The sequence below is a fragment of the Sphingomonas sp. PP-CE-3G-477 genome (genome assembly GCF_003050745.1).
GTDB lineage: Bacteria > Pseudomonadota > Alphaproteobacteria > Sphingomonadales > Sphingomonadaceae > Sphingomonas.
This window is the reverse complement of record NZ_QAOF01000014.1, coordinates 1-48985: the sequence shown is the minus strand read 5'-3', so window position 1 is coordinate 48985 and position 48985 is coordinate 1. Positions and strand designations below refer to the sequence as shown.

At 65.9% G+C, this 48985-nt stretch carries 51 protein-coding genes and 1 pseudogene; 24 read left to right on the top strand and 28 right to left on the bottom strand.

All coding sequences use genetic code 11. The features are described from left to right. The first annotated feature begins 417 nt into the window (after positions 1–417). Entirely contained in the window at positions 418–1929 is a 1512-nt protein-coding gene (locus C8J45_RS17845; RefSeq protein WP_107964488.1) for a lipopolysaccharide biosynthesis protein, read from the top strand. A gap of 400 nt (positions 1930–2329) precedes the next feature. Here C8J45_RS17845 and pal read toward each other — a convergent pair whose 3' ends face one another. The 9 genes from pal to C8J45_RS17800 all read right to left on the bottom strand — a co-directional run bounded on the left by pal (position 2330) and on the right by C8J45_RS17800 (position 10830). Then, positions 2330–2857: a peptidoglycan-associated lipoprotein Pal gene (gene pal / locus C8J45_RS17840; RefSeq protein WP_107964487.1), complete on the bottom strand. Its 528-nt coding sequence runs from the start codon at positions 2855–2857 to the stop codon at positions 2330–2332. A 52-nt stretch (positions 2858–2909) separates the two neighbouring features. Continuing rightward, positions 2910–4313 carry a Tol-Pal system beta propeller repeat protein TolB gene (gene tolB, locus C8J45_RS17835; RefSeq protein ID WP_107964486.1) on the bottom strand — a complete coding sequence of 468 codons (1404 nt, stop codon included), beginning with the start codon at positions 4311–4313 and terminating at the stop codon, positions 2910–2912. Positions 4314–4519: 206 nt separating this feature from the next. After that, positions 4520–5557 (bottom strand): cell envelope biogenesis protein TolA, encoded by a 1038-nt coding sequence (locus C8J45_RS17830; protein WP_107964485.1) that lies wholly within the window; start codon positions 5555–5557, stop codon positions 4520–4522. A gap of 10 nt (positions 5558–5567) precedes the next feature. After that, complete coding sequence (gene tolR, locus C8J45_RS17825) at positions 5568–6005, bottom strand: protein TolR (protein ID WP_056053220.1); 438 nt, start codon at positions 6003–6005, stop codon at positions 5568–5570. 126 nt (positions 6006–6131) lie between these two features. Next, positions 6132–6824, bottom strand: coding sequence for a protein TolQ (gene tolQ, locus C8J45_RS17820; RefSeq protein ID WP_056053223.1), 693 nt, complete (start codon positions 6822–6824; stop codon positions 6132–6134). Further along, positions 6821–7279: a YbgC/FadM family acyl-CoA thioesterase gene (locus tag C8J45_RS17815; protein WP_107964484.1), complete on the bottom strand. Its 459-nt coding sequence runs from the start codon at positions 7277–7279 to the stop codon at positions 6821–6823. Before C8J45_RS17815 ends, tolQ begins: the two co-directional genes overlap by 4 nt. 116 nt (positions 7280–7395) lie before the next feature. Then, positions 7396–8154, bottom strand: a complete 759-nt coding sequence (locus C8J45_RS17810) for a hypothetical protein (protein ID WP_107964483.1) — start codon at positions 8152–8154, stop codon at positions 7396–7398. A 347-nt stretch (positions 8155–8501) separates the two neighbouring features. Further along, positions 8502–9521: a nitronate monooxygenase family protein gene (locus C8J45_RS17805; RefSeq protein ID WP_107964482.1), complete on the bottom strand. Its 1020-nt coding sequence runs from the start codon at positions 9519–9521 to the stop codon at positions 8502–8504. Positions 9522–9576: 55 nt separating this feature from the next. Further along, entirely contained in the window at positions 9577–10830 is a 1254-nt protein-coding gene (locus C8J45_RS17800; protein WP_056054666.1) for an aspartate kinase, read from the bottom strand. A gap of 51 nt (positions 10831–10881) precedes the next feature. On the opposite strand from C8J45_RS17800, the gene ubiG reads away from it, so the two are divergent. Together ubiG and C8J45_RS17790 are read left to right on the top strand one after the other, a co-directional pair. After that, positions 10882–11622, top strand: coding sequence for a bifunctional 2-polyprenyl-6-hydroxyphenol methylase/3-demethylubiquinol 3-O-methyltransferase UbiG (ubiG, locus tag C8J45_RS17795; RefSeq protein ID WP_107964481.1), 741 nt, complete (start codon positions 10882–10884; stop codon positions 11620–11622). Between the two features lie 219 nt (positions 11623–11841). Further along, positions 11842–13281, top strand: a complete 1440-nt coding sequence (locus tag C8J45_RS17790; RefSeq protein WP_258191521.1) for a DUF2029 domain-containing protein — start codon at positions 11842–11844, stop codon at positions 13279–13281. On the opposite strand, the gene C8J45_RS17785 is transcribed toward C8J45_RS17790, so the two are convergent. From C8J45_RS17785 to C8J45_RS17775, 3 genes are read right to left on the bottom strand one after another with little or no spacing between them, the layout of a single operon-like run. Beyond that, positions 13223–14407: a glycosyltransferase gene (locus C8J45_RS17785; protein ID WP_107964480.1), complete on the bottom strand. Its 1185-nt coding sequence runs from the start codon at positions 14405–14407 to the stop codon at positions 13223–13225. The two genes, C8J45_RS17790 and C8J45_RS17785, sit on opposite strands and share 59 nt — an antisense overlap. Next, positions 14404–14919 (bottom strand): DUF2141 domain-containing protein, encoded by a 516-nt coding sequence (locus C8J45_RS17780; RefSeq protein ID WP_107964479.1) that lies wholly within the window; start codon positions 14917–14919, stop codon positions 14404–14406. The genes C8J45_RS17785 and C8J45_RS17780 overlap by 4 nt, the downstream gene beginning before the upstream one ends. Further along, positions 14916–15848 (bottom strand): hypothetical protein, encoded by a 933-nt coding sequence (locus C8J45_RS17775; RefSeq protein ID WP_181321277.1) that lies wholly within the window; start codon positions 15846–15848, stop codon positions 14916–14918. Before C8J45_RS17775 ends, C8J45_RS17780 begins: the two co-directional genes overlap by 4 nt. Positions 15849–15994: 146 nt before the next feature. Between C8J45_RS17775 and C8J45_RS17770 the strand changes: the two genes are divergently transcribed. Further along, on the top strand, positions 15995–17059 hold the full coding sequence (locus C8J45_RS17770) for a glycosyltransferase (RefSeq protein ID WP_107964477.1): 1065 nt from the start codon (positions 15995–15997) through the stop codon (positions 17057–17059). A 172-nt stretch (positions 17060–17231) separates the two neighbouring features. Here C8J45_RS17770 and C8J45_RS17765 read toward each other — a convergent pair whose 3' ends face one another. The 5 genes from C8J45_RS17765 to pyrE all read right to left on the bottom strand — a co-directional run bounded on the left by C8J45_RS17765 (position 17232) and on the right by pyrE (position 21136). Further along, the gene (locus C8J45_RS17765; protein ID WP_107964476.1) at positions 17232–18305 is read right to left on the bottom strand and encodes an AI-2E family transporter; all 1074 of its coding nucleotides are present in this window, start codon (positions 18303–18305) and stop codon (positions 17232–17234) included. 1 nt (position 18306) lies between these two features. Next, positions 18307–19287: a signal peptidase I gene (lepB, locus tag C8J45_RS17760; RefSeq protein WP_107964475.1), complete on the bottom strand. Its 981-nt coding sequence runs from the start codon at positions 19285–19287 to the stop codon at positions 18307–18309. After that, on the bottom strand, positions 19284–19718 hold the full coding sequence (gene acpS / locus C8J45_RS17755) for a holo-ACP synthase (protein ID WP_056066237.1): 435 nt from the start codon (positions 19716–19718) through the stop codon (positions 19284–19286). The genes lepB and acpS overlap by 4 nt, the downstream gene beginning before the upstream one ends. A 108-nt stretch (positions 19719–19826) precedes the next feature. Then, a complete protein-coding gene (locus C8J45_RS17750; RefSeq protein WP_107964474.1) occupies positions 19827–20555 on the bottom strand; it encodes a pyridoxine 5'-phosphate synthase in 729 nt (242 codons plus the stop codon). After that, positions 20552–21136: an orotate phosphoribosyltransferase gene (gene pyrE / locus C8J45_RS17745; protein ID WP_056066243.1), complete on the bottom strand. Its 585-nt coding sequence runs from the start codon at positions 21134–21136 to the stop codon at positions 20552–20554. The genes C8J45_RS17750 and pyrE overlap by 4 nt, the downstream gene beginning before the upstream one ends. A gap of 371 nt (positions 21137–21507) precedes the next feature. On the opposite strand from pyrE, the gene coxB reads away from it, so the two are divergent. The 11 genes from coxB (at position 21508) to C8J45_RS17695 (ending at position 32262) form a co-directional block, all read left to right on the top strand. After that, a complete protein-coding gene (coxB, locus tag C8J45_RS17740; protein WP_258191519.1) occupies positions 21508–22647 on the top strand; it encodes a cytochrome c oxidase subunit II in 1140 nt (379 codons plus the stop codon). Between the two features lies 1 nt (position 22648). Next, positions 22649–24310 carry a cytochrome c oxidase subunit I gene (gene ctaD / locus C8J45_RS17735; protein ID WP_107964473.1) on the top strand — a complete coding sequence of 554 codons (1662 nt, stop codon included), beginning with the start codon at positions 22649–22651 and terminating at the stop codon, positions 24308–24310. Between the two features lie 213 nt (positions 24311–24523). Further along, entirely contained in the window at positions 24524–26014 is a 1491-nt protein-coding gene (locus C8J45_RS17730; RefSeq protein WP_107964472.1) for a hypothetical protein, read from the top strand. Positions 26015–26073: 59 nt separating this feature from the next. Beyond that, complete coding sequence (locus tag C8J45_RS17725; RefSeq protein ID WP_107964471.1) at positions 26074–26973, top strand: heme o synthase; 900 nt, start codon at positions 26074–26076, stop codon at positions 26971–26973. Beyond that, positions 26970–27107, top strand: a complete 138-nt coding sequence (locus C8J45_RS19345) for a hypothetical protein (RefSeq protein WP_165886435.1) — start codon at positions 26970–26972, stop codon at positions 27105–27107. Before C8J45_RS17725 ends, C8J45_RS19345 begins: the two co-directional genes overlap by 4 nt. Continuing rightward, positions 27107–27658 carry a cytochrome c oxidase assembly protein gene (locus C8J45_RS17720; protein ID WP_107964470.1) on the top strand — a complete coding sequence of 184 codons (552 nt, stop codon included), beginning with the start codon at positions 27107–27109 and terminating at the stop codon, positions 27656–27658. The genes C8J45_RS19345 and C8J45_RS17720 overlap by 1 nt, the downstream gene beginning before the upstream one ends. A 30-nt stretch (positions 27659–27688) precedes the next feature. Further along, positions 27689–28615, top strand: a complete 927-nt coding sequence (locus tag C8J45_RS17715) for a cytochrome c oxidase subunit 3 (protein ID WP_107964469.1) — start codon at positions 27689–27691, stop codon at positions 28613–28615. Between the two features lie 267 nt (positions 28616–28882). Then, on the top strand, positions 28883–29266 hold the full coding sequence (locus C8J45_RS17710; RefSeq protein WP_107964468.1) for a DUF983 domain-containing protein: 384 nt from the start codon (positions 28883–28885) through the stop codon (positions 29264–29266). Next, complete coding sequence (locus C8J45_RS17705) at positions 29263–29865, top strand: SURF1 family cytochrome oxidase biogenesis protein (protein ID WP_258191518.1); 603 nt, start codon at positions 29263–29265, stop codon at positions 29863–29865. Before C8J45_RS17710 ends, C8J45_RS17705 begins: the two co-directional genes overlap by 4 nt. Before the next feature lie 130 nt (positions 29866–29995). Beyond that, positions 29996–31396, top strand: a complete 1401-nt coding sequence (thrC, locus tag C8J45_RS17700) for a threonine synthase (RefSeq protein WP_107964467.1) — start codon at positions 29996–29998, stop codon at positions 31394–31396. Further along, positions 31393–32262 carry a class I SAM-dependent methyltransferase gene (locus C8J45_RS17695; RefSeq protein WP_107964466.1) on the top strand — a complete coding sequence of 290 codons (870 nt, stop codon included), beginning with the start codon at positions 31393–31395 and terminating at the stop codon, positions 32260–32262. The genes thrC and C8J45_RS17695 overlap by 4 nt, the downstream gene beginning before the upstream one ends. 324 nt (positions 32263–32586) lie before the next feature. Here C8J45_RS17695 and C8J45_RS17690 read toward each other — a convergent pair whose 3' ends face one another. From C8J45_RS17690 to rpsD, 3 genes are all read right to left on the bottom strand, one after another. Beyond that, a complete protein-coding gene (locus tag C8J45_RS17690; protein WP_107964465.1) occupies positions 32587–33561 on the bottom strand; it encodes an agmatine deiminase family protein in 975 nt (324 codons plus the stop codon). 1 nt (position 33562) lies between these two features. Further along, positions 33563–35194 carry a M28 family peptidase gene (locus C8J45_RS17685; RefSeq protein ID WP_107964491.1) on the bottom strand — a complete coding sequence of 544 codons (1632 nt, stop codon included), beginning with the start codon at positions 35192–35194 and terminating at the stop codon, positions 33563–33565. Between the two features lie 186 nt (positions 35195–35380). Then, a complete protein-coding gene (gene rpsD, locus C8J45_RS17680; RefSeq protein ID WP_056487297.1) occupies positions 35381–35995 on the bottom strand; it encodes a 30S ribosomal protein S4 in 615 nt (204 codons plus the stop codon). Positions 35996–36186: 191 nt separating this feature from the next. Here rpsD and C8J45_RS17675 point away from each other — a divergent pair, with 191 nt between their 5' ends. After that, positions 36187–36486 (top strand): chorismate mutase, encoded by a 300-nt coding sequence (locus C8J45_RS17675; protein WP_107964490.1) that lies wholly within the window; start codon positions 36187–36189, stop codon positions 36484–36486. Here the strand turns inward: C8J45_RS17675 and C8J45_RS17670 are convergent. From C8J45_RS17670 to rpiB, 5 genes are all read right to left on the bottom strand, one after another. After that, a complete protein-coding gene (locus C8J45_RS17670) occupies positions 36483–37700 on the bottom strand; it encodes a TrmH family RNA methyltransferase (protein WP_107964464.1) in 1218 nt (405 codons plus the stop codon). The two genes, C8J45_RS17675 and C8J45_RS17670, sit on opposite strands and share 4 nt — an antisense overlap. Positions 37701–37871: 171 nt before the next feature. After that, positions 37872–38336 carry a transcriptional regulator NrdR gene (gene nrdR, locus C8J45_RS17665; RefSeq protein WP_056053297.1) on the bottom strand — a complete coding sequence of 155 codons (465 nt, stop codon included), beginning with the start codon at positions 38334–38336 and terminating at the stop codon, positions 37872–37874. Next, positions 38337–38516, bottom strand: coding sequence for a hypothetical protein (locus tag C8J45_RS17660; RefSeq protein WP_107964462.1), 180 nt, complete (start codon positions 38514–38516; stop codon positions 38337–38339). It abuts the gene before it with no gap. Between the two features lie 3 nt (positions 38517–38519). After that, entirely contained in the window at positions 38520–39830 is a 1311-nt protein-coding gene (gene glyA, locus C8J45_RS17655) for a serine hydroxymethyltransferase (RefSeq protein ID WP_107964460.1), read from the bottom strand. Next, a complete protein-coding gene (gene rpiB, locus C8J45_RS17650) occupies positions 39827–40267 on the bottom strand; it encodes a ribose 5-phosphate isomerase B (protein ID WP_107964458.1) in 441 nt (146 codons plus the stop codon). Before rpiB ends, glyA begins: the two co-directional genes overlap by 4 nt. Positions 40268–40502: 235 nt before the next feature. Here rpiB and C8J45_RS17645 point away from each other — a divergent pair, with 235 nt between their 5' ends. The 5 genes from C8J45_RS17645 to C8J45_RS17625 all read left to right on the top strand — a co-directional run bounded on the left by C8J45_RS17645 (position 40503) and on the right by C8J45_RS17625 (position 43293). Further along, on the top strand, positions 40503–40925 hold the full coding sequence (locus C8J45_RS17645) for a hypothetical protein (protein ID WP_107964456.1): 423 nt from the start codon (positions 40503–40505) through the stop codon (positions 40923–40925). 10 nt (positions 40926–40935) lie between these two features. After that, positions 40936–41520, top strand: coding sequence for a sigma-70 family RNA polymerase sigma factor (locus C8J45_RS17640; protein WP_107964454.1), 585 nt, complete (start codon positions 40936–40938; stop codon positions 41518–41520). Further along, a complete protein-coding gene (locus C8J45_RS17635) occupies positions 41513–42220 on the top strand; it encodes an anti-sigma factor domain-containing protein (RefSeq protein ID WP_107964452.1) in 708 nt (235 codons plus the stop codon). The genes C8J45_RS17640 and C8J45_RS17635 overlap by 8 nt, the downstream gene beginning before the upstream one ends. Beyond that, positions 42220–42684: a DUF3429 domain-containing protein gene (locus C8J45_RS17630; RefSeq protein ID WP_107964450.1), complete on the top strand. Its 465-nt coding sequence runs from the start codon at positions 42220–42222 to the stop codon at positions 42682–42684. Before C8J45_RS17635 ends, C8J45_RS17630 begins: the two co-directional genes overlap by 1 nt. Before the next feature lie 126 nt (positions 42685–42810). Then, positions 42811–43293: a Uma2 family endonuclease gene (locus C8J45_RS17625; RefSeq protein ID WP_219907402.1), complete on the top strand. Its 483-nt coding sequence runs from the start codon at positions 42811–42813 to the stop codon at positions 43291–43293. A gap of 32 nt (positions 43294–43325) precedes the next feature. On the opposite strand, the gene hemA is transcribed toward C8J45_RS17625, so the two are convergent. Together hemA and murI are read right to left on the bottom strand one after the other, a co-directional pair. Then, complete coding sequence (hemA, locus tag C8J45_RS17620; RefSeq protein ID WP_374956453.1) at positions 43326–44552, bottom strand: 5-aminolevulinate synthase; 1227 nt, start codon at positions 44550–44552, stop codon at positions 43326–43328. Between the two features lie 172 nt (positions 44553–44724). Beyond that, positions 44725–45513: a glutamate racemase gene (gene murI / locus C8J45_RS17615; RefSeq protein ID WP_107964446.1), complete on the bottom strand. Its 789-nt coding sequence runs from the start codon at positions 45511–45513 to the stop codon at positions 44725–44727. Positions 45514–45736: 223 nt separating this feature from the next. Here murI and plsY point away from each other — a divergent pair, with 223 nt between their 5' ends. From plsY to C8J45_RS17600, 3 genes and pseudogenes are all read left to right on the top strand, one after another. Further along, positions 45737–46351: a glycerol-3-phosphate 1-O-acyltransferase PlsY gene (gene plsY, locus C8J45_RS17610; protein WP_258191517.1), complete on the top strand. Its 615-nt coding sequence runs from the start codon at positions 45737–45739 to the stop codon at positions 46349–46351. Then, positions 46344–47141 (top strand): annotated as a pseudogene (dprA, locus tag C8J45_RS17605) (DNA-processing protein DprA); the annotation flags it as partial. The gene plsY and the pseudogene dprA, both read left to right, overlap by 8 nt. Before the next feature lie 235 nt (positions 47142–47376). Beyond that, a complete protein-coding gene (locus C8J45_RS17600; RefSeq protein ID WP_055879890.1) occupies positions 47377–47697 on the top strand; it encodes a hypothetical protein in 321 nt (106 codons plus the stop codon). A gap of 265 nt (positions 47698–47962) precedes the next feature. On the opposite strand, the gene C8J45_RS17595 is transcribed toward C8J45_RS17600, so the two are convergent. Then, positions 47963–48166 (bottom strand): helix-turn-helix transcriptional regulator, encoded by a 204-nt coding sequence (locus tag C8J45_RS17595; RefSeq protein ID WP_107964442.1) that lies wholly within the window; start codon positions 48164–48166, stop codon positions 47963–47965. Positions 48167–48985: the final 819 nt, after the last annotated feature.

The window sequence follows — 48985 nt, the reverse complement described above, 5'->3', positions numbered from 1 at the left end:
GAGGAGCCCGAGAACCGCAAGCCGCCGCCCACATGTCCCTTCATCTTAACCTACAATGTCAAAGAGCCGACAAAAATACCGACACTCGCATAACCCCTCCTTGCGGAAGGTTTGGAGCATCTGGTTTTTTGCGACCGTAGCAACCAGACCGTGTGGCCGTTCGCTGCGGTGACACCCCTCTAGGGGCGCTTCCGATTCGCGTCAAACACAATCTTTCACATTTGTGGCAATTTTTGCCGGCTGACGCGTTTGTGACGCCCATGCCCTTGGAATCGGTGCCGATGGCAATCCGCTGCCAACGGATACGGGAACGCTGGTTGCCCTATCGCTCAAGGCCGACCTCGTAAGCCGGAGATATGGAGCATACGCGTAGCGCTTAAGCGCTTGTGAAGACCGACGCCCTATACCGACGATACGATGGACACCGTCGACCTCCCCCCAGTTCGCGGCGCCGGATCCGCGGAAAGCCTGCTGCCCGGACAAATTCGGACGGCGCTCCTGTGGCGCTCGGGTAGCCAGATCGTCGCGCAACTCATCCAGTGGGCCGCCACCTTTGCGGTAATCCGCATTCTCGTACCCGCCGATTACGGGCTGTTCGCGATGGGTCAGGTGGTGATCGCGTTGCTGGCAATGCTCGACGGCTATGGGCTCGCCAATGGGCTGATCCGACAGAAGACCGTCGAACACCGCGACGTGCGCCAGCTGTTCGGCATGCTGATCGTGCTCAACCTTGCCCTGGCCATCGGTCAATTGGCGCTCGCTCCCTGGGCTGCCGCATATTACCGGCAGCCGATCGTCGGCGACATGCTGCGCGTTCAGGCCGTGCTGCATCTGACGACGCCGTTCATCGTGCTGCCCTATGCGTTGCTCGCACGGACGATGGATTTCCGCCATCAGGCCAAGGCGAACGTCGTTGCGTCGGTCGCGTCTGCGATCACCGCACTGGGCGGCGCGCTCTATGGGCTCGGGATATGGACGCTGGTGCTGGCGCCAATCGTCCTGTTCGGAATCCGCGGGGCGATGATGACGTGGGGCGCACGGTCGCTCGTATGGCCGAGTTTCGACTTTCGGGGTGCGGGACCGATCGCGCAGTACGGCGGCATGATGGCGGCGGGGCAGCTATGCCTGTTTCTCCAGAGCCAAGCCGACGTGGCCATCGCCGGGCGTAGTTTCTCCGCCCACATGCTCGGCATCTATACGACCAGTCTGTTCCTGGCGCAGATCTTCGTCGCGAAGTTCGTGCCGCCGCTGAACGAAGTCGCGTTCTCCGCCTATGCACGGATGCATCATGAGCCGGGTGCGATCGGCCGCGCGTTCGTGAAAGGCCTGCGGATGGTGATGATCGTCGCGATGCCGTGCTATATGGGGTTGGCCGCGACCGCCGAACCGCTCGTGCTGACCATCCTCGGTGAAAAATGGCACGAGATGGCGCCCGTGGTTCGACTGCTGGCACTCGCGATGCCGTTCATGACGCTGCAGATATTGCTGGTGCCAGCGTCCGATACGTGCGGACGACCGGGGATCGGTGTACAGAACGGCGCGGTCGGGGCGTTGATTCTGACGATCGCGTTCCTGGCCGGCGCGCAGTGGGGACCGATCGGCCTGGGCGCCGCGTGGATCGCGGCGTATCCCGTTTATCTTGGCATCAGCGCGTGGCGGACTTTACCCGTCATCGGCGTGTCCCTGCGCGACTTTGCGCGCGCCGTGGCCCCCCCTGCGCTGGCAGCGATCGCGATGGCACTGATCATCGGACTGATCGACCGCGGCATACGACCATTGGGTGTTCCGTTGCGACTGACGATACTCGTCATGGCAGGTGCATCGATTTATGCCGCCTGGCTGTATGTGTTCTCACGGCCGGCGATACACGACCTGATGGCGGTGGTGCGCAGACAATCGGTGAGAGACCAGGAAACCACGAGCGACTAGAGCGCCATGGTTATTCAGTAGCGTGGTTTGGCGAGCATTGCTGACTGGGCGAGATCACCTGCCGGGCGAGGTCACCGGCCCCTCCCGCAACTGCCAAGCCACGGCTGCCCAAAGCCTATCGAGGGTTGTGCGCATTGCGCTGGCTACGGCGAGCTTCGATCGTCGATGATCGAGATCGCCCCGTCCTTCGGACGATTTCCTTGGCGTCGAGGATATCCGAGCGGTCCATTCCATGTCCCTGCTCGTACGGCTGACCGGGTACGCCGAGGCATCGCGTCCTCATAACGAACGCACCCTCAGCCCCGAAACCCCTGCAAACCGGCCGAGGTGATGTGGGCGATGTCTTACGCACCCAGCATCACCTCGATTCCAATATTATCGCGCTTTGCGGGGAAACGCCCTAGTTCAGGACCACGGTCACAGCACGACGGTTCGCCGCCCAGCTCTGGTCGTCCGAGCCCATCGCGACCGGGCGCTCCTTGCCGTAGCTGATCGTCGTCATCCGCGACGACGACACGCCCTTCGCTGCCAGATAGTTCTTGGTCGCGTTCGCCCGACGATCGCCGAGCGCGAGGTTGTACTCGCGCGTGCCACGCTCGTCGGCATGGCCTTCGATCGTGATGCGCTGGTTCGGGAACTTCGCCAGCCACTGCGCCTGGCTGTCGAGGATCGCGCGGGCGGTCGGATCGATGTCGTACATGTCGAGCCCGAAATTCACCGTGTTCGAGCTGACCGAGCGCTGGAAGTCGGCATCCGACCCCGGCACGATCGCCCCGCCGACATTGCCGCCGTTCTGGCCCGCATTCGGATCGACCGGCGCGTTGTTGTCGACCGGTGCGGGCGGCAACACTTCGGGACGCTTCTTGGCACAGCCGGCGACGGCGATCAGCGCGGTGCACGCAAGCAAGATGTTGGAAAGCTTCGACATAGATAGTCTCCCGTAGAAAATCACGTTTCCCCGTTATGCCCCCATAGCAGGTTCAGGGCCGCAGGGGGCCCCATGCCGGATCCGAGCCGTCGAGCGGCGTCGGGATTTTCCGCTCGTTGACGCCGGTAAGGTCGACCGACCAGAGGTCCGCCTTGCCGCCGCTACCGCGTCCCGAACGATAGAAGTTGATCACGCGACCGTTCGGCGACCAGCTCGGACCCTCGTCCTGCCAGTCGTTGGTCAGCAATTTCTCGCCGCCGCCGCTCGGGCTCATGATACCGATGCGGAAGCCGCCGCCGAGCTTGGTGAACGCGATCAGGTCGCCGCGCGGGCTCCACACCGGCGTCGCATAGCGCCCACCGCCGAAGCTGATCCGCTGCTGGTTCGAGCCATCGGCGTTCATCACGTAGATCTGCTGCCCGCCCGAGCGATCGCTCTCGAACACGATCTTCGAGCCGTCCGGCGAATAGCTGCCGCCGGTGTCGATCCCCGGCGAATTGGTCAACCGCTGCGGCGTGCCACCCTGCGACGACACGCGGTAGACGTCGGTGTTGCCGCCCTGCGCCATCGAGAACAGGATGTTGCGACCGTCCGGCGAGAAGCGCGGCGCAAACGTCAGGTTCGCGTTCGCCACGACGAGCCGCTGCTTGCCCGAGCCGATGTCGTAGACATAGATCGCCGGGCGATTGTTGAGATAGCTCATATAGACGATCGACTGCTGGTTCGGCGCGAACCGCGGGGTCAGGACGATCGACTGGCCGTTGGTCAGGAAGCGGTGATTGGCGCCGTCCTGATCCATGATCGCGAGCCGCTTGATGCGGTGGCCCTTGGGTCCGGTCTCGGACACGTACACGACGCGGCTGTCGAAATACGCGCCTTCGCCGGTGAGGCGGGTGTAGACCATGTCGGCGCATTTATGCCCTGCGCGACGCCAGTCCGACGGCGGCACGACGAACCCGGTGCGGGTCAGTTCGGCCTTCGACGATACGTCGTAGAGGTAGCAGCCGACGGTCAGGTTGCCGTCGCCGTTCGCTCGTATGAAGCCCTGAACCAGCGCCTGCGCGCCGGTGCTGCCCCAGTAATCGAACCCGGGGGCGGTGACTTCGGGGAAGGTAATTGGGCGGAGCTGGCCTGGGGATAGCGGCGTAAACAGGCCGGAATTACGCAGATCGTTGGTAACGATGTCGGCGAGCTGGCGACCGAGCACGTCGGTCGATCCTGCGGGCGTCGACACCACCGCAGCGGTCGGCATCACGGGAATCGCGATCGGCATCGGTGCGGAAATGCCGCCGGTGACGTCGACCACGAGTCCGCCGGACTGATCGCCTGCCGCTGCCTGCGCTGCAGTATCGGCGGGGGCTTGCTGGGGTGCCGGCGCTGGTGCGTCTTGCGCATACGCTGCACTGCCGGAGACGAACGCGAGCAGCCCAACCGAAGCAAGAACCGATCGAGTCATACGCCCACCCAACTCCACCCCGGCGAAGGCCGGGGCCCAATTGGGGGACGCCGCTGAGGGAGCGTTGCGCATCATTACATCGACCTTCGCAATTGGGCCCCGGCCTGCGCCGGGGTGGTTACCTTGCGTTGATCGGTCAGCTGTAACCGGAAGGGTCTGGCGCGAAGGGAAGAACCCCAGGATCGATCGAGTCATAACGGACATCCTCAGCCGGGAAGTTTGTAGCGCAGGCTGAAATTGCTCCAGCCGTTCTGCACGTCATACAGGTCGTCGGGCAAACCGCGTAGCGGCGAACATCCGACGAAGGTCGCGATCGCCAAATCGTCAACGCGGTCGACATAGCGCCGGTTGTCGTCGTCGACGCCGGCATGACCGCTGATCGTCGGCCGCGACTTCAGCGTGCCGTCGCGGTTGAGCTTCAGGTTGATCGTCACGCGGATCCGCTCGGCGCCCGGCCCCGGCGTGACCTGGCGGTTGGCGCAGGGCTGCACCTGGCGCAGGATTGCCGAGCCGATGTTCGCCGCCGCCTGCGCGCCGAGCTTGGCCGCCTTGGGCGCTTCCGACTTGCTCGGCGACGGATCGGCCGACAGCCCCTTCAGGAAATTGTCGCCGAGCCGCGACCCGCGTGGCCGTGAGGTCTTCGCCTCGGCGGTCGAGCCGCTGCCCTTGGTCGAGGACGGTTTCGCGGGCTTGGCCGACGACGCGGACGAGGACGTCTTCGCGGGCGCGGCGCTCGGTTTCGCCGCAGCCTTGGTCGGCGCGGACTTCGCGGGCGCGGCCTTGGCGGGTGGCGCCTTCTCGGCCTTGGGCTGTGGCTTCACGACGGGCTTAGGGACCGGCGCGGGGTTTGCGACAGGTTTCGGCGGCGCGGGCCTGGGTTTGGGTTGAGGCTTCGGCTCGGGTGCCGGTTGCGGTTTGGGCGCAGGTTTCGATGGGGCGGGCTTGGGCTGCGGCGCAGGCGGCACGGGATCGGGCTTCGGCTCGAGCTCGGCTTCTTCCGGAGCAGGCGGCGCGGCATCCTCGGGCGCACCCTCGTCCGGCGCGACCGATTCGGCCGGCGTCTCCACCGACTGCGGCGCGGTCGCCTCGAGCGCGACATCGGGCACGAGGCTCACGTCGATCGGCTGCTGCTCGATCTTCTTCGGCAGTTCGGGCGCACCGAGAAAGCCGAGCGACAGCGCGCCGAACAGCAGGACGTGCCCGACGACCGCGACGCCAAGGCCGATCTTCTCCGAACGGTCCATCAGCCAGCCATCAGTTCTGGTTACCCTCGACGGTCACCAGCGCGACGCGGTTCAGCCCAGCGCGGTTGAGTTCGCCCATCACGCGCATCACGCGGCCGTAATCGAGCTTCCGGTCCGCGCGCAGCAACACCTGCGGTTCGTCGCCGACCGCTCGGCTGGCGGCGATCGCGGCCAACCGGACCGGCAACGCGTCGTCGGTCACCTGATCCTTGTCGATGAACAGCGCGCCGGTGCCGTCCATCGAGATCTCGACCGGCTTCTGCTCCTGGTCGAGCGCCTTCGCACGCGCGTCGGGGAGGTTCACCGGCACGCCCGCGGTCATCAACGGCGCGGTCACCATGAAGATGATCAGCAGCACGAGCATCACGTCGACCAGCGGCGTAACATTGATATCCGCCATCGGCGCGCGACGGCCGCGACCGCGGCTGGAGGGAAGGTTCATCGCCACTCTACTCCCCTCCCGCTCGCGGGAGGGGTCGGGGGAGGGCAGTGCCGCGAATGCTGCTGTCGGAGGAGAAGGTAGAAGCCCCTCCCCTGACCCCTCCCGCAAGCGGAAGGGGAATAAGAAGGACCATCATCGCGAGCCGTCCAGTTGGCGCGACAGGGTCGTGTGGAAACCGTCGGCGAAGCGGTTGAGGCTCGCTTCGATCCGGTTGATGCCGTGCGAGAAGCGGTTGTACGCGATCACCGCAGGAATAGCCGCGAACAGCCCGATCGCGGTGGCGAACAACGCCTCCGCGATCCCCGGCGCGACCACCGCGAGCGACGTGTTCTGCGCCGCCGCGATGCTGGTGAAGCTTCGCATGATGCCCCAGACCGTACCGAACAGCCCGACGAACGGCGCGACCGAGCCGACCGTCGCCAGCACGTTGAGCCGATCCGACAGCTTGTCGATCTCGCCCGCGACCGCAGCACCCATCGTCGTCGCCAGCCGCTCGCGCGTACCGCTCTTGTCGATCGTGCCGCCCGCGGTCGAGCGCCGCCACTCGGTCACGCCGGCCGCGAACACACGCGCCGACGGCAGGTCGTTCTCGCCCTCCGCCTTGTAGAAGACGTCGATATCTTCGGCCTTCCAGAAATCGCGCTCGAACCGGGTCATGCCCTTGCGCGTCTTGCCGATCCGCCGCCAAAACGCGACGATCAGCGCCCAGGTCCAGATGCTGGCGAGCAACAGCCCGATCATCACGCCCTTCACCACCCAGTCGGCCTGGAGGAACAAGTGGATCGGCGACAGCGTCGCGCTATCCATAGTCAACACCGGATTCATGCTTCCCCCTGCCAGACAAGGCGTTCGTAGATATCGATCCAGGCGCGCGGCTGGCGGCGTGGGCGGCCATTGGGAGCGACCAATGCCGCCACCACGTCCGCCTCGGCCAAGACAAGCCCGTCGCGCATGACCCTTTGATGAATGGTGACCCCGGCCGAGCGGACACGGCGTATCCGCGAGACGACCAGCAAGGCGTCGTCGAGCTTCGCCGGTGCGGCATAGCGGATAGCGACGCTGGCGATCGCGTAGGAGCCCTCGCCCGCCTCGAACGTCGCGCGCTGGTCGATCCCGCCGACCCGCAGCATGTCGGACCGCGCGCGTTCCATGTAGCGCAGGTAATTGGCGTGATAGACCGCGCCCGACAGATCGGTGTCCTCGAAATAGACGCGCACCGGAAACCGGTGCTCGCGCCCGTCGAAGCGGCCTTCCGCCGGACGATCTGAAACCTCAGCCATTCCCGCGGCTGTTAACCCAGTCTTTGCAGGGAAGCCAAGCTTTGCTGTGAGAACGCGTTGGGCGGACGTGACGGACCTACCGATCCTCGCCCGCCAAGGGGAGGATTACAGTTCGTTTACTGGAAGACGCTGGCGTCGAGTTTCAGGCGAGGCTGCGCGGGCGGTACCGGCTGCGAGATCGGCTGGAGACGCGCCTGCGTGATCGTCTGCACCGGCATGTTCGACGCATATTGGCGCGAGACGGCGAGCTGCGGCTGGACCGGACGCACCGTGCGACCGCGCCATGCATCGACCGCGCGGTAGAAATCGGTGAACGGCCGCTCGAGCACCGGCAGGTTCTGTGCGGCGAACGCGGGCAAGGCCTCGGCGGTCAGACCGGCGCTCTGGGCGAGCACCGTGCCTGCCGCGGCGCAGAAGTCGTCGCGCGCGGGCGACTGCGAGAAGAAGTTGTAGAGCCGAGTCATCGAATCGTCGTAGCGATCCTGCCAGTCGCCGCCGCCCGACTTGTATTCGCTGGCATAGGTGGCCTCGGCCTTGGCGAGCACCGGCTTCTGCGCCGACAGCAACGCGTTGTAGCCCGCGACGATCACCACTTCCTGCGGCCCGCGACACGCCAGCGCGGCGACGTTAAGCGCGGCGCGGAGATGCCAGACCTTGGCGGACGTCGTCAGGTTGCGATTCGGTGTCGGATAGGTACCATCGGCGAGCGCGACCGGGATGACGATGGTCGGCGACGCGCCCTTCGGCATCGTCGGCGCGGGCACCGGCACCATGATCACGGGCGGCGCGACCTGCGCGACGGTCCGTGGTTTCTGTGCGCAACCGGCCAGCAGGCCCAGCGCGGTAACGGACAGCAAAGCAAACCGACGACTCATCGCAACCACCTCATGACGTCCCCCGACGGGACACTCTATGGCGGGGATTAGGTTAACGAGACGTAAGCCGTACGAGGTTTGCGGCGAGTGGAGAGGGGAAGGGGTTGGGGGTTAGCGCTGGCGCGAGGGATGTGATGCCGCGTGAACCTCACCCCCCACTCCACCACCCCGGCGAAGGCCGGGGCCCAGTTGGAAAGGTTGCAGTAACGGAGCGCAACCTCAGTCAGCGACGTCCCCCAATTGGGCCCCGGCCTCCGCCGGGGTGGTGCTTGGTGAAGCCGAGGGATTCAGCCTGAAGAGGCGCTGCCCTATCGATCCTCCGCCTTGCGGGGAGGATCAAAGCTACTTCAAACCGCGCGCGCTTCCAGCGCCGCGGCCGCCTGCGCCATCAGTCCGCCGATGATGTCCGCGACCGGCTCCTCGCGCTTGACCATGCCGACCGACTGGCCCGCCATCACCGAGCCATGCTCGACATCGCCGTCGATCACCGCGCGGCGCAGCGCACCCGCCCAGTAATGCTCGATCTGCAACTGCGCCTCGGCCATCTCGACGACACCGCCATCGAGATGCCCGGCAACCTCACGCTGCTTCGCCGTGAACAACTCGCTCGACGCGTTCTTTAGCGCGCGGACCGGGATCACCGGAAGCCGCGCATCGATCTGCACGCTGGCGATCGCATCACGCGCCGAGGCACGGATGAACGCCTTCTTGAAATTGGCATGCGCGATCGACTCGGTCGCGCACACGAACAGCGTGCCGAGCTGGACGCCCGCCGCGCCCATGTCGAGATACCCCGCGATCGCTTCGCCGCGACCGATCCCGCCAGCGACGAACACCGGCACTTGTTCCGCGATCTCGGGCAGCATCTCCTGCGCCAGCACGCTGGTCGAGACCGGACCGATATGGCCGCCAGCCTCCATCCCCTCGATCACCAGCGCGTCGACGCCCGAGCGGATCAGTTTCTTCGCGAGCGCCAGCGCCGGCGAGAACGCGATCAGCTTTGCGCCCGTTTCCTTGATCGCCTCGATGCTGCCCTTGGGCGGCAGGCCACCGGCGAGCACGACGTGGCCGACCTTGTGCTTGGCGCAGACCGCGATCAACTCGAACAGATCGGGGTGCATCGTGATCAAGTTCACGCCAAACGGCTTGTCGGTCATCGCCTTGGTCGCGGCGATCTCGGTATCGAGCAGCGCGGGCGTCATCGCGCCGCACGCGATCACGCCGAACCCGCCCGCGTTGGAGATCGCCGAGACGAGGTGACGCTCGCTCACCCAGGACATCGCGCCGCCGAGAATCGCGACCTCCGACCCGAGGAACGCGGCGCCACGCGCCATCCGGCGTTGCAGCCGCTCAGTACCGATCGTCATGCATCCATCCCCGTCGTCCCGGCGCCTGCCGGGATCATGTCGTTATCTATCAAGCTCAAGCCGCATCCTCGGCGTCGAGCCCGTACGCCGTGTGCAGAACACGCACCGCCAGCTCGGTATAATCCTCTTCGATCAGCACGCTGACCTTGATCTCCGACGTCGCGATCGCCTGGATGTTGATGCCGCGTTCGCCGAGCGTCGTGAACATCGTCGAGGCGACGCCCGCATGGCTGCGCATCCCGACGCCAACGACGGACACCTTGGCGACGCGCGTGTCGTGGACAATCGTCGCATAGCCGATCGCATCCTTCGCCTTGTCGAGCACGTCGAGCGAGCGCGCGAGATCGGCCGCCGGTACCGTGAACGTCACGTCCGTAGAACCGGTCGAATGCGCGACGTTCTGCACGATCATGTCGACGTTGATCCCCGCATCCGCGAGCGGCGCGAAGATCGCGGCGACCGAGCCCGGCCGATCGCTGACCTGCGTCAGGGTGATTTTCGCCTCGTTCTTGTCGTGCGCGATGCCGGTGATGAGCTGGCGTTCCATATCGTCGATTTCCTCTTCGCCCACGATCAACGTGCCGCGGTGACCATCATTGGTGTCGCCATCCTCGAACGAGGACAATACGCGCACACGCACATTCTCTTTCATCGCCAGGCCGACAGACCGCGTCTGCAACACCTTGGCACCGACGCTGGCGAGTTCCAGCATCTCTTCGTACGTGACCTTGCTCAGCTTCCGCGCGCGGGGCACGATCCTGGGGTCGGTCGTGTAGACGCCGTCGACGTCGGTATAGATATCGCAGCGATCGGCCTTCATCGCCGCCGCCATCGCTACCGCCGACGTATCCGAGCCGCCGCGGCCTAACGTCGTGACGCGCTGGCCGTCCGCGACGCCTTGGAAACCGGGGATCACGGCGACGACGCCGTCCGCGAGGCTGGCGTCGAGCGCGGCCGTGTCGATCTCGCCGATGCGCGCCGATCCGTGCGCGTCCGACGTGTTGATCGGCAACTGCCAACCAAGCCAGCTGCGTGCCTTGCAGCCCGCCGCCTGCAGAGCGATCGCGAGCAGGCCACTCGTGATCTGCTCGCCGGCCGAGACTACGACGTCGTATTCCTTGGCATCGTACAACGACGACGCCTCGCGGCAGAAGCCGACAAGCCGGTCGGTCTCGCCCGCCATCGCGGAGACGACGACGGCGACCTGGTTGCCGGCGTCGACTTCGCGCTTTACGCGCGCGGCGACGTTGCGGATCCGCTCGATCCCAGCCATCGACGTCCCGCCGAATTTCATCACGATACGGGCCATTGGCAGCGCAAATCCCTTTGGGTCGAAGCGGCGCCCTGATAGGTAGCGCGCATGATACTGGCAAGTGACACCGTAAACGGCGCAACAATCGATCCGCGCGAGGCCGCGCATTTCGGCACCATGGCAAAGGACTGGTGGGATCCGAAGGGCTCGTCGGCCCCGCTCCACAAGCTGAACCCGCCGCGGTTGCGCTACATCCGCGAGCAGGTGGACGCGCATTGGGGTGGCGATGGTGCGACCTTCACCCCGCTGGCGGGGAAGACCGCGCTCGACGTGGGGTGTGGTGCGGGGTTGCTGTGCGAACCGCTCGCCCGTCTCGGTGCAGAGGTGACGGGGATCGATGCGGCACCCGAGAATATCGCGGTGGCGGAGATCCATGCAGCGCAGAGTGGGCTGGCGATCGACTACCGTGCGGGGGGAGTCGAGGGGCTGGTTGGACAGTTCGACCTCGTCACCAGCCTCGAGGTGATCGAGCACGTCAGCGACCCTGCCGGCTTCGTGCGCGGTCTCGCGCGGACACTGGCGGAGGGTGGGTTGCTGATTTTCTCGACGCCCAACCGGACGCCGTTGTCGCGGCTGGCGATGATCACCGTTGCAGAGGGTACTGGGGTCATTCCCAAGGGCACGCACGACTGGAACAAGTTCCTGACGCCCGAGGAACTGACCGCGTTGCTGAAGGATGCGGGGCTTCGCGTGACGGATACGCGGGGGCTGAGCTTCTCGCCGGCCACTGGTTTCACTCTGAGCGACTCGACGAGCCTCGATTACTTCCTGACTGCGGTAAAAGCCTGAGCGTGCCCCCTCTCACACCACCCCGGCGGAGGCCGGGGCCCAATTGGGAAAGCCGTGGTAACGAAGCGCAGTCCTTAGCCATTACCGTCCCCCAACTGGGCCCCGGCCTCCGCCGGGGTGGAAGCGGTGGGTATGGTGGCATTCGTGGCTGAGCACACCGCTCCCCAACAATGTTCACCCGCGAAGGCGGGTGCCCAGTCTGGACACCCGCCTTCGCGGGTGAACAATCTTCTGATGCTCGCAGCGCTGGCGATGTTCCTCATCGCCCTCGCAATCCTTCGCCCGGTCGATCACGACGAGAGCCAGTACGTAGCCGCCGCCCTCCTCACCGCGCACGGCCTGCTCCCCTACCGGGATTTCGCCTACCTCCAGACCCCGCTCCAACCCTATCTCTTCGCCCCGATCGCTCTGATTGCGGGCACCTGGACTTGGCCAGCCCTCCGCATAACTAACGCCCTCCTCGGCGCAGCCGCCATCGCCGTCGTCCACCGTGCCGCGCGCATTGGCGGCGCCAGCACCCGCGCCGCCACCATCGCAACCGCCCTGTTCGCCACCTGCGACATCCTCCTTTTCAGCATCGGCACAGCCCGCAACGACGCGCTCCCCGCAGCCTGCCTCGCGCTGGCCCTCCCCGCGATCGTCCGCACCGCCCGCGACCAGGCAAGTCGCCGCGACGCGATCCTGATCGGCGCGCTGCTCGCCGCCGCCGCGACCGCGAAAATCTCCTACGCGCTCCCCGCGCTGACCTACGGTATCTGGACGCTGTTCCGCGCCGACCGCCGCCCGTGGTGGACCCTGCTGGGCACGCTCCCGTTCGTCGCTCTGACCACAGCCCTATTCCTCCCGGCACCCGAAGGCTTCCTGTTCGGCGTCATCAGCTTCCCGGGCCAAGCACCCACCGAATGGTACCAGTCCCGCCCCTGGAAGCTGTCGAACACCGTCAAGATTATCGACACCCTCAAGTTCCTCGCGCTCGGCCCTGCCCTGCTCGCGATCGTCGCTACCACCGGCAGGCGCCATCGCTGGCACCTGATCCTCGACCTCCTGATCCTCGCCGGTTTGATCGCCGCGCTCGCGCCGGTGCCGACATGGCGGCAATATCTGCTGCCCATGCTCCCTGCACTGTTCGTGCGGCTCGCGCTGGTCTGGCACGCGCACCCGCCTGGCAAGGCGATGCGGATCGCGGCAGTCGCCTTCGCCTGCGCCGGACTCGCCCCCACGATCGAAGCCGTCGCGAGCGGGCGCATCCCAATGCGCGACGCGATGCGCGACGCCTCAGCCGTTCGCCAGACGCTGGACCGCGAACACGTAACGGGCCCGGTCGCGACGCTCTCCCCACAATTCCTCCCCGACAGCGCGATCGATCCACGCTTCGCCACAGGCCCGTTCTATTTCCGCAGCACCGCGCTCCTGAACGCGGATCAGGAATACCAACTCCGCCTGGTCTCGCACGCACGGATGCGCCTACTCGGCCAACCGCCCGCGATCATGACCGGCGGCGAAGGCGCGTGGAGCAGTGGCGACGAACGGATCGACGCAGCGCTCGCCACCTACGCGATTCGCGAAGGCTATCGCGCGGTCCCCGTCCCCGACACCCGCTTCAACCTGTACGTCGCACGCCGTGCTTCGCCGCGACCAGCCTCGCATAATAATCCATAAGCTCCACCGCATGCTCACGGTCGCTGCGCACATGTCGAGCCGCCACCGCGGCCGCGCGGCGCAACATCGCCGGATCGCGCGAGAACAACCGGCCGATCGCCGCCGCCGCACTCTCGGCATCGCGCGCCGCGTAGAGCTCGCTCGCGTGGCGGTCGGCGACCTCCGCGCACCCGCCCGTATCCGGCACGATCAGCGGCAGGCCCGACGCCATCGCTTCCGACGCGACCAGCCCGAACGGCTCCGCCTCCGACCCGTGGATCAGCGCGTCGCAACTCGCCATGATCCGCGCCAACCGCTCGCGATCATACACCGGCGCGAACATCCGGATATGCGGCGAGCCCCCGATCCGCCGCTGGATCGCCGTGGTCTGCGCGCCCGCACCGATCAGGACAAGCCCGACAGGCAGGGTCGCCCCCGCCCGCGCCACCGCATCGACCACCAGCGGCCAGCGCTTCTCGCCGTGATGCCGCCCGAGCCCGAGCAACAACATGCCGTCCTCGAGCAAGCCGCACTGCCGCAGCAACGCCGCGCGCAGCCGGGTATCGCGCAGATCCGGCGAGAAATGCCCGCGCTCGATCCCCAGCGGCATCGCCGCGTCGATCCGCAGCCCGCGCGCGCGCAACCGCTTCTCCAGCGCCGGGCCGTTGGTGACGACGACATCGTATTTCTCGAGGAAGCGTCGCATGTACCGGCTGTACCAGGCGAACCCGCGCTCGATCTGGTCGTGGCTCGCGACGCCGGCGAACCAGCGCTGTGCATAGGCGGCGATATTGTCGTTGTGCATGAAGAACGCCTTCACGGCGCGCCCCTGCCAGTCGCCGACGAACCATGCCGGCCGCCACGGCGAACAGCATTCGACCACGTCCGGATCGAGATCGTCGAGCACGCGGTGGATCGCGCCCTCGTCCCAGAACAACCCGTAGTTGCGATCGAACGGCATCCCCGGCGACTTGAGGTAGATGATCCGCCCGCCGCCCGGCCGCTCCTCGACGCGGTCTTCCTTGCCCGGCGCAACGACGATGAGTTCATGGCCCATGTCCGCCATGATCCCCATCTTCCGGTCGACATAGGTCCGCACGCCGCCGCCGGTCGGCGAGTAGAACTCGTTGACGTCCACCACTCTCACGACGTGACGGGCCCAAAGCCACCGAGCCCGCGCAGATACTGCACGGTGATCCGCACCGTCGTCACGCCCGCGCCGACCTCGACCAGCGCCTGCTCGACCTTCGGCCGCGACCGCCCGAGCTTCACGTTGCTCGCGAACCCGGCACCATCGGTCCAGAAACTGAACTTGTTCTTCCCGTCGCGATTATGCGTCAACAACAGCGCATAGCGGCCCGGCCGCGGCACTCGGATGCACAGCATCGGCGCCCCGCTCGGCGGCGTCGGCACCACCACGCGCCGAAACGTCTTTCCCGCCGCGATCAGCACGTGGTCGTCCTTGAGAAAGCCCGCTTCATCATCAGGATAAAGTTCGAGCTTCAACTCGCCCGTACGATCCTTCAGCCCGCTGACCTCGACCGCGATCGCCGGCCCCTCGCCCGGTCGACACGCCGCCGCATCGCTACCGAGCACCTGTGCCCCGGCCGGTCCCGCAAGCGCAGCGATCGCGGCCAGCGCGATACAGGCGCGTATCATGCGCGCAACCGGGTGAGTCCGGCGTGGATGCCGAACAGGATGACCAGCGCGACATGCACCAGCAACGTCAGCGCGGCGGTAAACGCGATCAACTCGGACAGCGCCTGGTCCTGCCCGATCAACAGGATCGCGGCGTTGGCGAACAGAAGATCCTTGTTCGGCACCAGTGGCAGGCGCGACACCAGCAGGCGCCCGGCGGCCAGGAACAGCCACATCCCGACCGGAACCCCGGGCAACGCATAATGCCAGGCGAACGCGATCAACACCGATCCGCACAGCAACCGGATGCAGTGGATCCCGAACACCCACCACAGTTTCGCGCGAGGCAGCGAGAACACGCGGCGCGAGAAGATCAGGAACGGCAGCGAGATCGCCAGCGTGACGCCGGCCGACGCCAGCACGGTGCGGAACTGGTCGTGCGTCAGCAGATGCCGGCCGAGCGGCAACGCGATCGCCACCAGCAGCAACGTGACCGCATTGCCCGCGATCGCCGACAGGATCGACACGTCCTTCACCGCGCCGAACGGCGACGCCACCATCCGCGCCTTCGCCCGCGCCCAGGCGTAGAAATACGCATCGCCGGAGTATCCGAACACGACTTCGTTCGCGATCCGCTTCTTGATCAGCGCGACGAGGCCGCCGAGCGGAATACCCCAGAGCCGCCGGAAGATGACGTAATCCCCGGTCGGCGGCGACATATAGAGCAGGCCGAAGCACAGATAGAAACGCGGGTCCTGCGGCACCGAGCGCGACAGCCCGGCAAGGCCATGCCCAAGCAGTTCGCGCCCCAGCCCGACGATCATCGCCAGCGTCAGCACCGCGCCGATGATCGCGGGCCAGCGGCTGCCGAGCGCCTTCAGCGGCTCGAGCCCGGCGCGCGCGATATCCGCATAGCCTTCGGATTCGGTCGACTTCGCACGCGTGTTCAATTGCCTGTCCTCAACCAATCGCTCTCAAGCCGCTCCACCGTCTGTCGGTCGGCCCAATAGCCGCCCGTCGATGCGCGTGCACGCAAAGTCGGTTTCATTCGGTCGCGATCTCCGCTTTATCCATCGCGCACTATGATGACCCCCATATGTCACCCGTGAGCGAGCCGCCGACCGCCCGGCACATCCTGACCTATGCCGAGGATCTGCGCGGCGGCGGGGTCGAGCGCGCGCAACTGCGCCTCGCATGCGGCTGGCTCGCGGCGGGGCGGCGCGTGACGCTGGCGATCGAGGATATTGCCGGGCCGTTGGCGGCAGAACTCCCGGAAGGTCTGGAGATCGTCACGCCCTCGCGGTTGCTGGGGTTGCCGGGGGTCGTGCGTCGCTTGGCGCCGGACGTGATCTTTTGCCCCGGTAATTTCTATACCGGCATCGCGGCATGGACCCGGTTGCGACTCGGCAAGACGTGCCCGCCGATCGTCGCGAAGATGTCCAACGCCCCCGCGCGCGCCGATCACGGCCGCCTGATGCACGCCGCGCACCAGGTCTGGCTGGCACGCCATGGGAGCTTCCTCGATCACCTCGTCGCGATGACCCCGGCGACCGCGGACGAGGCGGCGTTGGCGACCCGGATGATCGGGCGGATGAGCGTGATCCCGAACCCGCCAGCGGTGCCGATCCCCGGTGCGCTGCCCGACCTGCCGGCGCGCTACATTCTCGGCGTCGGTCGGCTCGAACCGCAGAAGCGCTGGGACCGCCTGATCGCTGCACTCCCGCTGCTGGCGGACCAGACGATACCGCTCGTCATCCTCGGCGAAGGTAGCGAGCGGGGGGCGATCGAAGCGCAAATCCACGCGCTCGGCTTAAGGGAGCGCGTTCTCCTGTTCGGCCACAGCAGCGATCCGCTGCCGGTCATGGCCCGCGCGGCGGTGGTCGTGCTGACCTCGGACTATGAAGGTGTGCCCGGTGTGTTGCGCGAGGCGCTGTCGGTTGGGACGCTGGTGATCTCCACCGATTCGAGCGCGGCGGTGGCGGAGATCATCGACCGCCCGGATCGCGGTACGATCGTCGCGAGGGACGATGCGGCGGCACTGATCTCAGCGTTGGATGCATGGCTAGCGCCAACTGCGCAACGCCCGGAGCCGGTCCCGCAGCCCGGTGCGGACTCGGCGGACCGCTATCTCGCGCTCTTCGACCAATTGGTCAGGCGCTAGCGCCCTAGCCTTTCTCGCCCCCGCCCCATTGTCGGTCTCCGCCCCCACCTTCTGTCATCCCCGTGGACGCGGGGATCCATACTGGCAAACCTCGGAAGATATGGGTCCCCGCGTCCGCGGGGATGACGGGGGTGGGCGATGAACCCGGATTAAGAGGGGGCACTAAACTCGATCAGGCCGTAGCCTCAACCTCAGCCTCGGCCTTCTCCTCTTCCCGCTCCGACCGTCGCTCGAGCGCGGTCTTCAACATCGCGGTCATCGGATCGGCCAGCGCCAGCCCCAGGATCCCGAACAGCGCGCTCGCCAGGATCTGCGCACCCAGCGTCAACGCCGGCGGCAGATCCACCGTGCGTTTGGCGACCATCGGCACGATCACATACCCGTCGATCGTCTGCACCACGAGGTACGTGCCGATCGCCCAATACCCCGTATCGACACCCGCGCTGAACCCGACCGCGACCATCAGCACGCCGGTCACGATCGCGCCGACGTTCGGGATGAACGCGAGAATCCCCGCGATGATGCCGAGCAGCATCGCCATCGGCACGCCGCCGACCGCCAAGGCGATGCCGCTCGCGACACCCTCGACCGCCATCCCGAGCAACCGCCCGGCGAGCAACCGCCGCAACGTCGCGCCCATCTTGACCAGCGTCTTGGCGAACTCGGGGCGCAGGTCGAGTGGCACCATCCACTGGAGCCCGCGCGAGTACGTGCCTGGGTCCATCGCGATGAAAAGCCCGAGGATCAGGATCATGAACATGCTGGTGATCGCGCCGATCGCGCTGCCCACCCACGACGTCACCCGCCCGACCGAGCCGAGCGCCTGCTTGACGATCCCGTTGACGTCCGACGCGCCCGGCATCAGCCCCTGCGACGTCAGATAGCCGGTGAAGCGATTGGCCTGCGATTCCAGAGTCGAGCGCAGCTGCGTCACCTGTTCGGTGACCTGCACGCCGGTCAGCACGAACGTGCCCACCAGGAACGCGAACGTCAGCAGCACGACGATCAGCAACCGCCAGCCACGCCCGATCGGCAGCACCCGCCCGAGCAGCCGCACGCCGCCATCGAGCAAGGCTGCGAACACGACGCCGGCAAAGATGATCAGCAACGGCTGCACCAGCACGATCAGCAGCGCGATCACGCAGGCGAGCCCGAGCCAGATCGCCGCGCGCTTCAGTTCCTTGCGCAGGAACGGATCGCGCATCTCGACCGGGCTCAGTTCGTCGACGGTCTTCGTCTCGGCCATCTCAGTTCGCCTTGGCGGGGTGCAGCGAGGTGCCCGCGCGATCCGAGCGCAGCGAGCTCCACCAACTCAGCGGATTGAACGTCGCATCGCCATCAAGGCTGAAGGTAATGAACTCCGCACGGCCGCCAAGATTCTCGTACGGCACCGGGCCGCCGAGCCCGAGCTGGCTCAGCGCGAACCGGCTGTCGGCCGAGCGATCGCGGTTGTCGCCCATCAGGAAGACGTGGTTCGCGGGGATCGTGATCTCCGCGAAATTGTCGCCTTGGCTGTCCGATTCGAGATCGATCGTCTCATAGCGGCGGCCGTTGGGGAGCGTCTCGGTATAGGTCGGCAGGCGGCACATCTCGCGGCCGTCGGGCAGCGTCTCTCGCGCGCCGGGATAGTCGATCTCGCTGCACGGACTGTTGGTATCGACCGGGATCAGCGTGTCGTGCAAGGGGCCCCGCTTCACCGCGACGCCGTTGAGGAACACGATCCCGCCGCGCACGGCCAGCTTGTCGCCAGGCAGGCCGATGACGCGCTTGATATAGTCGTTATGCGTCCCCGGCGGCGTCACGATCACCACGTCGCCGCGCGTCGGCAGCGAGCCGAACAGGCGGCCGTGCATGAACGGCAGCGACACGCTCCAACTGTCTTCTTGCTGGCGCAGCACCACGCCCTTGAAGATCGCGACCGGGTTGGGGATCGTCGGCGACACGAACGACCAGCCATACGCGAACTTGGTCACCACCAGCCGGTCGCCGATGCGAAGGCCCGGCAGCATCGATTCGCTTGGGATATAGAAGGGCTTGGCGATGAAGCTGTGGAAGCCGAGCACGACCAGGATCAGCCAGAATATACCCTTCACCTCGCCCCACCAGTCGGTGCCGCGGCGGCGGGTCGTTTCCGGTGTGGTGCCGGGCGGTGGCGCGGTATCGGCCGCAGTCGTCTGCGCGAGGGGCTTTTCGGGGAACTCGTTGCCGTCCAACGCCGCGTCCTTCATCGATTCGTATCCTGGCGCATGTCCGGGGATATCAGAGGTATAGCTTCGATGATCACAAAGGCCTGCGCCCACGGATGATCATCGGTCATCGTCAAATGCACGCGTGCGGCGTGGCCTTCGGGGGTCAACGCGTCAAGCCTAGCTTTGGCGCCTCCGGTCAGCGCCAATGTCGGCGCGCCGCTCGGGGCGTTGACCACGCCGATGTCGCGCATGAACACGCCCGCGCGAAACCCGGTCCCCACCGCCTTGGAAAACGCCTCCTTGGCGGCAAACCGCTTCGCCAGCGTCCCCGCCTTGGTAAAAGGCCGCCGCGCCGCCTTAGCCCGCTCGACATCGGTAAACACCCGCTGCTCGAACCGCTCCCCGAACCGCTCGACCGACGCCGCGATCCGCTCGATGTTACACAGGTCGGACCCGAGCCCGATGATCACGGCCGCACCCCAACCCCGTCATCCCAGCGAAAGCTGGGATCTCGTGCCGCAAGCGGACGCTTCGTCACCATGATATCCCAGCTTTCGCTGGGATGACGGCTGCGGCTTCTATCGCGCCGCATCCATAGCCTCGCGCATCAGCCGAACCGCCTCGCCAAGCCCAACGAACAGCGCCTCGCCCACCAGGAAATGCCCGATGTTCAGCTCACGCACCTGGCGGATAGCCGCGATCGGCGCGACGTTGTCGTAGGTGAGGCCGTGCCCGGCATGCACCTCGATGCCGTTCTTCGCCGCCAGCGCCGCTGCATCGGTCAGCCGGCGCAGCTCCGCCGTCCGCGCCTCGCCCGACAGTTCCGCGTACAGCCCGGTGTGAAGTTCGATCACCGGCACCTTGAGCCGCACCGCCGCTTCGATCTGGCGCGCAGCCGGTTCGATGAACAGCGACACGCGGATCCCCGCTCCCGCGAGCGCGTCGACCAGCCGCGCCATCCGGTCGTAATGCCCGGCGACGTCGAGCCCGCCCTCGGTCGTCAGTTCCTCGCGCTTCTCTGGCACGATGCACGCGGCATGCGGCTTGTGGCGCAGCGCGATGCCGAGCATCTCGTCGGTCGCCGCCATCTCGAGGTTGAGCGGGATTGTCAGTTCGGCCGACAACCGCGCGATGTCGTCGTCGGTGATGTGCCGCCGATCCTCGCGCAGATGCGCCGTGATCCCGTCCCCCCCCGCCGCCGCCGCGACCAGCGCCGCGCGCACTGGGTCAGGATACCCCGCCCCCCGCGCATTCCGCACCGTTGCGACGTGATCGATGTTCACCCCGAGGCGCAGGTCCCGGCTCATGCCGCAGCCCTGCTGCCTGGCTTGATCGCGGGGATCGCCGCCAGTTCGCGCGGCAAGGCGTCCGCCGGATAGGTCGGCACGTCGAGCCGGATCAGCGGGAAGAACGGCACGCCAAGATCCGCCGTCCCGTTCGAGCGATCGACCAAGGCCGCCGCCGCGACCGTCACGCCGCCAGCCCGCCCGATCGCCGCAATCGCCTCGCGCGACGACAGCCCGGTGGTGACGACGTCCTCCATCATCAGCACGCGCTGGCCGGGCGCGAGGCGGAACCCGCGGCGCAGTTCGAACACGCCGTCGGGGCGTTCGAGGAATACCGCCTCGACACCCAGCGCGCGGCCCATCTCGTGGCCGGCGATGACGCCGCCCATCGCCGGCGACACCACGATATCGATCTGCGCGCGCAACTCCGCCGGGATCGACGCCACCAGCGCCTCCGACAACCGAGCGCCACGTGCGGGGTCCATCAACACCCGCGCGCATTGCAGGTAGCGCGAACTGCGCAGGCCGGAGGACAGGATGAAATGCCCTTCGAGCAACGCTTCGGCAGCGCGGAATTCGGCGAGCACGTCGTCTTCGGTCATCGCGGGTCATCGCTCCAAATGGTCTGCCCGCGCTGATACGAGCGCGCGAAACTGCGTGCAACGAGAACCGGCGGCTCACCGTTATCCCACGTTTCATTGCACCCCGCCTCTCCTCCGTCATCCTGACGAAAGTCAGGACCCAGGATCACGAACGCCGTCCCCTGTGGCTCTGGGTCCTGACTTTCGTCAGGATGACGGGCGGTTAGTACGGCCGCCTGAAGGGCCCATACCAGACAATGCTTGAGGCGAGCCCCCCCGCTGGGTATAGCTCTACCCAAATCATAAGCAGACATCCGCGCGTCCGGAATCGGGTTCGCTATAAACCGGGGTCAAGAAAAACGATGCGCAAGATGGGGATGAGAGGATTTGCGATGGCAGCGGGGCTCGCACTGGCGAGTCTCGGTGGTGTCGCCGGGCATGCGGCCCAGCCGGCTGCCACGCCAACACCGCAGGCCGCCGCGGCGCCAGCCGGTGTCTCGAACACCGCGCCAACCACGGCCGCTGCGAAACCCACCGCCAACCCGAACAGCCCCGAGCTGGCGATGGACGGCGCCCCCGCGATGACGGTCAAGGCGATGATCGGCCAGCCGACCGACGGCCTGTTCGGCCTCCAGCCCCAGGTGACCAAGAACGGCCAGTTCGCGCACTGGATGCACAATTCGATCCTGGTGCCGACGATCACGATCATCTCGCTGTTCGTCCTCGCGCTGCTGTTCTGGGTCTCGTTCCGCTACCGCAAGGCACGCAATCCGGTCGCGTCGAAGACCAGCCACAACACCGCGATCGAGATCCTCTGGACGCTCGCCCCGGTCGTGATCCTAGTGCTGATCGCGGTCCCGTCGATCGGCCTGCTCCAGGCGCAGTTCAAGCCGGCCCCCTCGGGTGCCGTGACACTGAAGGCGATCGGCAACCAATGGTATTGGACCTACCAATATCCGGACAATGGCGGCTTCGAGATCACCGCCAACATGCTGAAGGAAAAGGCTGATGTCGCCGCAGGCGAGCGTGGCCGCACCGATGCCGACGGCCCCAAGCTCCTCGCCACCGACAACCGCATCGTCCTCCCGGTCGGCGTGCCGATCCGTCTGATCACGACCTCGAACGACGTGATCCACAGCTGGGCCGTGCCGGCGTTCTGGATCAAGCTCGACGCGATCCCCGGTCGCCTGAACGAGACCAGCTTCACGATCGACAAGCCCGGCCTGTATTTCGGCCAGTGCTCGGAACTCTGCGGCGCGCGCCACGGCTATATGCCGATCGCGGTCGAGGCCGTTCCGCCCGCCGAATACGCGGCGTGGGTCAAGGCCAAGGGCGGCACGATGCCGACCCCTGGCAAGGCGTCCGACAAGGTCATCCCGCAGCCCGGCGCCGATGGCTCTGCGGCGAAGGTCGAGGAGGCCGCAGAGACGGCGAACGCCACCGGCCCCGTGGAAAACGTGACAACCGCAGCCCCCGCAACGACGCAGGGCGCCACCTCAAACCCGGCCGGCGCCGGCAACGCGGGACAGTAAGATGACCGACACCGCTCTCCATCCGTCGGCGTTCGTCGCGCACGAATCGCACGACCACCACGATACCTATCATAAACCGGGTTTCTTCGCGCGTTGGTTCATGTCGACCAACCACAAGGACATCGGCACGCTGTACCTGATCTTCGCGATCGTCGCGGGGATCATCGGCGGCTCGGTCTCGGGGCTTATGCGCGCCGAGCTCGCGCATCCCGGCATCCAGTATCTGCAGGGCTGGGCGAGCATGCTCCACGGCGGCCCCGCCAGCCTCGACGAATCGCTCCATCTCTGGAACGTGCTGATCACCGCGCACGGCCTGATCATGGTGTTCTTCATGGTCATGCCGGCGATGGTCGGTGGCTTCGGCAACTGGTTCGTGCCGATCATGATCGGCGCGCCAGACATGGCGTTCCCGCGCATGAACAACGTGTCGTTCTGGCTGCTGATCCCCGCCTTCACGCTGCTGCTGGCGTCACCGTTCTTCGGTGGCGCGGGTAACGGCTGGACGCTCTATGCCCCGCTCTCGACCTACGGCGAGCCCGGGCCATCGACCGACATGGCGATCCTCGCGCTCCATCTCGCCGGCGCATCGTCGATCCTCGGCGCGATCAACTTCATTACGACGATCTTCAACATGCGTGCGCCGGGCATGACGCTGCACAAGATGCCACTGTTCGTGTGGTCGATGCTCGTCACCGCGTTCCTGCTGCTGCTGGCGCTGCCGGTGCTGGCCGCGGCGATCACGATGCTGCTGACCGACCGCAACTTCGGCACGACGTTCTTCGATCCGGCCGGCGGCGGCGACCCCGTCCTGTACCAGCATCTGTTCTGGTTCTTCGGCCATCCCGAAGTCTACATCATGATCCTGCCGGGCTTCGGCATCGTCAGCCAGATCATCTCGACGTTCAGCCGCAAGCCCGTCTTCGGCTATCTCGGCATGGCCTATGCGATGGTCGCGATCGGCGTGGTCGGGTTCGTCGTGTGGGCGCACCACATGTTCACCACCGGCCTCAGCGTGAACACCAAGATGTACTTCACCGCGGCGACGATGGTCATCGCGGTGCCGACCGGCATCAAGATCTTCTCGTGGATCGCGACGATGTGGGGCGGCTCGCTCACCTTCAAGACGCCGATGGTGTGGTCGATCGGGTTCATCTTCATGTTCACCGTCGGCGGCGTTACCGGCGTCGTGCTCGCCAACGGCGGCATCGACGATTACATGCAGGACACGTATTACGTGGTGGCGCATTTCCACTACGTGTTGTCGCTGGGCGCGGTCTTCTCGCTGTTCGCCGGGTTCTATTACTGGTTCCCGAAGATGACCGGCAAGATGTACAACGAGTTCCTCGGCCAGCTGCACTTCTGGGTGTTCTTCGTCGGCGTGAACGTGATGTTCTTCCCGATGCACTTCCTGGGCTTGCAGGGCATGCCGCGCCGCATCCCGGACTACACGCCGGAGTACGAGCATTGGAACACGGTCGCGTCGGTCGGCTACATGATCATGGCCGCGGGCATGGTGGTGTTCTTTGTCAACCTGATCTGGTCGCTGGCGGCCGGCAAGAAGGCAGGCGACAACCCTTGGGGCGACGGCGCGACGACGCTGGAGTGGACGATCTCCTCGCCGCCGCCGTACCACCAGTTCGATACGCTGCCTAAGATCGATTAAGGCGGACAAGGGCCCTCAGGCCCCCGCCCGGCCGGCGCGGCAAAGCCGCGTCCGACGACACGGGATTTACTCCCGTGTCGGGGCCAGCCAGGAGAACCAAACGCCTCGGGGAAACCCGGGGCGTTTTTTCGTCGAGCGTCCCCCACCGACACGCCCAGCGCCAGCAAGACCCAGATTCATCTTTCCGGAGGACAATCGCGCTATCCCTCCCTCATGACGACGTCGCCAAGCATCCTCCCTCCGGCCCCGCCCACACCCGCACCTGAGGTCGCAACCACGATCATCACCACCCCGCGCGCGATCTTTGCACTGCTCGCCGGATTTGCGGCGTTCGCGTTCACGATCGTCCTCCCGACGCTGCTGCTCGACGGCGACACCGGCTGGCATCTCGCGACCGGCGCGTGGATCGTCGCGCACGGCAGCGTCCCGACGCACGATCCCTTTTCGTTTACCGCCGCAGGACGCCCCTGGGTCGCGCATGAATGGCTCTCCGAACTGGCGATGTACGCGAGCTACCGCGCGGCGGGGTGGACCGGGCTGAACCTGCTGACCGGCGCAGCGATGGCGACGCTCTACGCGCTGGTCGCCTCCCAGCTCTGCCGCTGGATGAGTATCCGGGCGAGCATCGTCGCGCTGCTGCTGACAGCGCCGGGTATTGCGCCGTCGCTGCTCGCGCGTCCGCACATCCTCGCCCTCCCACTGCTGGCTGGGTGGCTTATCGCGCTTCTTCACGCGCGCGAACGAGGCCGGGCACCGCCGCTCGTCCTCGTGCCGCTGATGCTGATCTGGGCGAACGCACATGGCAGCTTCATCTTCGGGCTGGCGCTCGCCGCGGTGTTCGCGCTCGAAGCCCTGATCGCCGAAGTCCCCACAGATCGCCACGCGGTCATCGTCGGTTGGGGCGTGTTCGGCGCGTGTTCCGGTATTGCCGCACTGGCGACACCGGCTGGTTTCGGCGGCTTCGTCTTTCCGTTCTACGTCAACGGCCTGAAACTGCTGGCGCATCTCGGCGAGTGGCAGCCCGCCAATTTTTCCACCTTCGCCGCCCCCGAGGCGATCCTTCTCGCGACGCTGTTCTTCCTGCTCGCCAAGCCGGTCCGCATACCGCCGGTTCGCCTGCTGCTTCTGCTCGGCGTCCTGCACTTGGCCTTGCAGCATACCCGGCAGGAGAGCGTGCTGATCATCGTCGGCGTCCTGATACTCGCACAGCCGCTCGGCGCAGCCTGGACATCCGCAACTGCCACCGCGCCCAAGTCGGCGACGGCCCGCCGCGATACGCGTCTGATCGGCGGCCTGGTCCTGCTGCTCGCAATCGCGCTCACGGCATACCGGGTCGCGGTCCCGGTCGTGCGGACCGACAGCGAAGGCATCCCCGCAACGGCATTGCAGCACCTGCCGCGGTCGTTGCGCGACGCACGCGTCTTCAACGAATACAGCTTCGGCGGACCGCTCATCCTTGCCGGTATCCGCCCCTATATCGACGGCCGATCGGACATGTACGGCGACACCTTCGCACTCGACTATTTCGCCATAGCAGCTGGCGATGCGACGCGCTGGCGGGCGGCGAATGCAAAGTGGCATTTCGGCTGGACGATCCTGCCGCCGCACTCGCCGCTGGCGAAGCGGCTCGATCACGATCCGGCATGGCGACGGATCTACGCAGACGATACCGCGGCGATCCACGTCGCCCGCCCAACCCTTTGAACCGCCACGACGCGAAGGGTTTCCGACGCTCGCCGCAAGGCGTATAGCATACCCGAACCATGACTCCTGCCACCCCCCTTCTGCCACCGGCGCATTGGCGCGATTTCCTTGCGCTGACCAAGCCGCGCGTGATGACGCTCGTCGTCTTCACCGGCCTTTGCGGGATGCTCGCAGCCCCGGTCGGCGTGCACCCGGTGATCGGCTTCACCGCGATCCTCTGCATCGCGCTCGGCGCCGGGGCAGCGGGTGCGCTCAACCAATGGTACGAGTCGGACATCGATGCGGTCATGCGCCGCACGCAGAAGCGCCCGCTCCCCGACGGCCGGATGGACCGCCAGGCAGCGCTCCATTTCGGCGTCGGGCTCGGCGCGTTCTCGGTGCTGTTCATGGGCGTCGCGGTGAACATCGTCGCCGCCGCGATCCTGACCGTCTCGATCCTGTTTTACGTCCTCGTCTACACCGTCTGGCTGAAGCGCCGCACGCCGCAGAACATCGTCATCGGCGGTGCCGCGGGTGCGTTCCCGCCGCTGATCGGCTGGACCGCCGCGACCGGCGACATCGCGCTGCTGCCGGTCCTGCTGTTCCTGTTCGTGTTCCTGTGGACGCCGCCGCATTTCTGGGCGCTCGCGCTGTTCATGAAGAGCGATTACGCCGCCGCGGGGGTGCCGATGCTCCCCGTCGTGTCGGGCGAGCGTACCACACGGACGCAGATCGGGCTCTACACGATCCCGATGGCGGCGGTCGCGATCCTCCCTTGGCCGCTCGGGCTGACCGGGCCGATCTACGGCATCGCGGCCGTCCTGCTGACCGGCTGGTTCGCGCTGCTCGCCGTCCGCGTCGCGAAGCGCACCACGCATGCCGACGATGCGATGAAACCGGAGAAGGCCTTGTTCAAATACTCGATCCTGTATCTGTTCGTGATGTTCGGCGCGCTGGTCGTCGACCGGTGGTTCGCATGAGCCTGCCCGATCCAGACCTGATCCGCAGCCGCCAGCGCGGCCGCGCCCGCGTCATGGCGCTCTTGCTGGGCGCGTTCGTCATCCTCGTCTTCGCCATCTCGATCGCCAAGATCCGCGCAGGCATGCCGCACTGATGGATGGCTGGAAGGCCATGTCGCGCACCAACCGCACCGCGGCACTAGCGGTGCTCTTCATCTGCTTCATGACCGGCCTCGCCTGGGCCAGCGTCCCGCTATACCGCCTGTTCTGCGCCGCCACCGGGCTCAACGGCACCACCAACCGCGGGCTAGCCGCCCCCGGCGCGGTCGACCACAAGATCACCGTCGACTTCGACACCAACGTCAGCCCGAAACTCCCGTGGAAGTTCGTGCCCGAGAATCGTTCGGACACGATCGACGTCGGCGCGCGCGACATGGCGTTCTTCACCGCGACGAACACCTCGAACAAACCGCTGACCGGCACCGCGACGTTCAACGTCCAGCCTGCGCAGGCCGGCAAGTATTTTACCAAGATCCAGTGTTTCTGCTTCACGCAGCAGACGCTCAAGCCCGGCGAGACCGCGCGGATGCCGGTGATCTTCTTCGTCGATCCGAAGATCCTGACCGACCCCGACGCGGCCGATATCCAGACGATCACGCTCAGCTATACGTTTTACCCGGTGGATTCTGCGAAAACAGCCAGCTAGAACGTCGCCAAAGAAAATAGGGGAGTACCGATGGCCGGCGCCAAGAACCATGATTACCACATCCTGCCGCCGAGCATCTGGCCGCTGGTCGGGTCGTTCTCCGCACTGATCATGGCGGTCGGCGGCATCATGTGGATGCACGGCGGCCATATCGACAAGCCCAATGGCGGCGGCTGGATCTTCTTCATCGGCCTGACCGGGCTGCTCTTCACCTTCTACAGCTGGTGGGCGCAGGTCATCAAGGAAGCGCATGCGGGCGACCACACCCCCGTCGTCCAGCTCCATTTCCGCTACGGCATGATCCTGTTCATCGCCTCCGAAGTGATGTTCTTCGTCGGCTGGTTCTGGGCGTTTTTCGACTTCTCGCTGTTCCCGACCGCGATGACCTATGCCGACGGCAGCGTCACACGCGCCGTCGAAGGTGGCGCGGCGATCGTCGCGCAGTGGCCGCCAAAGGGCCTGACGGTCATCAACCCGTTCGAACTGCCGCTGCTCAACACGCTGATCCTGCTGACCTCCGGCACCACCGTGACGTGGGCGCACCACGCGCTGATCCACAACCAGCGTGGCGGCGAGAAGACCGGCGCCTGGGGCCTGATCGGCGTCGGCAACCGCGACGGCGTGCTCAAGGGCCTGTGGCTTACCGTTATTCTCGGCGCGCTGTTCAGCTCGATCCAGGCTTACGAGTACGTCCACGCACCGTTCCCGTTCAAGGGCATCAACTACGGCGCGGCGTTCTTCATGGCGACCGGCTTCCACGGTTTCCACGTGCTGATCGGCACGATCTTCCTGATCGTCTGTCTGGTCCGCGCGTACCGCGGCGACTTCACCCCGCGCCAGCATTTCGGCTTCGAGGCGGCGGCGTGGTACTGGCACTTCGTCGACGTCGTGTGGTTGTTCCTGTTCGTTACCGTCTACGTCTGGGGCGGCTGGGGCGCACCCGTCCACGGCGGTTGAGTTTTTTCCATCCCATCAACTGCGAACACCCCGATAGCTACCACCCCGGCGAAGGCCGGGGCCCAATTTGGAAGGCTGCAGTAACGAAGCGCTATCCGCAGTTAATGGCGTACCCCGATTGGGCCCCGGCCTTCGCCGGGGTGGTGACGGTTTTGGATGCGGCACGGACGCGAACCAACCACCGCTCCCTCCCTTATTCTCCCGCGAAGGCGGGAGCCCAGTCTGGATCCCCGCCTTCGCGGGGAAACAAGGGAGAGCGCTGACCGCATGACCGAAGACCCATACCCGCTCGCCAACGCCCCCACGATCGCCCAGGTCGCGCTGAAAGGCCTCTGCCCACGCTGCGGCAAGCCCACGCTCTTCGCGAAATGGTCCAACTTCGCCGACCGTTGCCCGAACTGCGGGCTCGACTTCAGCAAGTTCAACGTCGGCGACGGCCCTGCTGCATTCCTGACCCTGATCCTCGGCGCGCTAGTCGTCGCGCTCGCAATCACGCTCGAACTCAAGGTCCATCCCCCGCTCTGGCTGCACATGCTGATCTGGATCCCCTTCACCGCCGGCGGCGTCGTGCTTTCCCTCCGAGCGGCTAAAGGCGCGCTTATGTCCGCCGAATACCGCAATGCAGCCCGCGAAGGCCGAATCGACCCGTGACACGACGCATTCCGATAATCCCGACCATTCTCGTCACGCTCGCGATCGCGGCGATGATCGGTCTCGGCCTGTGGCAACTCCTCGACCGCCTCCCGAAAAAGGAGGCGTTCCTCGCCCAGCTCGCCGCCAACCCCGCGAAGCCGCCGATGGCTTTCCCGCGCATCCCCGATGAGACGCTGCTCTTTCGCCGCGCCTCGGGCCTCTGCCTCCAGCCGACCGACATCAAGCTCGCCGGCGCCGGCAAGTCCGGCTTCCGCGCGATCGCCCAGTGCCGCACCGGCGCGGAAGGCCCCGGCATGATCGTCCAGCTCGGCACCACGCGCGATCCGATGGCCAAGATCGCGTGGACCGGCGGCGAAGTCTCCGGCTACATCAGCCACGCGCCTGACGGCCGCTCGCTGATCGGATCGCTGTTCGATCACACCCCGCAGCGCCTGATGCTTGTCGCGGACACCCCGCAGGCCGGCCTTAACCCCAACGGCAAGCCCGACATCGCCTCGGTCCCGAACAACCACCTCGCCTATGCCGGCCAATGGTTCTTCTTCGCCGCCATCGCCGCGATCATCTACACCCTCGTGCTCCGCCGCCGGCCTCGCTAGCCGTTCTCCTGCGAACGCAGGAGCCCAGGGTACCGCGCGCATCCCTCCATAACCCTGGATTCCTGCGTTCGCAGGAAAACGGAAAGCGCGCAGCTTGTTCCCTTCCGCTCAGCCCGCTAACCGACGGAACATGCGTTACATCAGCACCCGCGGCTCGGCGCCCATCCTCGATTTCGAAGCGGCGACGCTCGCCGGCCTCGCCTCCGATGGCGGCCTCTACCTTCCCGACGCGTGGCCGACGCTGACCCGCGACGAGATCGCTGAGCTCGCTGGGCTATCCTATGTCGACACCGCCGTCGCGGTGATGGCTCCGTTCGTCGGCGATACGATCACGCGCGAGGAACTGAAGGCGCTCTGCGAACAAGCCTATGGCCGATTCTCGCACGCCGCAGTCGTCCCCCTCGTGCAGCTCGACCACGACCAGTGGCTGCTCGAACTCTTCCACGGCCCGACGCTCGCGTTCAAGGACGTCGCACTACAGCTACTCGGGCTGTTCTTCGAGCGCTTCCTCGCCGGCACGGACAAGCGCCTGACGATCGTCGGCGCGACCAGCGGCGACACCGGCTCGGCCGCGATCGACGCGGTCGCGGGACGCGAGGGGATCGACATCTTCATGCTCCACCCGGTCGGCCGCATCTCCGACGTCCAGCGCCGCCAGATGACCACGGTGCTCAGCCCCAACGTCTACAACATCGCGATCGAGGGCAGCTTCGACGACGCGCAGGCACTGGTGAAGGCGATGTTCAACGATCGCGCCTTCTCGACCAAGTTCGCGCTGTCCGCGGTCAATTCGATCAACTGGGCCCGCCTGATGGCGCAGGTGGTGTATTTCTTCTACGCCGCCGTCCGCCTCGGGGCGCCCGATCGCGGGATCGCGTTTGCGGTCCCGACCGGCAATTTCGGTGACGTGTTCGCGGGCTATGTCGCGGCTAAGATGGGGCTGCCGGTGGCCAAGCTGGTGGTCGCGACCAACGTCAACGATATCCTCCACCGCGCGCTCAGCACCGGCGATTATTCGAAGGGGGGCGTCCAGCAGACCCCGACCCCGTCGATGGACATCCAGGTCAGCTCGAACTTCGAGCGCCTGTTGTTCGACCTCGGCGACCGCGATGGCGCAGCGCTCGCTGCACAAATGGCCGGCTTTGAATCCTCGGGAGCAATGCGCCTCACCAATGCGCAATCGCAAGGTGCCTCCGCCCTCTTCCAGAGCGAACGCATCGACCTCGACGACATGACGCTGGCAATGCGCTGGGCGCACGAGCACGCGGGCCAAGTGATCGACCCGCACACCGCGATCGGCCTCGCCGCCGCGCTGCGTACCGAAGTTCCCGCCGGCGTCCCCATCGTGACGCTCGCCACCGCGCACCCCGCCAAGTTCGGCGACGCGGTCGAGCGCGCGACCGGCGTGCGCCCCTCGCTGCCAACCCGCGTCGGCGACCTGTTCGACCGTGAGGAGCGCTACGCAACCCTGCCGGCGACGTTCGAAGCGATCACCGCCTACATCACCGAGCGCGCGAAGCCGTCGGCATGAAGCTGGAAACCCTCATAGGCGAACCCTGGGCGGATTACGGCCTGATCGACTCGGGCCACGGCAAGAAGCTCGAACGCTATGGCCGTTTCCGCTTCATCCGCCCCGAGCCGCAGGCGATGTGGGCGCCCGCCTCGACCGACTGGCAGGCGCAGGGCGAATTCGTCCCCGGCTCCGACGAGGATGGCGGCGGCCGCTGGGAATTCTCCGAGCCCGTTCCTCGCGAAGGCTGGACGCTCAAGTGGAACGAGGTGTCGTACACCGCGCAGACGACCCCGTTCCGCCACCTTGGTTTCTTTCCCGACATGGCGCCGGTGTGGAGCTGGATGCGCGAGCGCGTCGCGGGGCTCGAGTCGCCCGAATGCATGAACCTGTTCGGCTATACCGGCGTCGGCACGCTGGCGATGGCGACCAAGGGCGTCCGCATGGTGCATGTCGATGCCTCGAAGAAGTCGGTCGAGGCGGCGAAGGCGAACGCGAAACTGTCGGGCATGGCCGATGCGCCGATCCGCTGGATGACGGATGATGCGGCGAAGTTTGTCGCGCGGGAGGTTCGGAGGGGGCGGCGGTATGATGGGATTTTGCTCGATCCGCCGAAATATGGGCGTGGGCCGGAGGGTGAGGTCTGGCGGCTTGAAGAGGACCTTCCCAAGCTGATCGCCGACTGCCGCAAGCTGCTCGACGAGAACTCTCGCTTCCTGTTCCTCACGGTATACGCGGTGCGGATGTCAGCGATCGCGATCGGCGAACTGCTGAACCAGGTCTTCGCGGACCTCCCCGGCAAGGTCGAAGTCGGCGAGTTAGGTGTACGCGAGGAAGCGCGCGGGCTGACGCTCCCGACGGCAATCTGGGCCCGCTGGAGCCGCTGAACTCGCTTTGATTAGCCAGCACCCCGGCGAAGGCGGGGGCCCAATTGGGAAGGTTGGCGTAACGAAGGGTAGTCCTCCGTTGGTTAAGTCCCCCAATTAGGCCCCGGCCTTCGCCGGGGGGGGCTGTTGATTCAGGGTACGGGACAAACACGGCAACTCCCATACCGTTCGTGCCGAGTAGAGATCGAGTAGCCCGCTTGGGCGTATCGAGGGCTCGTATCGAGGTACAGGTTCCGCGTGACAACCTATCCTTCGATACGCCGTCTCGATACGCTCCTTACGGAGCTACTCGACGGCTACTCAGGACGAACGGCTGTAAGGGACCTACCCCGGAATCTGCTGCGAGATGCAGTGAAAGCTTCCGCCGCCCGTCAGGATATGATCCGCACGTTGCCCCACCACCTTACGATCCGGGAACAGCGCCTGGATAGCCACGACCGCCGCCTGGTCGTTCTCCGCCCCATACAACGGCACCACCACCGCGGCATTGCCGATATAGAAGTTCATGTAGCTCGCCGGCACGACCTCCTCGTCGCGGAGCACACGGCCTGGCGATGGGATCGTCACGACCTCCAGCCCGGCCGCCTCGGCATCGCGCGCGGCATTCTGGTACACCTGCCAGTTCGGATCGTTGTCGGTCGCCTTGGGGATCGCCACGCGTCCCTCGCCGACGAACCGCGCGAGGTTGTCGACGTGGCCATCGGTATGATCGTTGACCAGCCCGTCCCCCAGCCACACCACGCGGGTATAGCCGAGATCCGCCGCCAGCCGCGCCTCGATATCCGCCTTGGTCAGCGACGGATTGCGGTTGCGGTTGAGCAGGCACTGCTGCGTCGTGACGACCGTCCCGGTACCATCGCCATCGATCGCGCCGCCCTCGAGCACCCAGTCGCACGCCTCGACCTGCGTGTTCCGGCTCTCCGCCAGTCGCTGACCGATCGTGTCGTCGCCGGGCAAGTCGTACTTCCCGCCCCAGCCGTTGAACCGGAAGTCCCGCGCGCTACCGTCGCCGACGATGATCGGCGCGGTATCGCGCAACCAGATATCGCCGAACGGCTCGACCACCACGTCCGCGAACGGCGCCAGCTTCTTGGCCGTCGTTGCCGAGCCGACGTCCGCCGCGACCAGAATCACCGTCTCGCCCTTGCCGCCGGCATGAACCGCCTTGGCGAACGCCACGACCTCGTCCCGTGCGGGTTCGAGATCCTCCAGCCATAAGTCCGCATGGCTCGGAAAACCGATCCAGACGGCCTTGTGGTGCGCCCATTCGGCTGGGGTCGAGACGGCGGATGTGGTCACGTTACTTGGCTCCTGCGCGATCGCGGTCACGGATGCCGCGGAATTCGGCGGTCTTATACCAGTTCGGCCACAGACTGGTATCGTCCGCGAGCTTGCGCCCGAGCCCGTAATAGATCGTCAGATCCTCGACCGCACCCGACCAGTCCCACTTGGCGTCATATTCGTCCGCAGGCTTGTGATACCGGTGCGCGACATAATCCTCGCGCGCGGCATGTCCTGCTGCGGTGCCACCAACGACAAGGTCCTCGCCGCTGCCGCCATCGAGCATCGGCACGCCCAGCTTGGCGAAACTGAAGTGATCCGACCGGTAATAGCCGCCGCGCTCCGGGTTCGCCTCGATACCGACCACGCGGCCCTCGGCAGCAACGAACGGCTTCACCAGATCCTCGATCTCCGACTTTCCCGCGCCGGTCAGCACGAAATCCTTCGCCCGGCCGTCGACGTTCAGCACGTCCATGTTCACGCCGCCGACGGTATGCGCGAGCGGATAGATCGGATGCTCGGCATAATAGCGCGACCCGAGCAGCCCGGACTCCTCCGCCGTCACCGCCAGGAACGCGATCGAGCGCTTGGCCGGCCCCGCCTTCACCTGAGCCTCCGCCAGCGCCACCAGCCCGGCAACACCGCTCGCATTGTCCGCCGCGCCATTGCAGATGTCGTCGCCATCGACCGCGTCGCAGCGCCCGAGATGATCCCAATGCGCCGAATACATCACGTAATCATTGGGCGCCGCCGTCCCCGGCAGCACGCCGATGACGTTCTTCGACGCCTGCCGCTTGATCGTGTTGTCGAACCCGCCGCCGAACTTCAGCCCGAGCGGTACCGCCTTGAACCCCTTCACCTTCGCCGCCGCCGCCAGCGTCGCGTAATCCTTGCCCGCGCTCGCAAACACGCGTTCCGCCGCCGGCTTCTGCATCCAGCCGACGATCTGCGACTGGTCGAGATGATCGCCCTTCTCGTCCAGCTCGAGCTGCGGCCCGGTCCAGGACGACTGCACGACAGCCCACGGATACGCCGCCGGCTCGGTATCGTGGACGATGATCGCCGCCGCCGCGCCGTGCTTCGCTGCATTCTCGAACTTGTACGGCCAGCGCCCGTACCACGTCATCGCGCGGCCCTCGAAGGGCCCCTCGCGCGACATCGTCTGCCAGTCGGCGTCGTTGATGAGGATGACCACGGTCTTCCCCTTCACATCGGTGCCGGCATAATCGTCCCAGCCCTTTTCAGGCGCGGTGATGCCGTAGCCGACGAATACCACGTCGCTGTTCGCCACCGCGGACTTCGGCGCCACGCGGTACGTGCCCGCGACCATGTCGGTGCGATAGGCGAGACTGACGGGCGCCTTACCGCCGGTGAAGCTGAACGGCGCGACGTTGCCCGCGGTAATCTCCACCATCGGCACGTCCTGCGTCCAGCTGCCCTTATTGCCGGGCTTCAACCCCGCCGCCTTCATCCGCCCGACGATGTACGCGACCGTCTTCGCCTCCGCGGGCGTGGTCGGCGCGCGGCCTTCGTACGCGTCGGACGACAGCACCTGCGTAACGGTCTTCAACGTCTCGACCGAGATCGCGGGCGTAGTCTGCGCGGACGCGGCGGTCCCGAGCAGCAGGAGAGGCAGGATGGCAGCGCGCATGGTCATTCCCCGTTTGGTTGCGCGCGTTCTGGCAAAGCCGGGCGCGCATGTCCACGAGACGACACGGGGCAACGAAAAAGGGCGGCCCCGCAGGACCGCCCTTTTCTGTTCCAAACCGCGCCGTGGCAAAGCCACGTCGTCGGACGTCGCTTGAGCGACGCCGGCCGGTCGACGAATCTACTCGGCTTAACGCGAGTAGAATTCGACGACGAGGTTCGGCTCCATCTTCACCGGGTAAGGCACTTCGTCGAGCGTCGGAACGCGCGTGAAGGTGACCTTGGCCGCACCGTCGGTGGCGACGTAATCGGGGATCTCACGCTCGGCTAGGCTCTGGGCTTCCATGACCAGCGCCATTTCCTGCGCCTTGGTGCCCAGCGTGATCTCGTCGCCGACGAAGCAGCGACGCGAGGCGATGTTGCACTTCACGCCGTTGACGCGGATGTGGCCGTGCGAGACGATCTGGCGTGCCGCGAAGATCGTCGGTGCGAACTTGGCGCGGTAGACGATCATGTCGAGGCGCTGCTCGAGCAGGCCGATCAGGTTCTGCGAGGTATCGCCCTTCAGACGCGCAGCCTCATGGTAGCACGCACGGAACTGCTTCTCGGTCACGTCGCCGTAATAGCCCTTGAGCTTCTGCTTGGCGCGCAGCTGGATACCGAAATCGCTGACCTTGCCCTTGCGGCGCTGGCCGTGCTGGCCCGGGCCGTATTCGCGCTTGTTGACTGGCGACTTGGGACGACCCCAGATGTTCTCGCCCATACGGCGATCGAGTTTGTACTTCGCGCTCTGACGCTTCGACATAGTAAGTCCTTGGCAAATGCTAACAACGTTGTTCCCGGTATCGCTCTGCTGGCTGTACGAGACGGATGTCCAGACAGGGCAGGGCCACCGCTTCACCGGGGTGCAGGGCCATTGCGAAGGCGGGCGCCTAGACGGGGGGCGGTCCAGAGTCAAGCTGGACAGGCCGGATGGGGCTCGGCAAGAGACGGCGCATGACCATTCTCCCCGGGCCCGATTGCACCACCATGACCGATGTCCGCGCAGGCGTCGACGCGCTCGACCGCGACTTGGTCGCGCTGCTCGCCAAGCGGTTCGCCTACATGGACGCCGCCGCGCGGATCAAGCCCCAGCGTGGGCATGTCCGCGACGAGGGTCGGAAGACACAGGTGATCGACAACGCGCGGGCCGAGGCGGTGAGACTGGGCGTTCCGGAGGCCGTGGTCGCGGATCTGTGGGAACGCCTGGTCGAAGCCTCGATCGCCTACGAACTCGCCGCCTTCGACCGGCGCTAGGCTCGCGGCCGCTTCCCCGCCAGCGACGACAACACGCCGCGGAGAGTCCGGATCTCCTGGCTCGACCAGCCCGGCTTGGTCAGCAGCGTGCGGAGAGTCCGCCGCGTCGACTGCATCTTGTCGGGCAGGTGGAAGAACCCGGCGCCCATCAGCATCGCATCGAGCTGCCCGATCATCCCGTCGAGCTCCTCCTGCGGCGCAGGTGGCATGATCGGATTGATCGACGGCTGTGACAGCTCACGTTCGGCGGTCAGGCCCTTCGACCATTCATAGGCGACCAGGATCACCGCCTGGGCGAGATTGAGCGACCCGAACTCCGGGTTGATCGGCACCGTGATGATCGTCCTCGCAACTGCGACGTCGTCGGTTTCGAGGCCGGACCGCTCGGGCCCGAACAGGATCGCGGAGCGGCCGGGGGCTGCGTGGATCTCGGTTGCGGCCTGTTCGGGGGTGACAACCGGCTTGGTTACGCCGCGTTTCCGCACCGTGGTAGCGAAGACCTGCGCGCAGTCGGCGGTGGCGGCAGCGACGCTGTCGTAGACCTTCGCGTTCTGGAGCACGATGTCGGCGCCACTGGCGGCGGGCCCAGCCGAGGGGTTGGGCCAGCCGTCGCGCGGGGAGACGAGGCGCATTTCGGTAAGCCCGAAGTTGAGCATGGCGCGCGCCGCCTTGCCGATGTTCTCGCCGAGTTGGGGACGGACGAGGATTATGACGGGGGGTGGAGCTCCAACCGCCCCATCTCCATCCGCGAGTACATCGCTGTCCCCAGCCGCGTCCGTACCAATCATGTTTTCGTCAATCACGTCGCCAAATCCACCAATCTCGCCAAAGTCGTCCGGCTCGGCCAATCCACTTTGCTCAGCCAAACCATCCCGCTCATCCAACCCACCCCGTTCGTCCTGAGTAGGGGCTGAGCGAAGCCGAAGACCCGTATCGAAGGATTTGCGCGAGAGTAAGCGCACTGCGCCCCAATCCCCCGCCGCCAGCGCTTCCTTCTTCGCCCGCGTCCAGCCTTTCAACTGACGCTCGGCCGCCAGCGCCTCGATCCTGCTCGGGAAGTCCTGCGACCACATCAGCGTAACCGGGCGCCGGTTGTGTGTGTATCCGGGGAGCTCACCGTGCTGGTGCTGGGCAATGCGGCGTTCCAACGAGTCGGTGTGGCCGATATAGTAGCTGCCGTCGGAACAGCGGAGCATGTAGGCGTAAAAGCTCATGCAACCTGTCCTTCGATACGGGCCTTCGCCGCGCTCAGTCCCTACTCAGGACGAACGGAAGAGGGGTGAGGAACCGTCGATAAGGTAAAGTTTGTGATGCTGCCAGTTGCGCGGACACAAACCCGGACAAGGACGAGGCTGAACGAGAGCAGGCCAAGAGAGAAGGACGAATCACTCCGCTCGCCCAACCTCCTCAACACTCCCAGCAAAAGCCTCGAAGTCCTTAGCCTCGCTAAAGTCCCGATACACACTCGCGAACCGGATATACGCCACGGAATCGAGACCCTTGAGCCCGTCCATCACCATCTCGCCGATCCGCTTCGATGTGACGTCGTTCTCGCCCAGCGTCTCCAGCCGCCGCTGGATCCCGCTCACCAGCTTCTCGATCCGCCCCGGCTCGATCGCCCGCTTCCGCGTCGCGATCGACAACGACCTGAGCAGCTTCTCCCGGTCGAAAGGCTCTCTCCGCCCCTCGCTCTTCAACACGAACAGCTCGCGCAACTGGATCCGCTCGAACGTCGTGAAACGCGCGGCGCAGCCTTCGCACTGGCGCCGGCGTCGGATCGCCGCCCCGTCTTCGGTGGGGCGGCTGTCCTTTACCTGGCTGTCTTCATGTCCGCAGAAGGGGCAGCGCATTCAGACCTTCTTCTTGCCCTTGTAATAGGCGTAGCCCGCGCCCGCGAGTGCGCCGAAGATTGGGCCGATCACCGGCACCGGGATCGCCACGACCGCGCCGAGTGCGCTCCACTTGGCCATGCTCTTGCCGAGGCCGGGCGTCGCCTTGATGTCGTTCTGGAGGTCATCGATCTTCGACATGTCTTATCCTTGATAGATCGGGAAGCGCGCGCAGAGTGCACGAACACGCGTCCGAACGTCCGCCTCGACTTCCGGGTCCCCATGCTCGCCCTTTTTCGCGAGGCCGTCCAGCACGTCGGCGACCATGTTGCCGATCTCGCGGAACTCCGCCGGGCCGAAGCCGCGCGTCGTGCCCGCGGGCGAGCCGACGCGGATGCCGCTGGTCTTCACCGGCGGCAGCGGATCATTGGGGATGCCGTTCTTGTTGCAGGTGATGCCCGCACGCTCCAGCGCCTCGTCCGCATCGCGGCCGGTAATGCCGAGCGGCGTGAGATCGATCAGCGCCAGATGCGTATCGGTGCCGCCCGAAACGACGTCCGAGCCGCGCTCCTTGAGCGTCGCCGCGAGCACCTTCGCGTTCTCGACGACCGCAGCGATGTAGCTCTTGAAGTCGGGCTGCAACGCCTCGCCGAACGCGACCGCCTTCGCCGCAATCACATGCATCAGCGGCCCGCCTTGGAGGCCCGGGAACACCGCCGAGTTGAACTTCTTCGCCAGCGCCTCGTCATTGGTCATGATCATGCCGCCGCGCGGGCCCCGCAGCGTCTTGTGCGTGGTGGTCGTCACGACATGCGCATGACCGAACGGCGTCGGGTGCAGGCCCGCCGCGACGATGCCGGCGAAATGCGCCATGTCGACCATGAAATACGCGCCGACCTTGTCCGCGATCGCGCGGAAACGCGCGAAGTCGATCGTCCGCGGATAGGCCGAACCGCCCGCGATGATCAGTTTCGGCTGATGCTCGACCGCCAGCGCCTCGACCTGGTCGTAGTCGATCAGGTGCGTGGTCGCGTCGACACCGTACTGGATCGCGTTGAACCACTTGCCCGACATGGCCGGCTTCGCGCCATGCGTCAGGTGACCGCCCGCATCGAGGCTCATGCCGAGGATCGTGTCGCCCGGCTTCACCAGCGCCAGCATTACCGCGCCGTTCGCCTGCGCGCCCGAATGCGGCTGCACGTTGACGAACCCGCAGCCGAAGATCTGCTTGGCCCGCTCGATCGCGAGCGTCTCGACGACGTCCGACGGCGCGCAGCCCTGGTAATAACGCTTGCCCGGATAGCCTTCCGCGTACTTGTTCGTGAACACCGACCCTTGCGCCTCGAGCACCGCCTTCGAGACGATGTTCTCCGACGCGATCAGTTCGATCTGCGTCTGCTCGCGTTCCAGTTCGGCAGCGACGCCGGCGAAAACGGCAGCGTCCGCATCGGCCAGGCCGCGCGTGAAGAAGCCATCCGGCTGGACGTCGTGGAGTTCGCGGGGCTGAGTGCTCATGCGGGGACCTTTGTGGAAAGTTTGTCGACACGGAGTTGATGACGGCCGCCGGCGAATTCGGCGGACAAGAAAGCTTCGACGCACGCCTTGGCCATTTCCTCGCCTATCAGGCGCGCACCCATCGCGATGGCGTTGGCATCGTTGTGGATGCGCGCGAGGCTCGCCGACAGCGGTTCGGAGACCAGCGCGCAGCGGCAGGCGGGATTGCGGTTGGCGGCGATCGAGATGCCGATACCCGAGCCGCACAGCGCGATGCCGCGGTCCGCGCTACCATCGGCGATCGCTGCGGCAAGCTTGAACCCATAATCGGGATAATCGACGCTGGCGGTACCCTCAGGACCGAGATCGAGCACATCATGCCCCGCCTCGCGCAGCCAAGCGGCGAGCACCGCTTTCAACGAAACGGCGGCGTGATCGGACGCGATGGCGATGCGCACCTGGCGTATTCCTGTGACGGGGGATCGGGTGCCCAGCCCCATATCGACCCGAGCGCGCATTTGCCACACCTGTTCGCGGGTCGTGATGGACGACGACATCCCATTTCACTCTGTCATCCTGACGAAAGTCAGGACCCAGGGTTACAAAGCGCAGTTCTACGTTACTCTGGGTGCTGACTTTCGTCAGGATGACGGAGCAATGCTGGCTCGCTCGCCTGCGCCATAGGAGACGTCCATGAAAGCCCTCGCCCTCCTAACCGCCGCCGCGCTGACCGCCTGCTCAGGCCCCGCCCCCAATACCAGCAGCGACGGTAACATGACCTCCGCCGGATCGGTCGAGCGCAAGGTCGCCGCCCCCAAGCCCAAAGCGCCCGACTATACCGGCCGCTGGATCGCCGTCGAAGGCATGGTCCTCGACATCGCCCCCACCGCCGCACCCGGCCACTATGCGCTGACGATGCAGTGGGACCTCGACAACAAGGGCAAGTTCGACGGTATCGCGAACGGCGACACGATAACGTTCGAACGCAACGGCGTCCGCGAAACCCTGCGCGCGACCAACGGCGACGCGACCGGGCTCAAATATCTGTTCGGCAAAACCGACTGCCTGACCGTCAAGCCCGGCGAAGGCTATTGCCGCGACGGACTTAGCCGCTAGGTTCCCGCACGTGACTATCGCACATGCCTCCCCCGCCCAGGCGAACGCAGACGCCGCCCGCGCGCATCTCTCAGAAGTACTCCTGCGCACGGGCCAAGAGGACCGCGAAGCGTTTCGCGAACTCTATACGCTGACCAGCGCGAAGCTTTTCGGGATCACCCACCGTATCTGTGGCAACGCCCAAGCCGCGGAGGATGTGCTGCACGAGGTCTATCTCACGATCTGGAAACGCGCCGGTGCCTGGGAACCCGGCCGCGCGAGCCCGATAACCTGGTTGGCGACGATCGCGCGCAACCGCGCCATCGACTGGCAGCGCGCGCAGGGCGTCCGCCGCACGAGCCCGCTCGACGATGCGCCCGACATCGCCGATCCTGGCGAGGGTGCCGAAGCGGGGATGCTGGCGAGCGAATCGTCGCGCGAACTGATCGAGTGCCTGAACGGCCTTGAACCGCAACAGCGCGATGCGATCCGCACCGCGTTCTTCGACGGCATCACCTACGCCGAACTCGCGATCAAGCGCGCCGTGCCGCTGGGCACGATGAAAAGCTGGGTCCGCCGCGGCCTCGCGCGCCTGAAGGATTGCCTCGATGGTTGATCCGACCACCGATACCGGCGTGCCTCAAGATGTGGCGGCCGCCGAACTCGCGCTGGGTCTGCTCGAAGGCGAGGAGCGCGGTGCAGCACTTCGGCGCGTGCTAGCCGAACCCGGTTTTGCTGCGCAGGTCGAATGGTGGCGGTCGCGCTTTGCCGCGTTGTTCGACCTCTGGCCGGAATACGCCGCCCCGCCGCATCTCGCCGCGCGGATCGAAGCCAGCCTCGACAGTCCAACCGCCGCCAAGACCAGCCGCTTCGCCTGGCCCGCACTCGCGGCCGTCACCAGCGCGATCGCCGCATCGCTGCTGCTGTTCGTCATGGTCCGCCCCGAACCGACCGTGCCCGTCGCCCAGCCGGTGCCCGTCGCCCGCGCATCGAGCGTGCTCGTCGCGATGCTCGGCGATGCGAAGTCGCCGGTTGCCGCGGTCTACGATCCTGCGAACGGCGCACTCCGCGTCGCGGCAGGCCCCGGCGTTCCGGACGCGCGCGTCGCGCAGCTCTGGGTGATCGGTGGCGACGGCGTGCCGCATTCGCTCGGCCTGCTCTCGGGCCGTCCGACCTCGCTGGCACCCAAGGGCATCGACCGCGGTCGCATAGCCCCCGGTGCGACACTCGCGATCTCGGTCGAGCCACTCGGCGGCTCGCCGACCGGCCTGCCGACCGGCCCGGTCGTCGCCACCGGCGTAGTCGCGCGCGTCTGATGACCAAGCGACCCGCCGCGACCGGCGGCATCCCGCCGATCGCGCGCCTCCTCGGGCTGAGCGGCCTTCTTCCGCAACTCGCGGCGGTCGCGCTGCTGCTGAGCGGCGATCCGCAAAGCCGGTTCTCAGCGCTGGCGATCGCCTACGCCTATGCCGCGATCATCCTGAGCTTCCTAGGCGGTCTCTGGTGGGGCCTCGCCGCACGCACCGACTCGCCGCCGCGCTGGCTCTGGTTCGTGAGCGTCGCGCCATCGCTGATCGCACTGGCCACCGCCTGGCCCTGGATGGTCGGCCTGCGCTGGCCCGGTCCCTCGCTGGTCGTACTCGGCATTAGCCTCATCGCCGCACTGCTCGTCGACCGAGCCCTAGTCCGCGCCGGCATCGCACCACCCGGCTGGATGGCCTTGCGCATACCCCTGTCGCTCGGCCTCGGCGGCCTGACGATGCTCGCCGCCGCGCTTTAAGGCCACGCCGCACGATTCGCGGGCTAGCTCGATTCATGGTACGAATCGGTCATGAATACATCCGCCGCGAGTCTCCGCACCGATCGGCAGGAAAAGGCGCGTTTCACCACCGCCGAGTTCCTGCGCATGGGTGAATCCGGCGCGTTCGACGACATGAAAGTCGAACTGGTCGAAGGGGAACTCGTCCGGATGAACCCGCCCCAGTTTGCGCACGCCTCGCGCCAGGCCAAGATCGCCATTCGCCTGTCGCATCTATTTGCTGAGTCGAGAATCGTTGGCGAGGCCGGCGTCGATCTGGGTAACAATACAGTGCTTGGCTGCGACGTCGCGGTTCTACGCACATCAGTGGAAGAAAACCGCCTATTGCTCGCTACCGACTTCCTGCTCGTCGTCGAAGTCGCGGAAACGTCGGTCGCGCGCGACACCACGATGAAGCGCTTCGCCTATGCGCGCGGCGGCATTCCGCACTACTGGGTGGTCGATGGCATTCGGCGCGTCGTCCATGTCTACGCCAACCCTTTGGAAGGCGATTACACGCGATTCCATTCGGTAGGTTTTGGCGAAGTCCTAAATGTGCCCGGCACCGACGGCACAATCACGATCGACTGACCAGCGCTGCCCCGCAGTGAGCGGGACCAGCCTCAGGCCGCCTTGCGCAGATCCAACCGGCTCCAGATTTCGACCAGCGCATCCGTCAGTTCGCGCATCATCGCCTCGGTATGCGCAGGGCCCGGCGTGAACCGCAGCCGCTCGGTACCGCGCGGGACGGTCGGATAGTTGATCGGCTGCACGTACACGCCGTATTCGGCGAGCAGCACGTCGCTGATCTTCTTCGCCTTGACCGGATCGCCGACCATCAGCGGCACGATATGCGTGTCGCCGATCATTACCGGCAGCCCGGCGTCTTTCAGCATCGCCTTCAGCATCGCCGCGGACGCCTGCTGCCCCTCACGCTCGACACTTGAGCTCTTCAAATGCCGCACGCTGGCGAGCACCCCAGCGACCAGCACCGGCGACAGCGAGGTCGTGAAGATGAACCCCGGCGCGTAGCTGCGGATCACATCGACGATCGTGCGATCGGCGGCGATATAGCCGCCCATCACGCCGAATGCCTTGCCGAGGGTGCCCTCAAGGATCGTGATCCGGTGCGCGACCTCGTCCCGCTCCGAAATGCCGCCGCCGCGCGCGCCGTACATCCCGACCGCGTGGACTTCATCGCAATAGGTCAGCGCGTTGTACCGGTCGGCGAGATCGCACACCGCGGAGATCGGCGCGATGTCGCCCTCCATCGAATACACGCTCTCGAACGCGATCAGCTTCGGCACGGCCGGATCTTCCGCGGCCAGCAGTTCCTCAAGATGCGCGAGATCGTTGTGACGGAACACGCGCTTTTCACAGCCCGAGTTACGGATGCCCGCGATCATCGACGCGTGGTTCAGTTCGTCGGAAAAGATGATGCAGCCCGGCAGCACTTTGGCCAACGTCGCCAGCGTAGCCTCGTTCGAGACGTATCCGCTGGTAAACAGCAGCGCCGCCTCCTTGCCGTGCAGGTCGGCGAGTTCGCCCTCCAGGTCGACATGGTAATGCGTGTTGCCGCCGATGTTGCGCGTGCCACCCGAGCCCGCGCCGACGTCGTGCAGCGCCTCTTCCATCGCCGCGATAACCTTCGGGTGCTGGCCCATCGCGAGGTAATCGTTCGAGCACCAGACGGTGATCGGCTTCGGCCCGTTATGCCCGGCGAAGCAGCGCGCGTTCGGAAACGCGCCCTTGTTGCGGAGGATGTCGATGAACACGCGGTAGCGCCCTTCGGCATGCAACCGGTCGATCGCCTGCGTGAAAACGCGCGAATAATCGACTCGCGGAACCAAGGTAGAATCCGTTGCCGAGATGCCGTTGGTAATCATAGGCTTGGGCACTACGCCTCGCTTTCACTCGTTTCCAGCGCAATACCGCTCTTACGGTGATCGCTTTCCTCATCCTGGCAGCACATTGCCACGATGCGGCCGCGACGCAAGGTGGCACATTGTCCCAGGTAAACGCTTAAAGCTGCTCGATCCTGCCAAACCCGCGCGCCCCCAGAGCCGGTCCGAGCGCGCGTTCGTCGTCGCCCAGTCGGGTGAAGACGGCAACGCCCTCCCCCGCTCCCGACCATGATTCGCCCTGCATGAGATGAACGATCCGTCGCGCGATCCCCGGTCCGCCATCGACGAAGCGCACGCCGGGAGCAGCGGCCGCAAGCTCCGCTTCGACCAGTGGGAAATGCGTGCAGGCATTGACGATCACGTCGATCGCGTCGCCGCCGGGCTGCGAAAACAAGCCATCTAGCACCGCTGCATAGCGTTCCGGCGCGACGACTCGGCCGTGCAATTTCGCCTCGGCCATCTCGACCAGAGCCGCCGAGCCGTAGCGCAGCACCGTGCAATCGCCCGCGAACTTCGCCGCCAGATCGTCGACATACGCCTGCCGCACGGTCGCCTCCGTCCCCAGCACGCCGATCGTCCGGGTCTTCGAAAGCAGCGCGGCGGGCTTGATCGCCGGCACCGTCCCCACCACCGGCAGGTCGAGCGCGGCGCGCACCACCGGCAGCGCGATCGTCGAGGCGGTGTTGCACGCGATCACGATCAGCCGCGGCCGATACCGCTCCGCCAGCCGCCCCAGCAGCACCGGCACGCGCGCCGCGATCTCCGCCTCGCTCTTGGTCCCGTAGGGGAAGCCGGCCGAGTCGGCGGCATAGACGAACGGCGCATCGGGCAGCGCCGCGCGCGCCGGACCGACAATCGACAGCCCGCCGACACCGGAATCGAAGAACAGGATGGGGCGGGTGTCCATACAGCGCTCTTAGGCCGGTTCGGCCCGTGCAAACCAGTACCCGTCGCCGCCCCCAACTCGTCATCCTGACGAAAGTCAGGACCCAGAGCTACGCAAGCCACCGCCTGTAATCCTGGATCCTGACTTTCGTCAGGATGACGGATGGTGAGAGATCGATGCCCAGCGACGCCATTTGCCGTCAGCCCCGGGTCGTTTATAAGCCCCTCCAGAACGGGGGACATAGTTGCAGACGGAAATTCTCTGGGTGGCGCCCACGCTATCGCTCGTGCTGAGCTATCTGCTCGGCTCGATCCCGTTCGGCGTCATTCTCACGCGGCTCGGCGGCGCAGGTGATCTGCGCACGATCGGCTCGGGCAACATCGGCGCGACCAACGTGCTGCGCACCGGACGCAAGGGCCTCGCCGCCGCCACGCTGCTGCTCGACATGGCCAAGGGCGCGGTCGCCGTGCTGCTCGTCGCACACCTGTTCCCCGGCAACGCACTCCTGGCAGCGGCCGGCGCGTTCATCGGCCATTGCTACCCCGTCTGGCTCAAGTTCAAGGGCGGCAAGGGCGTCGCGACGCTCATGGGCATCGTCGTCGCGCTGCACTGGCCGCTCGGGCTGGTCTACGCGGTCGTCTGGCTTGGCCTCCTCGCGGGTCTCCGGATCTCCTCGGTCGCCGGCATGGCCGCCGCGCTCAGCGCGCCGTTTGCAGCCGCGCTGTTCGGCCGGTTCGACCTCGTCCTGCTGCTTCTCGCGCTAGCGCTGATCGTCCTGTGGAAGCACCGCGAGAACATCGAACGCCTGTTCTCCGGCACCGAGCCGCGCATCGGGTCCAACCGGCAAAAGAGTGACTGACCCGACGGTCTCGAGACTTCGGCTCATCCGCACGACCGGGATCGGACCGGTCACCTATCGCCAGCTCATCGCCCGCTTCGGCAGCGCCGACGCCGCGATTGACGCGCTCCCCGTGCTCGCCCAGCGCGGCGGCGGACGCGCGCCGAAAATCGCAGACGCAGCGCTAGCCGAACGCGAAATGGCCGCCACCGCCAGGCTCGGCGCACGCTACCTCTTCCTCGACGACCCCGACTATCCCCGCCTGCTAGCCGAGATCGAGACCGCGCCCCCGGCGCTCATCCTCCGCGGCGACGTCACCCACGCCACCCGACCCTGCATCGCCATGGTCGGCGCGCGCAACGCCTCCGCCGCCGCCTGCCGCTTCGCCCGCCAGCTCGCGCTGCAACTCGCCGAGGAAGGCACCACCATCGTCTCCGGCCTCGCCCGCGGCATAGACACAGCCGCGCACATCGGCGCACTCGGCGGAGGCTCGAGCGGCGCCACGATCGGCGTGATCGCCAGCGGAATCGACATCGCCTACCCGCCCGACAACACCGCCTTGCAGGAACGCATCGCCACCGACGGCCTCCTGCTCGCCGAACAGCCCCCCGGCACAGAGCCCAAGGCGCGCAATTTCCCCTCGCGCAACCGCATCATCGCCGGCCTCGCGATCGGCACGGTGGTGGTCGAGGCCGTCCCCAAATCCGGCTCGCTCATCACCGCGCGCCTTGCCAACGAATCCGGCCGCGAAGTCATGGCCGTCCCCGGCAGCCCGCTCGATCCCCGCGCGCAAGGCTGCAACCTGCTGATCATACATGCGACAGTTTACAAACGTTAATCTTCCATCGATCTCAGCTGGTTAGTGAATGTCCGATTTGGGAAGGGGAGCGGAACGGCAGCTTTCGGGAAGGCAGGTGGCATTAGCCGACATTGCGGGGCTCAGCTTTTCCCGAAAAGGATCGAGTTTGAGGAATTAACCGCTGCCTCGTATTGTGGTGTGTGGAACAAGAATATAGGATCAGGCTGTGCAGTCTTACCCTATCGGCATGATCTTACCGGTGCCCGGCTCGGGGCGTCTGGTTCTATTCGAAGCGTATCCGACGAGGGATGTCATTCACCGCGAAATCTGGGGGCGAGAGGTGTTCTTGTTCGACGCCGGCAACCGGCCCGTTTGGCAGATCGCACCGGAACCAGGCGCGACGGACGACATGCACCGGAAGTTCGATGCGACCCGCCCCGCGACCGACACCTTCTCCGCCATCAGCAATATCGAAGGACGATTTTATGCAAGCCGGATCGGCGGTGACACCTTTGTGATCGATATGACGACGGGCGCTGCCTCTTATAGTGGCTGGGCACGGACATAGCCCTTCGTAGCGATCAGATCGCGGGATTGTCGATCTTCGCGCGAGCGTTCCCACAACCAATCGAATTCGGGAATGTCTGGGTTGGGAAGGAAAGAGGACCTTCCGCTTTGGGGGCACACCCCCCCCCAAGAATCCGACCACTGAACGGGTCTCTCAGATGCATCAGTCTTTTGCATCGCCGGAGCCCGTCGTTTCCTGCCGTTCTTAGGTTGATGCGCAATCCGTGAATTTTGCATCACAACAGCAGCCGCACTACCGCCGATGTCTAATTTTCCGGTAGGCTAAAAAGGTTCTCTACGGGCACGTTGAATAGCTGGGCCAGCTTGAGCGCCAATGACAAACTAGGCTCGAACCGACCTGTCTCGATTGAGTTGATGGTTTGTCTGGAAACGCCAACGAGCGTTGCCAATCCAGCCTGCGTAAAGTTCGACTCAGCCCGGTGTTCCGGGAGGCGAGTTAGGACGCCCATTTGCGCGCAGCCGTCCGACCGAACAAGATCGTGAGTGCTGAGAACAGGATAAGGGGGGCAGGCCCCTGTATAGGCGGGCTAATCCCGGTCATATCTAACAGGCCCCACACTGTAAGGGCAGCGGCAGTCCACGCGCCACTCATGCCGAGCGACCAGTTCTGCACTCGATGAAACAGCTCATCCTGCCGGATGCTCATGCGCCACCATAGCAGGCCAGATAAGGCAGCAAAGCCGATTACCCAGGCCACGACCCCAGCGGCAGGCAGATAGAGGGAAGAAGTCGAAACAGCGGTGCCTTCAATGGGCATTGCGCCCTGAAACTCGATACCCACTCGGTGCGCAGCGTCAGCGGTCCATTTGAAAAGCGGCATAACGGCCACCACGGCGCTAGCCATACTCCCAGACACAAGGCGTCGGCTCTTTTGATCTAAAGCCGCCCAATTGACCCCGGCCCCACGGTGAGTGAACTCGTACATCTGCTTCCCCTACGCTTTCGCAGAATGTCAAACATACGCGACATTTCGAGTCAAGTATGTTTGACTCGTAGGGCGGCTTTCTGGGTTGAACGGAGTCACCCCTTCATAGGCCTCATAGCGCTCAATTTGAGCCAGTCCTGTGATGCAAACTTTTGATTTTTGCATCAGGAATGACCGGACCGGAAAAAAACGCGCTGAACGAATGACCGCTTTCGGGAGCCGTGATTCGCAACCGGAACGTCCGACTCTGTGAAGGAAATCGGGCATCGGTAGATGTACGATATCCTCCAAAGCATGAAGCCGCGGGCCGCAAATGCTGGTCTATGGGTTTTTCGGTTTTCGC

What these genes read in the sequence shown, in the direction of transcription:
- C8J45_RS17845 (WP_107964488.1), top strand. Translation starts at nt 418, where the DNA reads ATGGACACCGTCGACCTCCCCCCAGTTCGCGGCGCCGGATCCGCGGAA.
- pal (WP_107964487.1), bottom strand. Translation starts at nt 2,857, where the DNA reads ATGTCGAAGCTTTCCAACATCTTGCTTGCGTGCACCGCGCTGATCGCC.
- tolB (WP_107964486.1), bottom strand. Translation starts at nt 4,313, where the DNA reads ATGACTCGATCGGTTCTTGCTTCGGTTGGGCTGCTCGCGTTCGTCTCC.
- C8J45_RS17830 (WP_107964485.1), bottom strand. Translation starts at nt 5,557, where the DNA reads ATGGACCGTTCGGAGAAGATCGGCCTTGGCGTCGCGGTCGTCGGGCAC.
- tolQ (WP_056053223.1), bottom strand. Translation starts at nt 6,824, where the DNA reads ATGAATCCGGTGTTGACTATGGATAGCGCGACGCTGTCGCCGATCCAC.
- C8J45_RS17815 (WP_107964484.1), bottom strand. Translation starts at nt 7,279, where the DNA reads ATGGCTGAGGTTTCAGATCGTCCGGCGGAAGGCCGCTTCGACGGGCGC.
- C8J45_RS17810 (WP_107964483.1), bottom strand. Translation starts at nt 8,154, where the DNA reads ATGAGTCGTCGGTTTGCTTTGCTGTCCGTTACCGCGCTGGGCCTGCTG.
- C8J45_RS17805 (WP_107964482.1), bottom strand. Translation starts at nt 9,521, where the DNA reads ATGACGATCGGTACTGAGCGGCTGCAACGCCGGATGGCGCGTGGCGCC.
- C8J45_RS17800 (WP_056054666.1), bottom strand. Translation starts at nt 10,830, where the DNA reads ATGGCCCGTATCGTGATGAAATTCGGCGGGACGTCGATGGCTGGGATC.
- ubiG (WP_107964481.1), top strand. Translation starts at nt 10,882, where the DNA reads ATGATACTGGCAAGTGACACCGTAAACGGCGCAACAATCGATCCGCGC.
- C8J45_RS17780 (WP_107964479.1), bottom strand. Translation starts at nt 14,919, where the DNA reads ATGATACGCGCCTGTATCGCGCTGGCCGCGATCGCTGCGCTTGCGGGA.
- C8J45_RS17770 (WP_107964477.1), top strand. Translation starts at nt 15,995, where the DNA reads ATGTCACCCGTGAGCGAGCCGCCGACCGCCCGGCACATCCTGACCTAT.
- C8J45_RS17765 (WP_107964476.1), bottom strand. Translation starts at nt 18,305, where the DNA reads ATGGCCGAGACGAAGACCGTCGACGAACTGAGCCCGGTCGAGATGCGC.
- lepB (WP_107964475.1), bottom strand. Translation starts at nt 19,287, where the DNA reads ATGAAGGACGCGGCGTTGGACGGCAACGAGTTCCCCGAAAAGCCCCTC.
- C8J45_RS17750 (WP_107964474.1), bottom strand. Translation starts at nt 20,555, where the DNA reads ATGAGCCGGGACCTGCGCCTCGGGGTGAACATCGATCACGTCGCAACG.
- pyrE (WP_056066243.1), bottom strand. Translation starts at nt 21,136, where the DNA reads ATGACCGAAGACGACGTGCTCGCCGAATTCCGCGCTGCCGAAGCGTTG.
- coxB (WP_258191519.1), top strand. Translation starts at nt 21,508, where the DNA reads ATGGCAGCGGGGCTCGCACTGGCGAGTCTCGGTGGTGTCGCCGGGCAT.
- ctaD (WP_107964473.1), top strand. Translation starts at nt 22,649, where the DNA reads ATGACCGACACCGCTCTCCATCCGTCGGCGTTCGTCGCGCACGAATCG.
- C8J45_RS17730 (WP_107964472.1), top strand. Translation starts at nt 24,524, where the DNA reads ATGACGACGTCGCCAAGCATCCTCCCTCCGGCCCCGCCCACACCCGCA.
- C8J45_RS17725 (WP_107964471.1), top strand. Translation starts at nt 26,074, where the DNA reads ATGACTCCTGCCACCCCCCTTCTGCCACCGGCGCATTGGCGCGATTTC.
- C8J45_RS19345 (WP_165886435.1), top strand. Translation starts at nt 26,970, where the DNA reads ATGAGCCTGCCCGATCCAGACCTGATCCGCAGCCGCCAGCGCGGCCGC.
- C8J45_RS17720 (WP_107964470.1), top strand. Translation starts at nt 27,107, where the DNA reads ATGGATGGCTGGAAGGCCATGTCGCGCACCAACCGCACCGCGGCACTA.
- C8J45_RS17715 (WP_107964469.1), top strand. Translation starts at nt 27,689, where the DNA reads ATGGCCGGCGCCAAGAACCATGATTACCACATCCTGCCGCCGAGCATC.
- C8J45_RS17710 (WP_107964468.1), top strand. Translation starts at nt 28,883, where the DNA reads ATGACCGAAGACCCATACCCGCTCGCCAACGCCCCCACGATCGCCCAG.
- thrC (WP_107964467.1), top strand. Translation starts at nt 29,996, where the DNA reads ATGCGTTACATCAGCACCCGCGGCTCGGCGCCCATCCTCGATTTCGAA.
- C8J45_RS17695 (WP_107964466.1), top strand. Translation starts at nt 31,393, where the DNA reads ATGAAGCTGGAAACCCTCATAGGCGAACCCTGGGCGGATTACGGCCTG.
- C8J45_RS17685 (WP_107964491.1), bottom strand. Translation starts at nt 35,194, where the DNA reads ATGCGCGCTGCCATCCTGCCTCTCCTGCTGCTCGGGACCGCCGCGTCC.
- rpsD (WP_056487297.1), bottom strand. Translation starts at nt 35,995, where the DNA reads ATGTCGAAGCGTCAGAGCGCGAAGTACAAACTCGATCGCCGTATGGGC.
- C8J45_RS17675 (WP_107964490.1), top strand. Translation starts at nt 36,187, where the DNA reads ATGACCATTCTCCCCGGGCCCGATTGCACCACCATGACCGATGTCCGC.
- C8J45_RS17670 (WP_107964464.1), bottom strand. Translation starts at nt 37,700, where the DNA reads ATGAGCTTTTACGCCTACATGCTCCGCTGTTCCGACGGCAGCTACTAT.
- nrdR (WP_056053297.1), bottom strand. Translation starts at nt 38,336, where the DNA reads ATGCGCTGCCCCTTCTGCGGACATGAAGACAGCCAGGTAAAGGACAGC.
- C8J45_RS17660 (WP_107964462.1), bottom strand. Translation starts at nt 38,516, where the DNA reads ATGTCGAAGATCGATGACCTCCAGAACGACATCAAGGCGACGCCCGGC.
- glyA (WP_107964460.1), bottom strand. Translation starts at nt 39,830, where the DNA reads ATGAGCACTCAGCCCCGCGAACTCCACGACGTCCAGCCGGATGGCTTC.
- C8J45_RS17645 (WP_107964456.1), top strand. Translation starts at nt 40,503, where the DNA reads ATGAAAGCCCTCGCCCTCCTAACCGCCGCCGCGCTGACCGCCTGCTCA.
- C8J45_RS17635 (WP_107964452.1), top strand. Translation starts at nt 41,513, where the DNA reads ATGGTTGATCCGACCACCGATACCGGCGTGCCTCAAGATGTGGCGGCC.
- C8J45_RS17630 (WP_107964450.1), top strand. Translation starts at nt 42,220, where the DNA reads ATGACCAAGCGACCCGCCGCGACCGGCGGCATCCCGCCGATCGCGCGC.
- C8J45_RS17625 (WP_219907402.1), top strand. Translation starts at nt 42,811, where the DNA reads ATGGGTGAATCCGGCGCGTTCGACGACATGAAAGTCGAACTGGTCGAA.
- murI (WP_107964446.1), bottom strand. Translation starts at nt 45,513, where the DNA reads ATGGACACCCGCCCCATCCTGTTCTTCGATTCCGGTGTCGGCGGGCTG.
- C8J45_RS17600 (WP_055879890.1), top strand. Translation starts at nt 47,377, where the DNA reads ATGATCTTACCGGTGCCCGGCTCGGGGCGTCTGGTTCTATTCGAAGCG.
- C8J45_RS17595 (WP_107964442.1), bottom strand. Translation starts at nt 48,166, where the DNA reads ATGGGCGTCCTAACTCGCCTCCCGGAACACCGGGCTGAGTCGAACTTT.